Here is a 56,621-nt window from a genome sequence, read left to right as displayed (position 1 = left end):
GGGCTGTTCCGGTTCTTGTGTCTTTGCTCATCTGGTTCAATCTGGCGCTGGTCCTGCAACGTATCCAGATACCGGATCCTTTCTCGGGTGGCCTGCTCGTCGATCTCAACACCAATGACATATTGACGCCATTCGTGGCCGCCCTGATTGCACTGACACTCAATGAGAGTGCCTACATGGCGGAAATCATACGGGCCGGTATCATGGGTGTGGATCCAGGTCAGCTCGAGGCGGCGCGCGCTTTGGGGATGAGCAGCGATCAAACCCTGCGTCGAGTCACGTTGCCACAGGCCACCCGGCTGATCATTCCACCGACCAGCAACGAACTGATCAACATGATCAAGGAAACCTCGCTGGTGTCCGTCATATCGTATATAGAAATCACTGAAGCAGCCAACAGGCTGTCTGCGGCCAACCTGGACATCATTCCAGCCTTGTTCGCTGCTGTGGTCTGGTACCTGATCCTGGTGACGATCGCCACGTTCTTCCAACGCTGGATCGAGGATCGCACGAACAACGCGGGTGGCGGCAGCCAGCAGAAAAAATCGCTGATGCGCGCGCTGCTCGATTCGTACAACTGGTTTTCCGTGGTGAAGCGATAGCATGGGAAAGCACATGAATACCGTTCTCGAAGTGATCGACGTTCACAAGCGATTCGAGCACCCGGTTCTGAGTGGCGTCTCCTTGTCCCTGAGGCAATCCGAGGTCGTGTGCGTCATTGGCCCGTCTGGCGGCGGCAAGAGCACCCTGCTCAAATGCATCAACTGGCTCACGCCGCCTGATTCAGGTGCCATTTTCTTTCAGGGTGAAAGGATAGGGTTCGAGAAGAAGCCCGACCACTGGAAGCAGCTCGGCGAAAGGGCGATTGCCCACCAGCGCAAGCATATGGGAATGGTTTTTCAGCACTTCAATCTGTTTCGAAACCGTACGGCACTCGAGAATGTCATCGAAGGGTTGGTGGTGGTGCACAAGGTGTCCCGGGAAGAAGCGCTGATCAGGGGGCGTGCGCTGCTGAAACGGGTCGGGTTGGAACACCGGGCCAACGCCTATCCGCACGAACTGTCCGGGGGGCAGCAACAACGGGTGGCCATCGCGCGCGCGGTGGCAGCCAACCCCGCCCTGATTCTGTTTGACGAACCGACTTCAGCCCTGGATCCCGAATTGGTCGGGGAAGTGCTGGCTGTCATCAAGGATCTCACGCGGGAAAACAGCGCCATGGTGATCGTGACCCACGAGATCAAGTTTGCCCTGGATGTGTCCGATCGAGTGATTTTCATGGATCAAGGGGTCATCGCCGAGCAGGGCGCTGCGGATCAGGTGATCAATCACCCCAGGGAAGAGCGGACTCGACAATTTCTGAGCGCGATCTGACCATCCATATTGCCAGTGATTTTGCATATGTTTTTGAACAGGACTGCCTGCAGTGGAAAAAATGCCGAATGATCGTATCGATACAGATTACAAACACTTCTGGCAACTCGATCCTGGTGTCAGCCATTTGAACCATGGCGCATATGGCGCCGTACCCACTTGCGTATTTGAGGCCCAAGAGGCGCTCAGGCGCCTGGTCGAGCAGAATCCGCACAAGTGGTTCACCCAGATGCTCGAGCCAGAGATCGTCCGGGCGCGCGGGCGCTTGGCCGAATTCCTGAATGCCAGCCCTGATCGTGTCGCTCTGGTCGACAATGTCAGTGCAGGGGTTTCGGCCGTGTTGGCCAGCCTGGCGCTGAGGCCCGGGTCCAGGATCCTGGTGACCGACCACCTGTATGGCGCCGTACAGTTTGCAGTGCAACGCCTTGCCCGGCGGACTGGGGCCACGATCGATCGCGTGCATATTCCAAGCCACGCGACCGATGCCGACATCGAGGCGCTTCTGGTGGGTTCGGTGGCCGAAAGCACGAGACTAGCCGTCATCGACCATATTTCTGCAAATACCTGCATGCTGTTCCCCATGCAGCGGATCCAGCAGCGGTTTCGCCAGGCCGGCGTGCAGGTCCTCTGGGATGGCGCCCACGCACCGGGCATGATCCCCGTGGACCTCGCCAGCCTGGATCCGGATTTCTGGGTGGGCAATTTTCATAAATGGGCGTTTGCCCCCAGAGGAACTGCCCTGCTGTATGTTCGTGATCCGGCGCATGCAGGCATTCTGCCCAATGTGGTGTCCTGGAATGAGGATGAAGGATTTCCGCGCAGTTTCGATCGGGTGGGCACCAGTGATCTCACCGCCTGGATCGCAGCGGTCGATGCCATCGATTTCATCGATCGCATCGGGGCAAACACCATGCGGGCACGAAACGCTGCATTGGCGCGCGCGGCGCAGCGGGTCGTGGCCGACGCCCTGGGCGTCGATCCGAAACTGTTGTGGGGGTGCGACGATCTGAGTATCCGGGCGGTGCCCCTGCCCCCCGGCTTGATCACCACGCGTGAACAAGCGCTGGCACTGCAGAATACGCTGTCGAACGACCATCACATCGAGACCGCGCTGCGGCTCTGGAATGGGCAGGGCCTGCTGCGGGTCTCCGCACAGCTGTACAACAGCATCGAAGAGTTCGAGGAACTCGGTCGCCGGCTCAAACCCCTGACTTTGGTCTGACTCAGCGGCAGTGTCTGGCCGGGATCGATGAATACTATGCAAACCCTGCAATTGGGCCCATAATGCGCTTCTCACAAGATCCGTAGCCCAGGCGGCAGCCGCCGTTCTTCTGAAGTGCAAGCGTGTTCACTCAAATTGCGGCGTTCGCCATTCTCACCCTGTCTCTCCTGACCCTCAGCCGGTTGATTCTCGCGCTTTGGCTATGGCCGCGCGTACAGGCCGTGGGTGGATGGTCGCATATCTTCCTCTGGGGTTTGCGCATCGACCTGAATCAACTGGCCATGTGGGTGGGCATCCCGTTGCTCCTGGCGCCCTGGCTCGATGATCATCCCATGGCGCTGCTGCTGACCGGCCTGTGGCTGCAAGCGGTTTGGCTGCTGTTCGTGTTCATGGAAGCCGCCACATTGCCCTTCATTCGTGAATACGATACCCGCCCCAACTACATTTTCGTCAATTACCTGCGGTACCCCAAAGAGGTGTTCGGGATGCTGTGGAAAGGCTACAAGGGGCCGCTGGCGGTTGCTGGCTTGATGTTGCTGGTCGCCGCGTGGGTCGGGCATGCGGCGTTCGCCCATGTCCTGCCGTCTGCGCCGCTGGCATGGTATTGGGATGCGCTGCTGACCCTGGCATTTGCCGCAGTCATCTTTCTGTCCATTCGCGGCACGCTGGGTCATCGGCCCATCAACCCGGCCTCGGTAGCCTGGTGTGGTGATGGCCTGCTCAATACCCTGCCGCTGAATTCCCTCTACAGCGTACTGTTTGCGATTTATGCCAAAAAAAATGAGCGTTCGGCGGCGGATGTCTATGGGGACTTGCCGGTCGACGTCATGCTCGCCGAAGTCTGCCGTGCAGCGCACGTCGCCCGCGGGCCCGATGAGCGCCCGACATTGCACGTGCAGCAGGCAACGTGCGCCAGAGAACGTCCGCGCAACATCGTCCTCATTCTTGAAGAAAGCCTGGGGGCCCAATATGTAGGCAACCTGGGGGGCGCCGACTGCACGCCCAATCTGGATCGCCTGTCGCAACTGGGCTGGAATTTCACCCGTGCCTATGCCACAGGGACGCGCTCGGTACGTGGGCTGGAGGCCGTGGTGGCCGGTTTTCCGCCCACGCTGTCCGATGCGGCACCCCGGCTGGGCGGGGCGCAGAGCGGGTTTTTCACACTGGCCCAGCTGTTTCGCCGGCAGGGGTACCGGTCGCGCTTCATCTATGGGGGCGAGGCGCATTTCGACAACATGAAGAATTTTTTCCTGGGCAATGGCTTTGATGAACTCTACGACTTGCCCACATTCTCATCGCCGGCCTTTGTGGGCACCTGGGGGGCCAGTGATGAAGACATGTTCAACCGGCTGCATACCTTGCTCATGCGCCAGGATGAGCAGCCCACCCTGCATCTGGCCTTCACCGTCAGCAACCACTCGCCCTGGGAGTATCCCGCCGGGCGTATCGTGCCACAAGGTGATCCGGCCACTGTGCACAACACGGTGCGCTACGCAGACTGGGCCATCGGCCATTTCTTTGACCAGGCGCAATCAAGCCCCTACTGGGACGACACGGTGTTTCTGGTGGTGGCCGATCACGATTCGCGCGTGTGGGGGCCCACGCATATCCCATTGGCCCATTTTCATATCCCGGCCCTGATCCTGGGAGGCGGTATCATGCCGCGCCGCGATGATCGCATCATCAGCCAGATCGATCTGCCCACCACCCTGTTGTCGCTGGCCGGTTTGGGCGCAGCGCATCCCATGATCGGGCACGACCTGACGCAATCGGGCACGGGCGGTCGCGCCATGATGCAGTACGAAGACCGGTATGGCTATCTGCGCGGCGACGATCTGCTGGTGTTGCAGCCCGGGCGTGCGGCCAGTCAGTTCTGCTATACGGCACCGGATACCTACGTGCCGCAGCACCAGACCGATGCTGCGCTGGCCACCACCGCACTGGCACACGTTTTGTGGCCGAACTGGGCTTACAGGCATCAGGCCCACAGCGTTCCCTGATCATTTTTTTGCCATGGCGGGCAAACCCGTATGTGATCAGCACAATTTGCATGAGTCCACGGGTTGCCCCCTGACTTGTCCACAGTCTCTGGGGATAAGCCGGCATGGTTGCCGCACCATGCGACAGATGCCGTCCCGTCATGTCCCCGGGCTCGTTGCCTTGCCGGACCATAGGGCCTTTACCTGATCAATCGATGGCGCATCGCCTGTTATCATCCGGGCATTGTTCATCACTTGAATCAGAGGTGCAGGATCATGGAAGAACTTCGTACGTTCTGGGCTGGCATGCCTGGTGCAGGCGCGATTCTGGTGCACCTGGCCGTCACTTTGGTCATCCTGGTGGTCGGCTGGCTGGCCTCGAATTGGCTGGGGCGCTGGGCGCGTCTGATGGCCAAGCGGTCATCGTATGTCGATCCGACCATCGTGCCGATTCTGGTTGCGGTGGTCGTCTGGGCAGTGCGTGTGGTGGTGCTGCTGGCCGTGCTGGCGCGCCTGGGGGTCGAGACCACCAGTCTCATCGCGGTATTGGGTGCGTCCGCGCTGGCCATCGGCCTGGCCTTGCAGGGCACGCTCACCAATTTTGCGGCAGGCATCATGCTGCTGATCCTGCGGCCGATCCGCACGGGCGAGTTTGTCTCCATTGCCGGCCATGGCATGGGTACGGTCGATGAAATCAGCATTTTCATGACCCGGCTCGAACAGCTCGATGGCACATTTCTGCTGCTGCCCAATACGCTGGTCTGGGGTACGGCGGCCATCACCAACTACAGCCGCAATCCCACGCGCCGGATCGATCTCACCCTTGGGGTCCGTTACGACGATGACCTCGATCTCGCGCTGGCCACTCTCAAAAAACTGGCCGACGAGCACGAGCACGTTCTCGACGATCCCGCACCGCAGGTCATGGTCGAAAAATATGGCGACAGCGTCATCATGATCAATCTGCGGGCCTGGATGCGGTCGGCCGAATACTGGGATGCCTACTACGACCTCTATCGGCGTGCGCCTGAAGCGCTGCGCGAGGCCGGCATGCGGCCGCCCATCCCGCAACGGCAGGTACTCAGTTGACGGCTCGGGCCCGCCTGCCGTATCTTGCCCGCAGGGGGTGGCTGCAGGCGGGTCTGTGCTCATGATGCGCGCTGGCGGGTGTGCTCCGCAGTGCGGCGCGGCGTGCCTCGCAAAGCGCTGCCCGGCGTCGTCGGGCGCTCAATCCACCATGCGGTTCAGGCGCTCGGCATCCAGCGGATGCTGGCCATTGTCGACCCGCTGACCCAGTTCTTCCAGGGCGTGGCACAGGCGTTCGATGCGTGCATCCTGCCGGGCAGTGTGGTCGATCAATTCGTGCAGCACCCGGACCAGCGGGTCATCATCCGAACGGCCGACACCATACGGTGCAAAATCACTGCCAGCCGTGTCGACGGATGCACTGGCTGGCTGGCCTATGTCAGGTGGCAGGCCATCCGCGAATGGCGCCCCGATGGATTCCTGGGCAGCGGGCACGTCGCGTTGCAACAGTTCTTTCCATGGGCCGGCTTCCCATGGGGCCGGGCGGGCCTTTGAGCCCGCTGCCTCGCAGGGGCCGGGTACCCGGTCGTCCTGTTGTTCTTCACGGCCTTTGGGCAAAATGATGCGTGCCGGGTTGCCCACCGCAGTGGCGCCTGCGGGCACCGGCTTGATGACCACGGCATTCGAACCGACGCGGGCGTGAGCCCCTACGACGAAACCGCCCAGGATCTGCGCACCGGCCCCGACCACCACCCCTTCCTCCAGCGTCGGGTGACGCTTCTCTCCTTTGTAGAGTCTCGTGCCACCCAGGGTAACCCCCTGGTAAATGGTGCAATCGTCGCCCACCTCGGCCGTCTCGCCGATCACGACCCCGAAGCCGTGATCGATGAATACGCGCCGGCCGATGCGCGCACCGGGATGGATTTCGATGCCGGTCAGCAGGCGCCCCAGGTGCGACACGAAGCGGCCCGCCCAGTACCATCCGGCGCGCCACAGCCGATGCGCCAGACGATGGATGAGGATGGCGTGCAGCCCCGGATAGCAGGTGAGGATCTCGAAGCGGCTGCGCGCTGCTGGATCACGTTCGTGGATGCAGGCGATGTCTTCGCGTAGTTGCTGGAACATGAAAAATCGGCGCTCTTCTAGAAGGTATGGGTATCAATGTGTTCTGAACTGCTGCGTATCATGGCCGTGCACAGGCCACGCAGCATGTCGACTTCATCGATGCTGGGCTGCGCCCGTATCCATAGTTGGCGCATGCGTGGCAACAGCTTCTTGGGGTGGGCCGGATCCAGAAAGCCGGTGGCCCGCATGGCGCGTTCGAGGTGCTCGAGCAATGCGTCCACCTGCTGGTTGCTGGCCGGGTCGCTGCCCGGATCATGGCGGCCATGGGTGTCAGGCAGGCGCGCCTGGCCGGACAGTGGCAGCAGTGCATAGCGCAACTCCCAGGCGCACAGTTGCAGGGCCTGGGCCACGTTCAATGAGCTATAGGCCGGATTGGCCGGGATATGGCACGCGTACTGGCACAGGCCCATTTCGTCGTTGGACAGCCCGCTGCGTTCCGTGCCCAGCACCAGCGCCACACAACGGTGCGGTTTGGCCAGTTCGGATGCTGAAAGCCCGGCGGCCTCGCGGATGTCGCAGGCCTGTGGACCCAGGGCTCGCGGCCGCGCGGTCAGGGCAAAAGTGAGTGTGGCGGGCGCCAGTGCCTCGGCCAGTGTCGCATGGATCCGGGCCGTTTCGAGCAGGTCTCCAGCGCCACTGGCCAGTGCGATGGCTTCGGGATGATGGGCGGCTGCAGGGTCGCGCGGGGCGACCAGATGCAGGCTGCCAAAGCCCATGGTCTTCAGGGCACGGGCAGCCGAGCCGATGTTGCCGGGATGGCTGGGTCGCACCATGATGAAGCGCACCCGTGCGAAAACATCCGGAATGGCGGTCGGTGAATCGGAATATTCTTGCAGAGTCATTTAAAATGGCAGATTGTTGTCCGTGATCTTTGGAAAATTCTTTACCCATGCATCCAATGCTCAATACCGCCATCAAGGCGGCGCGCCGTGCCGGCACGATCATCAATCGTGCCAGTCTTGACCTCGAACGCCTGAACATTGCACGCAAGGGCCCCAGGGATTATGTCACCGAAGTCGATCGGGCGGCAGAAGACGCCATCATCGACATTTTACGCACGGCGTATCCGGATCATGGCATCCTGGCCGAAGAATCGGGCCTGCACCCGGCCGAGGGCCCCGTGCCTGAATTCCAGTGGGTCATCGATCCACTCGATGGCACCACCAATTTCATCCATGGTTTCGCGCATTACGCCGTGTCCATCGCCCTGATGCACAATGGCCAACCCATGCACGGCGTCATTTTCGATCCGACCCGCAATGAAATGTTCACCGCCAGTCGGGGCAGCGGGGCCTTCCTGAACGACCGCCGGGTGCGGGTATCGTCGTGCCATCGCTATGGCGATGCGCTGCTGGCCTCGCATGTACCTCGGTCTACGGCCTTGCCGGCTGATTCGCCGTTCTTCAGCCTGCTGGGCGACTGTGCCTCGGCGCGCCGCACCGGCTCGACTGTACTCGATCTGGCCTGGGTGGCGGGTGGGCGGCTCGATGGTTTTTGCGGCTCCGGGCTCAAGCCCTGGGACATGGCCGCAGGCAGCCTGCTGGTACTCGAGGCGGGTGGCCTGATGGGCGACTACGAAGGCGAGCAGGGCTGGATGCAGTCGGGCAATGTGCTGGCAGCCACCCCCAGGATCTTTGCGCGCTTCGTCCACTATCTGCAGGGCTGAGGGTGCCCATGGAATGGTTGCTGGATCCGGCAGCCTGGGTGGGCTTGCTCACCCTCATCGTTCTGGAGATCGTCCTTGGCATAGACAACCTGGTCTTCATCGCCATTCTGGTCGACAAACTGCCCCCCCGGGAACGCGACCACGCCCGAGTCGTGGGGTTGGGCCTGGCCTTGCTCATGCGTCTGGTCCTGCTCACCGTCATGTCCTGGCTGATCCACCTGACGACGCCCTGGCTGACCGTGGGCGGCTTCCAGTTCTCGGGGCGCGACCTGATCCTGATCGTGGGCGGCTTTTTCCTGCTGTTCAAGGGGACTTTCGAACTGCATGATCGCATCGAGGGGCGTACCCTGCATGCCACGGGGTCGCGCCTGCACGCCAGTTTCTGGGTGATCGTCACTCAGATCGTCATTCTCGATGCCGTGTTTTCGGTCGATTCGGTCATTACGGCGGTGGGCATGGTCGACCATCTGCCCATCATGATGGCCGCCGTCATCATTGCCATGGGCGTCATGTTGCTCGCCTCCAAACCGATCACGACCTTCGTCAATGCGCATCAGACGGTTGTCATACTGTGTCTGGGGTTTCTGCTCACCATCGGCTTTTCGCTGATGGCCGAAGGCTTCCAGTTTGCAGTGCCCAAGGGTTATCTGTACGCTGCAATCATTTTTTCGATATTGATCGAAACCCTCAACCAGTGGGCCCGTCGCAACCAGCAGCGAGCCGAGCAGCGCCGCCCGATGCGCGAGCGTACCGCAGAAGCCGTGCTGCTGATGCTGGGGCGCAGGCCGCTGGCCGGGCCCGAGCCCGAAACCGATGTCAACGTGAGCGAACCCGTGGAAGCCTTTGGCGTCGAAGAGCGCAACATGGTCAGCGGGGTGCTTACGCTGAGCGACCGCAACGTGCATTCGGTCATGACCCCGCGTACCGAGGTGTCATGGATCAACCTTGAAACCCCAGCCGATGAGTTGCGTGCGCAACTGATCCGCGAGCCACACAGTTTCTTTCCAGTGTGCCGCGGAACGCTCGATGAGGTGGTCGGAATCGGGCGCGCCAAAGAGCTTCTGCTCGACCTGATCGAACATGGCCAGATCCGCGAGACCCGCCTGCGCGAGCCCATCATCGTGCACGAGACCATCCAGATCCTGCAACTCATGGAGACCCTGAAGCGGGCTCACGGGCTGCTGGTGCTGGTGGCGGATGAATTTGGCTCGATCGTCGGCGTGGTCACGCCCATCGATATCTTCGAGGCGATTGCGGGTGAATTTCCCGACGAGGATGAGGCGCCCGACATCATCGTGCAGGGCGATGGCCGCTGGCGGGTGGATGGGGCCGCGGATCTGCATCATCTCGAGCAGATCCTGCACACCGACGGGCTGGTGGATGATGACGAAGAGTATTCCACCCTGGCCGGCTATCTGCTCGAGCGCTTCGGGCGCCTGCCCGAAGTGGGCGATCATTGCGAACTCACGCAGGACTGGGGCGGTTTCCGTTTCACCGTGGCGGCCATGGAAGGGCGCCGGATTGCTGCCGTGCAGATCGATCGGCTGTAGGGTGCTGCCTGGCTGGCCGAAGCAGGCCGCCAGGCAGGTGCCCGAGCCTGCGTTACGACACGCCCACGTGCAGCAGGGCCTTCAGGGGGCCAGCAGCACGGATGGCCTCGACCTGTTCAGCGTTGCGCGCATACAGGGTGCCGCCAAATGAAAGGGCATTGAGCGAGACCCCCGAAAAATGCTCGCGGCTGCGCAGCACCATCAGCAGCCAGCCGTCGTGGATCAGCAGATTGTGAGGCGCGAGCAGGCCGTGCTCGCCCGTCTCCAGATCCAGGATGTCGCGCGCCTGCTCATAGGCCTGCCGCATGGATTGGGCACTGGCATGCGGATCGACGCCTGCATGCGCCTGCACGGGCAGGAAGACATGGCGTATCGGCAATTGCGGATGGCGCAGCCCGGATGGTCCGCCTTCCGCAGCGGATTCGCGAACTGATGCGTCCAGGTCTCTGTCCCGCCCGGATGGGCCCGACAGGCCGGCCACCAGGGTGCTCAGCGTGGCATTGCCGGGCTCGGCCGGAACCCATTGCACATGCTTGTGGCGCTGGCTGGCGCCCGCCTCGGGGCCGCCGTTGTAGAAGCCCAGGCCCCCCGCCGTCGACAGCACCTGGGCCAGCGCCTGGAAATCCGACAGGTCCAGTGGTGTACGCTGTTCGGCGAAGGTCTTGCGCGCCAGCACCAGATGATGCATGCACACGGGAAATTTATTGAGGATGGCGACGTGCCCGTCGCCTACCGGGCCAACCAGCAGGGCAGGTTCCGGGTTCAGAAAGGGGTTGAAATCGGCATTGCGCGGCCCTCCGGGCAAGGTGACGGGAGCCGTGTCCTTGCGGGCCAGTGCAGCGACCCAGCGCACGATGAACGGCAGCCCGTCTTCTTCGATGACGGTCTGTTCGGCCTGGATGGGCTGCAGCGCGCCCGATTCCAGGGCGGATTGTGTGCGTGCCCGCACGGCCTGCATGAAGGCAGAAGGCATGGTGGGTTTCTCCTTGGGTTGCGTGGCTTCGTGCGCACGCTCTAAAACCCTCTTCGGTGAAGAGGTTTGCTGGCTTGCTGGTTGGCCGGCTCCTAAAATGTACCGCGACACAGAAAGGGGGTCCAGATCGATGACTGATGCAACACTGGTTGAGGGCGCGCGCGCCTTCGTCAAAAAAACAGTCCAGAGTCGGGCACGTGCGATTGACGAGACTGGCGAATTCCCTTCGGGATACTGGGAAGAATTGGCTGGGTGCGGGCTCACGGCCCTGGTGGTTCCAGGCGATCAGGCCGGCCTCGGGGTCGATCGCAGTACCTTTGCCGCCATTATCGAAACCGTGGGAGGCGCCTGCGCATCAACGGCCTGGGCGTTGCTGACGCATTCCACGGCGGCCGCAGGGATTGCAGCGCTGGGTACGGACGCGCAGAAGGCGCAGTATCTGCCAGCCCTCGCCACCGGGCAGGCGAAGGGGGCTTTTGCCGCGACCGAAACCGGTGGCGGCTCCAACCCCGGCAGCATCAGTACCCGTGCGCGTGCGCTCGACGATGGTTTCGTGCTCGATGGCGGAAAGTTCTTCATCAGCCAGGCGGGCGCAGCCGATGTCTATCTGGTGCTGGCACGCACGGCGGATGATCCAGGGCCTCAGGGGCTGAGCTGCTTCATACTGGAAAAATCGGATCGCGGGCTGTCCTTCGGGCGCCGCGAGGACACCATGGGGCTGCGGGGTGTTCAAGTGCGAGAGATGTTCATCGAGGATTGCCATGTGCCCGCTGGGCGTCTGCTTGGTGGTGTCGGGGGCGCCCAGGGTGTGCTGGCCGCTGCAGGCGGGGTCACCCTGGTCGGCTCGGGCGCAGCCGCTCTGGGGGTGGCGCAGGCGGCCTTCGATGCCACACTGCCGCATGTCCGCGAACGGCATGTGCTGGGCAAGCCCCTTGCGGCGCTGCCCGGCGTGCAGACACAGCTTGCGCAGGTTTTTTTGGACCTCGAGGCTGCACGGTCTGCGGTCGCACGCGGCCTGAGCTGGCTGGACGACAGTGCCAAGGGTCCGCCGCTGGTTTTGTGGCTCAGCAAGGTGGCCGCTGTCCGGGCCGCCCAGCGCGTTGCCGATGCCTGCCTCGCAGCCCATGGCGCGATCGGCTATTCCAGGGCGTTGCCGCTCGAGCGCCACGTTCGCGACCTGCGGGCCTTTGGCATCCATTGGGGCAACAACGAAGTGCTGATGGACACGATAGGCAAGATGCTCGTGGCTTGATCCGGCGTGTTGGTGGTCTTCACCACGAGGGGCTGTTCTTCGGCTTGTCGAAGGGGCGCGGGGTGCCGCTGTTGATGTGTGCTGGCACACTGGTGGCGCAGCAACCCGGGGTTTTCAAACTGAAACCTGGTCAGGCCCGGCCGATCACAGAACGCAAAAACGGCCCCTGATTGATCACAAAGGGCCGCGTTTACCGGGTTTGGCGGAGACGGAGGGATTCGAACCCTCGATGCGGGTATAAGCCGCATGCTCCCTTAGCAGGGGAGTACCTTCAACCACTCGGCCACGTCTCCGGCAAGCATGGCATTCTAGCACAGGTTGACTGGGCTGCCACAGGGCTCAGGCAGGCTCGCCGGCGGGCGCTTCGGCATCGAGTTCGAAGGCCTTGTGCAGGGCCCGGACGGCGAGTTCCATGTACTTGTCATTGATCAGCACCGAGGTCTTGATCTCGGAGGTGCTGATCATCTGGATGTTGATGCCTTCCTCGGCCAGGGTACGGAACATCAGGCTGGCCACGCCAACGTGGCTGCGCATGCCGATGCCGACGATGGACACTTTGGCCACCTTGTCATCGGAGACGATTTCCTCGGCGCCGACACTGGGCCCCACCTGATTCTTGAGCAGTTCGAGCGTCCGTGAAAAATCATTGCGGTTCACGGTGAAGGAAAAATCGGTCATGCCCTGCTGCGAAATATTCTGCAGGATCATGTCGACGTCGATATTGGCGGCTGCGACCGGGCCCAGGATGGAATAGGCCACGCCCGGGGTGTCGGGCACGTTGCGCAGGGTGATCTTGGCTTCGTCGCGGCTGAAGGCGATGCCGGAGACAACGGCGTTTTCCATTTTCTGGTCTTCCTCGAAAGTGATGAGCGTGCCTGCGTGCATTTCGGTATCGACCGGCAGCAGAGGGTCGGTCAGTGAAGACAGCACCCGCAGGGGGACCTGATATTTGCCTGCGAATTCCACCGAGCGGATCTGCAGCACCTTGGAGCCCAGCGAGGCGAGTTCGAGCATTTCCTCGAACGAGATCACGTTCATGCGGCGGGCCTCGGGCACCACACGCGGGTCGGTGGTGTAGACCCCGTCCACATCGGTGAAGATCAGGCATTCATCGGCCTGCATGGCGGCCGCGATGGCCACGGCCGAGGTGTCGGAGCCGCCGCGGCCCAGGGTGGTGATGTGGCCGGCCTCGTCCACGCCCTGAAAGCCTGTGACGATGACCACGCGGCCCGCTTCCAGGTCGGCGCGGATGCGAGCGTCGTCGATGGACTGGATACGGGCACGCGTGAACGCGCTGTCGGTGCGCACGGGAACCTGCCAGCCGGTGTAGCTGCGCGCAGCCACCCCCTGGCGCATCAAGGCCATGGCCAGCAGCGCACTGCTGGCCTGCTCGCCGGTTGCCGCGAGCATGTCGAGTTCGCGGGGATCGGGCTGCGGCGAGATTTCTTTGGCCAGGGCCAGCAGCCGGTTGGTTTCGCCGGCCATGGCTGACGGGACCACAACCACCTGATGCCCGGCCGCATGCCACTTGGCAACCCGACGGGCCACATTCTGGATGCGTTCTACGGACCCCATCGAGGTGCCGCCGTATTTCTGGACGATCAACATGGCGTCTGGACTCTGCTCAAAATGCCCGGCCAAAAATGATGGCCGGAAAAACCTGCTATTTTAGCGTGAATCGAAGAGCCTCACGCGGCCGCGCACCACGCGTATGACATGGCCTTCATGGGGCAGCGTGACCTGGCGATCATGCCCCAGGGCGTGCACGGTGCGCAGCTGGTGCAGCCAATCCCGCAAGCGCGCCGCAGTGGGCATGCGCAGGCCCTGTGCGTGCAGCCAGTGGCGCAGTACGGCCACCTGCTGCTCGGCCGAAAGTGCCCGCCAGGCTGCGAGCGAGAAGCCGCCGCCGTCCTCGTCTGGGTCCAGGGTCTGCAGTGCCTGGGCACCCGCCGCCGCCGCCCAGCGCTGCAGCGCCTGCGCCTGCTGGGCGTGGCGCCCGAGGGTAGTGCGCCATGCGGGCCAATGCCGGTCGAGTATGGGGGCGAGTTCGGTACGCAAGGCACCGCGTGCAAGATGCACGGCCTGGTTGCTTGGATCCTGCACGGGATGCCAGCGTGTGGCGGCGGCAAACCGGGGCACGCACGCCAGCACGCGTGTGCGCGGCTGGTTCAGCCATGGACGCAGCCAGTACAGGCCGTGGCGCTGCACTACAGGCGCCATTGCGGCCAGCCCTTCGGGGCCGGCGCCGCGCAGCAGGCGCAGGAGCACGGTCTCGGCCTGATCGTCCTGGTGATGGGCGAGCAGGATGTGGCCGATGCCGGCGCCGGCTGCCAGGTCGCGCAGTGCCGCGTAGCGTGCCGTGCGGGCAGCCGCTTCCAGGCCGCGCCCAGCCACGGTCACAGTCACCTTGCGGCTGTGGCAGCTGATCTGCAGCAGGCCGGCAAGATCGTGGGCATGCTGCAGCCAGGCATCGGCTTCGGCCTGCAGGCCATGGTGGACGTGCAGTGCGTGCAGCATGCAGCCCTGCACCTGCGCAATGTGAGCTGCATGGATGGCCAGCATGGCCGAATCCGGGCCGGCGCTCAGGGCAATGCCGACCGGGGCGCCTTGGGGCAACGGCTCCAGGGCTTGTTCGATGTCGCGCAGCAGAAGGGGGTCGCACGCGGGCAGGATCGCAGGGCTTGTGAAGCGTGCCGGGCCGTCTGGCGCCATGGCTGTCGCACCTGCTGCGGCATCGAGCCCGTGAACGGCTGTTTGGCGGCCTCGGGGCCCGGTGTTCATTTGGCTTCGGTGACCCGGCCAAAGTCGGCCAGCCGCTGGCGCCGCCTTTTGAGCAGCTCGGTGGTTTTCAGGCCCGAGAGCTCGCGCAATGCATCTGCCAGGGCGCGATGCAACTGGCGCGCCATGGTGGCCGGGTCGCGATGGGCGCCGCCCACGGGTTCGTTGATGACGCGATCGATCAGCCCCAGTTCTTTCAGGCGCGGTGCCGTGATTGCCAGCGCCTCGGCTGCCGTGGATGCCTTGTCGGCGCTGCGCCACAGTATGGAGGCGCAGCCCTCTGGCGAAATGACTGAATAGGTCGCGTACTGCAGCATCATCACCGTATCGCCCACCGCAATGGCCAGGGCACCACCGGAGCCCCCTTCGCCGATGATCGTGGCGATGATGGGCACCTTGAGCCCGGCCATGGCAAACAGATTGTGGCCGATGGCTTCGGACTGGCCGCGCTCTTCGGCGCCCACGCCCGGGTAGGCGCCTGGTGTGTCGATGAAGGTGAATACCGGCAGCTGGAATTTTTCGGCCAGTTGCATCAGGCGCAAGGCCTTGCGGTAGCCTTCGGGCAGGGGCATGCCAAAGTTGCGCCGGGCGCGTTCCTTGGTGTCGCGGCCTTTCTGGTGGCCGATCACCATGCAGGCCGTGCCGTTGAAGCGTGCGGGCCCACCCACGATGGACGAATCATCGGCATACATGCGGTCACCGTGCAGTTCGTGAAAATCGGTGAACAGTGCCTCGACGTAGTCGAGCGTATAGGGGCGCTGCGGATGGCGGGCCACGAGTGCCGTCTGCCAGGGGGTGAGCTTGGCGTAGATGCTCTTGGCCAGCGTCTGGCTTTTTTGCTGCAGGCGGCTGACCTCGTCGGAAATGTCGACGGCCGAATCCGCCTGTACGAAGCGCAATTCTTCAATTTTCTGGTCGAGTTCGGCCAAGGGCTGTTCGAATTCCAGGAAGGTGTTTCGCATGGGTTCAGGATATCAGGAGAATGGGGTATTCGGAGAACGTGGGGTAGTCAGGGAACGCCCGGTTATTCGGAGAGCGCTCAGTATTCGACTGCGCCCGCGTCGGCACTGCGCCACAGGTACCAGCTGGCTACTGTGCGCCAGGGAGCCCAGGCCTGGGCCACTTCACGGGCTTCGAAGCGCGATACCGGTTCGCCGCTGAAATAATGGGTGGAAATGGCCTTGAGCAGGGCGGTGTCCTCTACCGCCAGGATATCCGGCCGGCCCATGTGGAAGATGAGGAACAGGTCTGCCGACCGACGACCCACCCCGCGTATCGTGCACAGCTGTTGGACCACGGCGCCATCATCGAGCGCGCGCCACCAGGCGGGATCGAGCCGCGATGCATGTGAAAAGAACTGTGCCGCATCTTGCAGATACTGTGTCTTGCGCCTGGACAGGCCCAGCGCATGCAGTTCATTTTCGGTGCGCTCGAGGATGCAAGTGGGTTGCAGCGTGTTGTTGCACGCTTGCAGCAGGCTGCTCCACAGGCTGCGAGCCAGTGCAAGAGAAGCCTGCTGGCCGATCAGCACGCGCGCCAGGGTGCGAAATGGACAGGCCTGAAGGTGCAGGGTCTCGCCCTCGTACAAGGGGATGAGCTTGCGCAGGATGCGATCCCGCTGCATCAACTGCTCGCAGGCATCCAGCCAGTACGCAGCAGACTGCAAGGAGCGCGAGCTGGTATCCATCATGCCCTCCGCCAGCGGGTGCCTTCAGGGCCGTCGGCGAGCTCGACCCCGCCGGCCTGCAGTTCGGCCCGCAGCGCATCCGCGCGCGCGTAGTCGCGGGCGGCCTTGGCCAGACTGCGTTCGGCCACCAGCGCTTCGATGGCTGCGTTCGACAGGCCGGATGACGCATGGCCATCGGCAAGAAAGCGGCTGGGCGACTGCAGATAGACCTGCGGGTCGGTGTGCAGGAGGCCCAGTGCCTGCCCCAGTGCGCGCAACAGGCCGCTGGCCTGTGCGTCTGTGTCGCGATTGGCGCAGGCGGCGAGATCGAACAGTACGGCGATGGCTTCGGGTGTGTTGAAGTCATCGTCCATCGCCTGATGGAAACGCTGCGCAGCGGGTTCATTCCAGTTGATCTGAACGGCGGCCGGCGGCACATTGCGCAGCGCCTGATAGAGCCGGTCGAGTGCGCGCTGCGCATCGAGCAGGTTGGCCGGTGTGTAGTTCAGCTCGCTGCGATAATGGCTGCGCAGCAGAAAGAAGCGCAGCATTTCGGCTTCGCGGGGGTTTACCGTGTAATCCGCGCGGGTATCTTCGGCATCCAGCGCCAGCGTATCGCGTATGCGCTGAAAATTGCCGAGAGACTTGGACATTTTCTCGGTGTCCACCATCATGGGCCCGCAATGCATCCACGTGCCTGCCAGCGTGCCACCCCAGGCGCCTTCACTCTGGGCGATTTCGTTTTCGTGATGGGGGAACTTGAGATCTGGCCCGCCCCCATGAATATCGAGCGGCATGCCCAGCAGGGCATGGCTCATGGCAGAGCATTCGATGTGCCAGCCCGGGCGGCCCCGGCCGTACGGTGAGTCGAACTGGGCATCGGCGGGCTCATCGGGTTTGGCTGCCTTCCAGAGGGCGAAGTCGAGGGGATCCTGCTTGCCTGCCGAGACGGCGACCCGTTCACCAGCGCGCAGGTCATCCAGCGATTTGCCCGAGAGCTTGCCATAGCCCGGAAATTTGCGTACCGCGAAATTCATGTCGCCCTCGCTTCCGTGGTAGGCCAGGCCCCGTTCTTCGAGACGGGCGATCAGCGCGAGCATGCCCGTGACGTGCTCGGTGGCGCGGGGCTCGGCATCGGGTGCCTGCACGCCCAACGCCCGTTCGTCGGCGTGCATGGCGTCGATGAAGAATGCGGTGAGCTGGCGGATGGGGATGTTGCGCTCGACGGCGCGGCGGATGATCTTGTCATCGATGTCGGTGATGTTGCGCACATACTGTACCTGCCATCCCGAGGCCCGCAGCCAGCGCTGCACGACATCGAAGGCCACCAGCATGCGTGCATGGCCGAGATGGCAGAAGTCATATACCGTCATGCCGCATACGTACATGCGCACCACCCCGGGCTGTGCGGTCTGGAACGGGTTCTTGCGGCGGGTCAGGGTATCGTATATTTGCAGCATGGCAGAGGCGCAGCGGGCATCGACGGCACGGGCCGTGCCCAGCGATGTAAAATGAACTGATTAGTATACCGTCATGCCCTCGGGGTCCAGAACCTTTCTCTTCAGGTGCGTCCTACAGTGATACGTTCCCATATTCTTGCGTTGGTCTGCTGTGCCTGCCTGGCGCCGACTTCGGTGCTGTTCGCCCAGGGTACGGTGGCACCCCCCGATGGTCCGGTGGGGGGGCTCAACTATGATCCGCAGACTGGCGCGTTCACGCCGGTGCAGCCGCCCGACGGCGGCTGGCAGGGTCTGGCGCGCCTGCTCCAGCGTGCGGCGCCAGCCACCGATACGTCGGTACCCCTGTCGGCCGCGCAGTTCTCGGCCCATGTGGCCCGCCTCATCGATCAGGGCCAGGCCGGCGAGGCCCTCGAGCTCATCCAGTTGCGTCGCCAGGGGCTCGACCGGCAACAGGCGATCGGCACCGATGTCCAGTTGCGCTACCAGCAGGGCCGTGCACTGGCGGCGCTTGGGCAGCATCAGCAGGCGCAGGACATCTGGCAGCAAATGACCATCGACTACCCCGAACTGCCCGAACCCTGGAATGCGCTGGCCATCGAGTACGTACGCGAAGGGGCCCTGCTGCGTGCTCGCGAGGCTCTGGACATGGCGTTGGTGTCCGATCCAGACTTCGCGCCGGCGCTCGAGAACCTCGGTCATGTACAGATGCAGCTGGCCCAGGACGCATTTGCCCGGGCGCGCGCCGCAGATGGCCGGGCAGCCCGGCACGCTCCAGGATCCTGACACCCTTCGCCATGATGAAACCCCTTCCTTCACTACGCAATACTTTCATGCGCACCCCGCTGTCGGTGCGTTTCTGCAGCCTCGCCTGCGTCTTCATGCTGGCCGGTGGGCCAGTGGCCGCAGCCGATTCCACTACTTCTACGAAAGATCACCTCATGAGCTCACCCAAGGTCCAGCTGGCCACGAACAAAGGCACTCTTCTCATCGAACTGGATGCCGAAAAGGCACCGGCCACGGTCGAAAACTTTCTCACCTACGTCAAAGAAGGTTTTTACGATGGCACGGTCTTCCATCGAGTCATCGACAATTTCATGATCCAGGGCGGGGGCTTCGAGCCAGGCCTGAAGCAGAAAGAAACCCATGCCGCGATCAAGAACGAGGCCGACAATGGCCTGAAGAACGAACCCTACACCCTGGCCATGGCGCGCACGTCCGACCCGCACTCGGCCACGGCCCAGTTCTTCATCAACGTGGCCAGCAACGACTTCCTCAATTTCTCGGCGCCCACCTCGAACGGCTGGGGGTATGCCGTATTCGGGCGGGTCATCGAGGGCACCGAGGTCGTCGATGACATCAAGAAGGTCAAGACCGGCAACAAGGGCTTTCATCAAGACGTCCCGGTCGATGACGTCATCATAGAAAGCGCCACCCTCATCGACTGATTGAACACGCTCGTTCTGCCGGGCACGATCTGGCTGGCCGCCGACGTCCATCTGGGTGAGCACGGTCCGCAGACTGCCCGCGCGTTCAGCCGGTTTCTCCAGGCTGCCAGCGGGCAGGCCGATGCGCTGATCCTGTGTGGCGACCTTTTCGATGCCTGGATCGGCGACGATGACGCCCTGCGGTACCCGCCGGCCTGGTTGCAGGCGGCCGTGCAGGCCCTGCGCCAGGCCGCTGCGGCCGTGCCGCTCTACCTCATGCACGGGAACCGCGATTTTCTGATGGGGCCTGCGCTGGCCAGCTATCTGGGGGCACATCTGCTGGCGGCGCCACTGCGCCTGCAGACCGATGCAGGCCCGTTGCTGCTGGCTCACGGGGATGAATATTGCGTCGATGATGTCGGCTATCAACGCTTCAGGCGTATTGTGCGCCAGGCCTGGGTTCAGCGCCTGTTCCTGAAACTGCCGCTGGCCTGGCGGCGCGCCGCTGCACGGCAGGCCAGGCAGCGCAGCCAGAGGGCGCAGCGTGCGAAAACCATGCAGATCATGGACGTCAATCCCCGGGCGGTGAGCGCAGCACTGCGCATTGCGGGCTGCACCACGCTGGTGCACGGGCATACGCACCGGCCTGCCGTGCACCGGTTCGAGCTCGACGGCCAGCCCGCGCAGCGGCATGTCCTGCCCGACTGGATGCACGAACCACCCGGTCCGTCGCGCGGCGGCTGGATCACGATCGATGGGGGCGGTCTGACCCTCCATGCCAGCACCGGGCTCGAGGGCGCCTGATCAGGGGGTTGCCGTACCACCGCCGGAGTCTCACCAGGAAAGCGCTCCCGGGAAAGCGTCCCCCTGAAAGCGTTCCCCGGAAAGCACCCGGGGGCTTCGTGTCGGGGCCTGCCAAGCAGCCAAATCAGCGAAATCAGCGAAATCAGCGAAATCAGCCAAATCAGCGAAATCAGCCAAATCAGCCAAAGAACCAATAGCAGACGCCGATGGCCGCCAGCACGCCTGCCAGATCGGCCAGCAATGCGCAGCCCACGGCATGGCGGACCCGCTGGACGCCGACCGCCCCGAAGTACACGGCGAGCACGTAGAACGTGGTCTCCGTGCTGCCCTGGATGGTGGCCGACAGCAGCGCGGGGAAACTGTCAGGCCCGAAGTGCTGCATGGTTTCGATCATCATGGCCCGTGCAGCACTGCCCGAGAAGGGCTTGACCAGGGCGGTGGGCAGGGCATCGACAAAGCGGGTATCGAGCCCGGCCATCTGGGTCAGCCAGCGGATGGCATCGAGCATGCCATCCAGCGCCCCTGAAGCCCGCAATACGCCCACGGCGCACAGCATGGCAACCAGATAGGGGAGCAGGTCCTTGCAGACATCGAAGCCTTCACGGGCACCGGCAATGAAGCTTTCGTAGACCGGGATACGACGCCACAGGCCAGCCAGCAGGAAAACCACCAGCAGCCCGAACAGCACCAGATTGCCCAGCAAGGACGACAGGGCTGCCACGGCGGTGGCGCCAAGGCTCGCCAGCAGCGCCATGAAGCTGCCCAGCACCAATGCCGTACCGCCCAGCCACGCCAGCACCACAGGGTCGATCAGGCGCAGGCGCTGCACCAGGGCAACCGAAATCAGCCCTGCCAGGGTCGAAGCCGATGTCGCCAGCAGGATAGGCAAGAAGACCAGCGTTGGATCGGCCGCCCCCTGTTGCACCCGATACATGAAAATCGTCACCGGCAACAGGGTCAGGGAAGAGGCGTTCAGGACCAGGAACAGGATCTGCGCGTTGGTGGCGCTCTCCGGGTGCGGATTCAGGGTTTGCAGGGCCCGCATGGCGCGCAGGCCGATGGGGGTTGCGGCGTTGTCCAGCCCCAGTGCATTGGCGGCGTAATTCAGGGTGATCAGCCCCAGAGCCGGGTGGCCTGCGGGTACTTCGGGCATCAGGCGCGTGAACAGGGGGCCCAGCAGGCGCGCGAGGATACGGATCAGGCCCGCGTCTTCGGCGATCCGCAAAAAGCCCATCCAGAGTGTGAGCGTGCCGAACAGCAGCAGCATCAGCTGTACCGAGAGTTCGGCCATGCTGAACAGGCTGGCGATCAGGCGCGCGAACACATCGGCATCGCCCAGGGCGAGCCACTGGACGCCGGCGGCAACAGCGGCCACCATGAAAAACCCCAGCCACAATGCGTTCAACATGCACTGCTCTCAGAATGCAAGGAAATGCTCCCTGGGCTCATAGAGGGGATCCGGCCCGGGATGGTGGCGTGTGACCCAGGTGCCGTCATGGTCGAAGAAGACGAACATGAGTGAGTTCCAGACGTGATCCTGCCGGTAGCGATAGCTATATACCAGTTGGCGGTTCGATGGCAGCCCGACCGTATCGACGATGGCGGGCGGACCGAATTCGCAGCGCACCTGTGCCTGGGTCCATTGGCCGTCGTCCAGCTGGCTGAAATGCCGGTCGGTCAGCAGCGGTTCGATGCGCTGTACATTGCCCTGGGCGTCCAGCGTGGCGCCCCAGGCATATTGCCCGAAGGGTTGCTGGGACCAGACTACCCGTGGCTCGCCGCCGCGGCCGGTACACTGCAGGGTGGGCGGGCCGAACCGGGCCACCACCTGGGCCAGGGGGGTGCCGGGCGGGATGTCCGTCAGGTTGGCGCAGGCGGCCAGCGTCAGGGCTGACAACAGCGTGCAGATCATCAGGCACAATCGTTTCATCCCGCTATTAGACACCACAAGTACCGACTGTGGCAGGCGCAGGGCGGCCATCTGGCCGGCAATGATTGGGAGACTGGATCCGTGGCGTTCGATGAGGCTTTGTGGGCTGTATTCCAGGCGTGCCAGCAGGCGGGGGTCAGTTTCATTCTGCACCATGAACAAGGTCGCTGGCACGTCGAGTACCTTTCTACCGACGGATCGGCGCCTTTGTCGGCGCCCGTGTCAAGATCCTTGTCGGGCCTTTTGTCAGGGCCTTCGCGTGCAGCGGGCAAATCGGGGCGGCCCGAGTCGGGCTGGAACTGGACGGCCCGGAACACTGTGGCCGTGGTCGGGCCCGATGGCAGCGGCAAGACGACGCTCATCGATGCCGCGCTGGCTAGTCCGCTGGGACGGCATTACCGGTTCAAGCGCTTCAAGCGCTATTTTCGGCGGGTGTTGTTCCACGTGCGCAAGGGCACCGATCGCAATGATCTCGAAGAGCGCCTGCTCTGGTTGATCCTGCCACTGGCCTGGCTGACGTTTTCGCTGTCCAGGGGGCTGTTCGGGCCTGGTTCTCCCCTGGTTCTGGATCGCTATTTCTACGATTACTTCGCGCATCACCTGCGCGATCCCGCTCGGCCCATGGCACGGGTGGCCGGTTATGGCTTCTGGAGCGCTGTGACGCCGCGCCCCGCGCGGCTGGTCGTGGCGATGTCCCCGGCAGCGGTGGTTCATGCGCGCAAGGCCGAAATGACGGTCGATCACATTCAGGCCCTGTATCGCTTGTATTGTGAGCAGATCGCGCGGGCACGGGTGCCGCGCACGTTGTTCTGTCATACCGGGCTGGATCGGCAGGTGTCCAGTCAGCAGATGGTTGCGTTCCTGAGCTGAATCTGCCGCTGCTGGCAAGACGGGTAATCCATGGTGCGCGCAGTTTTTTTCCTAAAATGGGGGTTTTCCCATTGTTGTGGAGTTGTCATGCAGACTCAACCCGCGCTTGGCTTCGCGCTGGCGCTCACCCTTCTGGGCGGACTTGCGCCGGCGCATGCCGCCGAACCCATACGTATTGCCCACATCACGAGCATGAGCGGTGCCTTCACGGCCTATGGCGAGCAGTTGCAGCGCGGCCTCGAAATGGGCCTGCAGTACGCCACTGGGGGCCGCATGCAGGTGGCGGGCCGGCCCATAGCGCTGACCCTGAAGGATGATCAGATGGATCCGAACCGCGGCCGGGCCCTGGTCGAAGAAGCCTACGCCGAAGACGGGGTCGATCTGGTCGTCGGGCCCATGTCCTCCGGGGTGGCCGTTGCGGTCATGCCGCTGGCCGAAGAATATGGGCGCGTCATCATGCCCGAGGGCGTTGCCGATTCGATTACCGGAAAAGACTGGAACCGTCACGTGGTCCGTGTGGGCCAGAGTTCATCCATCTACGCCACGGCCAATGCCATTGCATCGACAGGGCCGGGCACCTGTGTGGCCACCATAGCCCAGGATTACGTGTTCGGGCGCGACAGCGTGGCTGTCTACAGGCAGGGGGCCCAGGCGCGCGGGGCGCAGGTCGTGCACGAAGAATACCTGCCATTCGACACGACAGACTTCACCGCGGCGGCCCAGCGCCTGTTCGATGCGCTGGGCCAGGCGGGCGAGTGCCCGGGGGGCAAGCTGATTTTCTCGATGTGGGCGGGCTCGAGCAACCCGATCGGGCGCATCAACGATCTGCATCCCGAACGGCTGGGCATTCGTCTGGCGGCGCCCGGCGACATGATGCCCATTCTGACCACGTACGCACCGTTCGATGGCATGGAAGGCGCCACCTATTACTACTACGAGTTGCCCGACAATCCGGTCAACGATGATTTTGTGCGTGATCATCAGCGGCTGTACGGGACGCCGCCGGATTACTTCACTGCGCAGGGATTTTCCCAGGGTATGGCCATCGTTGCGGCCCTCGAGAAGTCCGCCGGCTCGTCAGACGCTGAAGACCTGATTGCCGCGTTCGAAGGCCTGACATTCGATTCACCCAAGGGGCCGCAGACGATACGGCCAGCCGATCACCAGGCGCAGCAGGTCATGTACCATTTCAGGCTGCAGCCGCAGGAGCGTTCCGACTGGTTCGCAGGCCGTACCGTTCAGGCGGGCGTACCGCAATTGCTGGGGGTGATCCCGGTCGAGCAGTTGACGCTGCCGCCACAGAACGGAGATTGATCCGGTGCATCAGCATGTCGGGCGGCGCGCAGCCCTTCCCGCACGGGGCGGGCGGCCTGGCGACAGGGACCTGCTCGCCGTGCATGATCTGGCGGTATCCCTGGGCGAGCAGGTCATCATCGATGGGATCTCGCTCACTTTCGAGCAGGGCAGCCTCACGGCCATCGTGGGCCCGAATGGGGCCGGCAAGACGACTTTTTTCAATCTGCTTTCGGGGCAGTTGCAACCCGATCGCGGGGTGATCCGTCTGGCGGGTGCCGATATCACCCGCATGGGCATGCCGGAGCGTGCTCTGGCGGGCTTCGGACGCGTTTTCCAGATCAACCAGCTGTTTGCGGCGCTGACGGTTCTCGAGAACGTGACATTGGCGCTCACGGTTCGGGAGGGGCGGCTGGCCAGCCCCTGGCAGCGGGCCGACCAGCGTCATGACGTTCTGACGCGCGCCATGGCCTGTCTTGAACAGGTGCAACTGGCCGGGTTGGCGGCCCGGCCGGTACGGACCTTGACGCACGCTGCGCGCCGCAAGCTCGAGATGGCCCTGCTGCTGGCCCAGGATCCTGTCGTGTGTCTGCTCGATGAGCCGACAGCGGGCATGGCCGTGGAAGAAGTGCCGGCGATGCTCGATCTGGTTGCGCAATTGCATCAGAGTGCCGGGCGCGTCATTTTGCTGATCGAGCACAAGATGGACGTGATCCGCTCGCTCGCGCAACGCATCATCGTGTTGCATCAGGGGCGTGTGCTGGCCGATGACACGCCGGCACGCATCATGGCATCGGCAGATGTGCAGGCGGTGTATCTGGGTGAGCCCGGCGCATGAAACGCGGGCTGCGCATACGCTGGCCAGCAGCCCACCACCGGTTGCTGTGCCTGATCCTCCTGGCCGGGCTGCTCCTCATGGGGCTCAAGACCTGGCTGGTCCTGACGCTCAGTGGTCTGGCCATGGGCGCGATGCTGTTTCTGATGGCGTCCGGCATGACGCTGGCCTTCGGTCTGCTGCGGGTTCTCAATCTGGCCCATGGGGCGCTGATTTCCCTGGGCGCCTTTGCCGGTGCCGCCTGGTGGCTCGCGCACGCCCAGGCGCTCCCGCATGAAGCCTGGCGGCAGTGGCTGGCCCTGCTGCCGGCCATGTTGATCGCCATGGCGGTCGCCGGGCTGGTGGGGGCCCTGTTCGAACGTCTGGTGATACGTCCGGTGTATGGCGATTACCTGAAGCAGATGCTGGTTACGGTCGGCGGCGCAATCATTCTGGTGCAGTTGCTGCAGGGCATCTGGGGTGCCAGCCCGATCGCGGTGCCGCGCCCCGAGGTGCTGCGCGGCTCGCTAATAGTGCCGCAAGCCATCCCGTGGCTGGGCGGGCTGGCCCTGGAGAAGTTCCGCGTGCTGAGCGCTGCGTGTGGCCTGGTGATCTACGCGCTGGTGATCCATGGCCTGGAACACTCTGGCCTGGGCATCGTGATCCGGGCGGGGGTCGAAGATCGCGAAATGGTCGAGGCGCTGGGCCTGCGCATGACGCCGGTGTTTCTTGCGGTCTTCGTGCTGGGCGCCATGCTCGCAGGCCTGGGTGGCATGTTCTGGGGCTTCTACCAAGAGATGATCACTGCACACATGGGCGATGAACTGCTCATACTGGTGATCGTGGTGATCATCCTCGGCGGGCTTGGATCCGTGCGTGGCTGCCTCTATGGGGCCTTGATGGTCGGGCTGGTCAACCTCTATGTGGGTTATCTGCTGCCATCTCTGGCCTCCGTGGCTGTCGTGGGGCTCATGTTGGCGGTGCTCATGTGGCGCCCCTGGGGGCTCGTTCCCGTGGCCGAAGCACGGACCGGATGAGGAACATGGGGCAGAATGAGGAACATGGCATGATGGCCACCCTGGTTTCGGGGGATCTGCCCCGCAGTCGCTGGCTTGCGGGTGCATTGCTGCTCTTGCTGGCCTGCCTGGCGGGCGGCCCTTTCCTGTTTGCGGATGTGCGCGTGTTCACCCTGCTGGGCACGATGATGATCTTCATCCTCGTGGCCACGTCCTATGACCTGATGCTGGGTTATGTGCATATGGTCTCGTTTGCCCACATGCTGTTTTTTGCCCTGGGGGCCTATGGGGTGGCGCTGGCCACGCACTATCTGGGCCCCACGCTTGCAGCCGTGGCCGTCGGGCTGGGGCTCGCCCTGCTGTGCAGCCTCTTGCTGGCCCTCGTTCTAGGGGCACTGACCCTGCGCGTACAGGCCATTTTCTTCGCTCTGGCCACGCTGGCCGTTGCCTTTGCCTGCGTGCAACTGGTGCTGCAGGCCTATCCGCTGACAGGTGGGGTTGATGGTCTGCGCGTGCGTCTGCCTGCAGTGCTCGGGCCGGGGCACCGGCTCTTTCAGGACCGTCTGCCTGGGCTGGATCTGCCCCGCCTGCTGCGTGGGTTGTGGCTCGATCCGGCCGCGGCGTGGGAGCAGGCACGTTTCTCGTTGTACTTCACGGGGCGGCATCTGGTGTATTACGCAAGCTTCGTGCTGAGCCTGGCGGGGGTGCTGCTGCTTTTTCGTGTTGTGCGTTCATCGTTCGGCCGCGTGTTGCTGGCCATCCGGGAAAACGAGTTCCGGGCGCGCGCGCTGGGCTACCGGACGGTGGATTATCGCATTGCGGCAGTTGTTCTGGCGGGTCTGCTCACCTGTATTGCAGGCGCTGCATTTGCCTTGTTCAATCGCTATGTCAGCCCGGCCACCACCTTGAGCTTCGATCTGATGGTCTTCATTTTGCTCATCTGCGTGATTGGCGGCATGGGAACCCTCTATGGGGCTGTTCTGGGGGCCGCCGTGTTTCTGCTGGCCCAGGGATATTTGCAGGATGTGCTCACCATCGTCGTCGGGGTGGCGCCCGGGAGCCATCTCTGGGGCGCCCTGTTTGCACCGCAACGCTGGTTGCTGTGGCTTGGGGTACTGTTCGTGCTGTGCGTGTACTGGTTTCCCGACGGGATCGTCGGGCGCCTGCGGGCCGCAGCCCGTCAGGGCACGACTCGTCAAGAAGGGTGACGGCCATAGGGTGGTGGTCGTTCGGATATGGGTCGTGACAACGGTCATCATGGCCCCGGTCGGGCAGGGTCGCTGTGCCGTGGCCATCAGCCGTTGGGCAAGCCCTGCGAGATGCCGTCTGCGGGTTCAGCCGCCCAGCATCAACATGTACGCCGCCGTGCCGGCCACGATGCTCAGCAAGGTATGCTTCAGGCGCCATTGCAACAGCGCCACCATTGCCACGGCGGCCACTTCCGGCCATGGCAGACCGGGGTGGTTGTGTGCCTGGCCGGCAGCCGTGTCGATCAGCAGCAGCACCATGATGGCCATGGGCAGCGAACCCCCCAGCTTGTGGACCAGCGGGTGGTGGCGCAGCCAGTGGCCGGCCATGAAGGGCAGGGCACGCAGCAGCCCGGTGATCAGGGCCATCAGGCCAATCGCGGCCAATAGATAGAGCGGGTCATCCATAGCGGGTCATCGTTGTGTCTTCGGGTTCAGTCGTGCGGGGCCCTGGACCCGATGCCATGGCCTGGCCGCATGGCAACGGCCAGCAGGCTCAGGCCGATGGCAAGCGCCAGTGCCTGCGAGGGCAGAAGGGTTTGCGCAATGGCCCAGGCGACGAGCGCCACCCAGATCGGGAAGGCGTCCTGTCGGGCGCGCCATTGTTCGACTGCCAGAACGGCAAACAGGGCGGCCAGCACGAAATCCAGCCCATTCAATTCCCAGTGGGCCTGGCCGCCCAGCACGGCCCCCAGCGTGGTACCCAGAATCCACCAGCCCTGGTTCAGCACGCTGAGCAGCATTATGCGCTGCCTGCGCTGTTCCGCAGGCAGGGCTGTCAGCACCGAGTAGGTTTCGTCAGTCAGGGAAAAAATCACGTACCAGCGTTGCCAGCGCACTGCAGGCAGGGTGTTCAACAGCGACAGGCCATAGAAGACATGGCGCAGGTTCAGCACCAGCGTGGCCAGCCCGATGGTACTCAGTGGCAGGCCGGCAGCGAGCATGGGCACCATCATGAATTGTGCCGCACCCGCGTAGATCAATGCGCTCGCTGCCACAGCCAGCCAGGCTGGCCCGCCAGCCTGCACGAACAGAAAGCCGCATATGGCGCCCAGCGGGATATAGCCCATGGCCACGGGCGCCGTCAGGCTGGCCAGCGACAGCGTTCGGGATGGTTGCTTCATTGCCATTGGATCCCTGTCTGGCCGTGCGCCTGGAGCCAGTCGTTGGCCTGCCGGAAATGCCCGCAGCCCTGGAAGGGGCGCGGTGGACGTTGCGCCGAGAGGGGGGATGGATGGTTGGCCAGCAGCACGTGGACCGGCCCAACCGGTGGTTGAAGCTCCAGCAGGGCCCGTCGGGCCTGGGCATGGCTGCCCCAGAGCATCAGGACTTTGGGGCGTGGCGTCTGCAGGACGCGCATGATGAGCGCGTCGGTGATGTGCTCCCAGCCCTTGCGGGCGTGCGAAGCGGGTTTTCGGGCTTCGACGGTCAGTGTCGTGTTGAGCAGCAGCACGCCTTGCCGCGCCCAGCGAACCAGACTGTTCCTGGGCTGTGTTGCGGGGGGGCCATATTCCTGGCCCAGTTCCCTGAAAATGTTGCGCAGGCTGGGGGGTGCCGGGCAGAAATTCGGCACTGAAAACGCCAGGCCCTGTGCCTGGTTGGGGCCATGGTAGGGGTCCTGCCCGACGATCACCACCTGCACGTCTTCAGGGGCAGTCTCCAGCAGCGCCCTGAAAGGCCGCAAGGGAAAGATGACGGCACCCTGGTCGAGCCGTTCGCGCAGCATGCCATCGAGCTCGAGCAGCTGCCTGTGCAGATGCGGGGCCTGCAGCACGGCCTGCCAGGCGGGCGGCAGGGCCGCCACCTGATCGAACAGCGAGCCTTGATAGGCGTTCTGGATCGTCTCTGGAGACTGCATGAAGGGCATGGGTGGACGTGTCGGGTTTTCCATTACACTGAACGGTATCACATCGGGAATGCGTCATGAATCTCACGACCCGCGGCTGGCTCAATGGTTTCATCGGGATGGCCATCTTCAGTGGTTCACTGCCTGCCACGCGGGTGGCCGTGCTGGGGCTGGATCCGCTTTTCGTCACCGCAGCGCGCGCTGGCCTGGCCGGTGTGCTGGCCACCTTCATGCTGGTGCTGGCGGCGCGGCGCGATGGCGCGCAGGCCGTCCACGGCCAGGCGGGAGCGGGCGATCGGGCCAGCCCCGTGTCGGTGCGTCGCACGCGCCAGCCCACTGGGTTGGCCACACAGGCGCGCCCCGCACAGGGCGACTGGGTGCGTCTTGTATTGGTGGCACTGGGTGTGGTGCTGGGTTTCCCGCTGTTCACCGCGCTTGCCTTGCAGTCCATCACGTCGGCGCATTCATTGGTATTCATTGGGCTGCTGCCCATGTCGACCGCATTGTTCGCGGCCTGGCTGGCACAGGAAAGACCGTCGCGCAGCTTTTGGACATTTGCCGTGCTGGGGGCGCTTGCGGTGGTCGGCTTCGCATTCAGCCAGGATGGTTCGGGGGTGCTGTGGGCCGATGGCCTGATGGTGCTGGCCATTGTCAGCTGTGGCTATGGTTATGCCGAAGGCGGGCGTCTGGCGCGCCGGCTGGGCGCCTGGCAGGTGATCTGCTGGGTGCTCGTGGTCTCCCTGCCGGTCAGTTTGCCGCTGGCCTTCATCTGGGCGCCGCGCAATCTCGCGGCCGTACCGCCGTCGGCCTGGGCGGGCGGGCTCTACGTTGCCATCTTCAGCATGCTGGTGGGGTTCATCTTCTGGTACAGGGGGCTCGCCCAGGGGGGTATTGCGGCCGTGGGCCAGCTGCAGCTGCTGCAGCCTTTCCTCGGCCTGCTGCTGGCGGCGTGGCTGCTGGGTGAGCCGGTTACCCCGGCCATGCTGTGGGTCACGGCATTCGTAGTGGCCTGTGTGGCCGGTGCCCGCTATACGGCGGCGATGCCGGCACCGTCGCGGGCATCCTGAGCGCATCGCCGGCTTGGCCCAGGGGCACCGCCGGTGGCGGCCGCCGAGCGGCCGTGCCCATACCAAGTGTATCCAGCCTTGGGGCCTGTCCAAAGGGCAGGGTTTACGGTACAGTGCTTCAAACCAGAGACACTGCTGCACATGCAAATCCACCCGAGCCATGACCCCGAGGCCCGTCGTGCCCTCGCCATCAGTCTCATTCTGCTGGTGGCCTTGCTGCTGAGCGCCTCGATCAATCTTTCGAACTGGTTTTCGGGCGTTCTTTCGCTGCCCTGGCACATGACGTTCGAAGTGCTCTCGGTCAGCATCTCGCTCATGATCTATGGCCTGGTGTGCAGCGTGCGCCGCGAGCGGCCGGCGCTCAACCTGATTCTGCTGGCCAGCCTGTTTCTGGGCGTGGGCCTGTTCGACCTGCTGCACATGCTTTCGCTGCAGGGCATGCCCGATTTCGTCACGCCCGGCAATTCGAACAAGGGCATTTACTTCTGGCTGCTGGGGCGCTTCTTTGGCGTGGTGGCGCTGCTGTGCGTGGCCTTCGTGCCCTGGCGCATCACGGGTTCGGCCCGTGTCCTGTTCGGGTGCAGCGCATTGGTGCTGGCGCTGGTCGGCCTGTCGGCCTGGCTGTATTTTCAGGACCCGCAATTGCTGCCGCGCTTTTTCGTGCCCGGCAGGGGGCTCACGCCATTCAAGGTCAGCGCCGAGTATGCGCTCATGGCACTGTACGGTCTGGCTGCGCTGCGGCTGTTCTTTCACCTGCTCCGGCCGCGCGGTTTCAACGCCAGCGGCCTGTTTGCCGCAGCATTCATCATGATGCAGAGTGAATACTTTTTCACGCGCTATACCGATGTTTCGGATGCGTGGATGTTCATCGGGCATGTGTACAAGGTACTGGCCTTCCTGTTCCTGTATTACGCCATTTTCGTCGAAACCGTGCTGCATCCGTATGCCGACCTGCGCCGGTCGCGCAGCGAGATGCTGGCGACGCTGCGTGCCCTGCCCGATTGGGTGCTCGAACTGGATGATACGGGCAATTGCCTGCAGTTCTATCAGCATGAAGGTCAGCCCGGCCTACCGGTGCGGCCTGACGGCACACTGGTGCGCAGCATCAGCGAGCTCTTGTCCAGGGAGGATGGCGAGAGCGTGCGCAGTGCGCTCAAAGAGGCGCAGGCCCACGGGGTGTCGCGCGGCCGGGTCGTCAAGGCGCTGGGGGGTGAACAGGAGCGCAGTTTCGAACTGTCCGTGGCGCCTCGGTCCGATGCGCCATCAGGCGCCCGGCGCTTCATTGTGATCGCGCGCGATGTGACGCGGCGCCTGCGCGATGAAACCGTGCTGGCGACCCTGCGCCGCGGGATCATGCAAAGCCCGTTGCCATTCGTGGTGATCGACATGCATTTCCGGATCCAGCTGTGCAATGCGGCCTACGCAGGTTTCTTTGGCCTGGCACCGCATGCCCTGCTGGGCAAGAACCCGCTGCGCCTGCTTGAATCGCGCACAGCGCCAGAGGTCTGGACGGGGTTGGAATCCGCGATCCGGCAGGGTTTTCATTGGGCCGGTGAGCTGACCTTCCTGTTTCCGGACCATAACGAGCGGATTCTCGATACCAAGGTGTTTCCCATCCGCAATTCAGCCGGTGTGGCCTCGGGCTACATGGCGCATCTCGAAGACGTCACTGAGAAACGCCGTGCTGCCGAACGGATCCGCGAGCTCTCGCTGTACGACCAGCTCACGGGCCTGCCCAATCGGCGCCTCATGCGCGAGCGTTTCCAGGGCTCGGTGCGCAGCCATGCGCATCTGGCCCTGTTCTGGATCGATCTGGATCAATTCAAGGGCGTCAACGATACGCTCGGTCACGAGACCGGCGACCACTTGCTGGTGGCCGTGGCCCGACGGCTGCATGCGGGCTTGCAGGGGCGGGACATGCTGGTGCGCGTATCGGGCGACGATTTTCTCATGCTGCTGCATGGGGTCGGCCAGGAGGAAGCGCTGGCCCGGGCGCAGCTTCTGCAAAAGGCCATGAACCAGCCGATCGAGGTGGTGGGGCAGTCTGTTTCAGTCACCCTGTCGATCGGGATCGCGCTGTGTCCTGAAGATGCCAACGAATTCGACGTGCTTCTGGCACAGGCCGAAGCGGCCGTGAATCGCGTCAAGCAAGAAGGGTACAACCACATTTCATTCTTTAGGGCCGAAATGCAATTGCGCTCCGAACGCCAGCTGGCATTGGGGACTGCCTTGTGCAATGCCATTGCCCGTGGCGAACTCAGCCTCGTATACCAGCCCGTCATCGCGCTGGCCGATGGGCGCGTGGTGGGGGCCGAGGCGCTGCTGCGCTGGGAGTCCGAGTGGGGCAATGTGCCACCCGATGAGTTCATCCCCATCGCCGAGGCCACCGGGCTGATCGTCTCGATTGGCCACTGGGTGCTGCAAACGGCGGTGCGCCAGCTGGCCCGCTGGCATGCTGCCGGGCTGGATGATCTCAGCGTGGCCATCAATTTCTCGGTGGTCCAGTTCCAGCAGGGCGAGTTTCCCCAGTGGGTGCGCGAGATACTCGCCGAGACCGGGGTGCCCCCCGAGTGTGTGGCAATTGAACTGACCGAGGCGGCCGCCATGCGCACGACAGAATTTGTCACCCGCCAGGTGGATGCGCTCTCGGCCCTGGGCGTACAACTGGCCATCGATGATTTTGGTACGGGTTATTCGTCGCTCAGCTACCTGAAACAGCTGCATTTCCATATCCTCAAGGTGGATCGCAGTTTCGTGCAGAACCTCGAGGTCGATGCCGATGACAAGGTGATCGCCGGCACGATCATCCGCATGGCTCAAAGCCTGGGCATGCTGACCATTGCCGAAGGGGTGGGCAATGCCACCCAACTGGCCTTCATGCAGGCGCACGGCTGTGACATGGTCCAGGGGTTTCACTTCAGCCCGCCCCTGAAGCCCGAGGCCTTCGAGCGGTTCGTTCGCCACGGACACATCCCGAAATCACCCGCCTGACATGCGCGGTGCCGTTGCGGGGTCTGTACGATCCCTGGCGTCCATCGGGTTGGGGCCATGATGCCCGGGCCAGGCCGGTGCGGGCTGCCTGCACTTGGCAGCCCGCCCACAGCGTGATGTTCAGTGACGGCGCCAGAGCGTCAGTTGCGACAGCGTGTGCTGAAACTTGCGCCGGGTTTCACGGATCACGAACGGTACATCGAGGGGCTCGCCCACCGGCGTGAAATGGGGGCTCAGGTGGGCGTGCAGGCCATCGAGCGTGGTCCAGCTCTCACCATCTTTCTTGATGCCGCCGATCCAGGCCGAGTGCGGCGTGTGCTCTTCGAGCCAGGTGTAGGGTGAGGCAATGACCAGCAGGCCGCCTGCCACGATGCGTTCATGGATGGTATCCAGGAATCGGGCCGGGTCATACAGCCGGTCGATCAGGTTGGCGGCCAGCACCAGATCGTAGCCGGTGAACTGCGGCTTGAGGTTGCAGGCATCGCCCTGGAAGAATTCGACCCGGGGCAGGGTGTCCCGCAGGTTCAGTTCGGCCAGCGTGCGGGTCTTGTACGAGACCAGGTCACCTTCGTCCGTGAGCGTATAGCGCAGTTGGCCGCTTTGCATCAGTTGCACGCCCTGATTGATGAAGCGCGCCGAGAAGTCGACCCCGGTGACGCGCTCGAATGTGCGCGCGAGCTCGAACGTGGCGCGCCCGGAGGCGCAGCCCAGGTCCAGCGCCAGCCGGCAGGGGTGTTCGCCCATGGCCTGGATCGCCAACTGCGCCAGGGTACGCGGAAAGTTCGGCACGTCGAAGTAGGTATCACCGTAGTGGAACTCGGCGTATTCGGACAGCAGCCGGTCGGTTTCGTAATACGCCGCGGGTGCTTCTGCGGGCGCATGCGAGACTACATAACGCAGACCGGCGTGCTGGAAGAAATGCCTGCGGAAGGCGTAGCGCGATGCGCGCACCGCTTCGTTGCCACAGGATATCCATGAGCCCCCCTTGATCAGGTTGTGCTGGCCATCGAACGTGGGGGTCGTGAAATCATCGTAGATGGGATGGACATCGAAGCCATCGAACGGATAGGTGGGGGTTTCGGTCCATTGCCAGACATTGCCCACCACGTCGAAGAATTCTCCGTGGGCGTATTCATCGACCGGACAGGACGATGCGCCATGATCGAGATGCAGGTTGGCGTCGCAGGGTGATGCGCCCGGGTCGGTGCGACCCGTATGGTCGTACAGCCGATACCATTCGTCTTCGGTGGGCAGGCGGACCGGCTGGCCGGTTTCGGCCGCCTTCCAGTTGCAGAAGGCCTTGGCCTCGAGGTAGTTGACTTCGACGGGCCATGACCACGGCATGGGGACTTCTTCGGTCATCAGGCGCAGGAACCAGCCCTGGGTTTTCTTGACCCAGAAGGTGGGATGTTCGGCCTGGCTGTAGGCCAGCCACTTGCGGCCCTCTTCGGTCCAGTCGCGCTGGTTGCGATAGCCCCCGGCCTCGACGAAGGCCAGGAATTCATGGTTGCTGACCAGATAGCGGCTGGCTTCGAAGGGTTCGACCTGCGCCTCGTGCGCGCCGTATTCGTTGTCCCAGCCGTATTGCGGGCCGTCGAAGGACTTGCCGATCCGTACGACCCCTGCGGGCACAGGCAGCAAGGTGTTCTCGGGGGCTGGCCGGCCGTCATCCGGCCGGGGCGCCCACTCGGCCACCGCACGCACATGACGCAGGGCATGCTGGCGGATCAGCACCGAAGACGTTTCGAGGTGGATGCGCTCGTGCTCGATGCCCATGATGATGGCCCACCAGGGACTCTGCCAGTGGATGGGCGACTGCAGCGGAGCGTGATCGATGAGCCCCAGCACCAGGGCCCGGACCTGGTTGCGGTAGGCGCGCACCCGGGCGGCACCGGGCCAGTCGTAGTGGCTGTCATCCAGGTCGTCCCAGCTCATTTCATCGACCCCCACCGCGAAAATCGATTCCATGTGCTGGTCGATGCGGGTGTCGATCATGCGGGTGAGCATGAGCTTGTTGACGAAAAAGGTCGCGGTATGGCCGAAGTAGAAGATCAGAGGATGGCGCAGGGCGATCGGCTTGGTGACCCATGCCGCATCATCCTCGGCCAGGCAGTCGAAGAGCGATTCGTAGCGATCGAAGGTCTCGATGAAATAGTTGCGCAGGCTTGCGCGCAGCAGACTGGTATCGGGTTCGGCCAGGTTGGGGGTACGGGCAAACAGGGTGGCTGGTGATGCCGCGATCTGGGCTGGATGGGAAAGTGGGGCGTGCTGGGTCATGGCGGTGCCGGGTCGGAAACTGGAATCAATGTGCACGCGCCCATGATCGATGCGTGACATCATAAGCATGGCATGTGCCTGTGAGCATAGGCTAACATGATCCTTTTTCCGATACCGTCAAAATGCTGTCGTGGAAATGGGCAATTCGGGATGTCCCGTACACGAGATCGAAAAATATCGGACAATACACCCTTTGCATGCAAAGGGAAGTCATGTCACGCATTGTGTTGTTCGAGAACATCCACGCCAGCGCCAGGGAAGTCTTCACCGCAGCGGGCTTCGACGACGTGGTCACGCATGCCGGAGCGCTTGTCGGCCCGGCCTTGCTCGATGCCCTGCAGGGGGCCGATGTGGTGGGTATCCGTTCACGCACCCATCTGGATCAGGACGTGCTCTCCAGGCTGCCGCAACTGCGTGCCATCGGCTGCTTCTGCATCGGCACCAACCAGGTTGACCTGGAAACAGCGGCGATGCAGGGGGTGCCTGTCTTCAATGCACCGTTTTCCAATACGCGCTCGGTGGCAGAAATGGTGCTGGGCGAAGCCATCCTGCTGCTGCGGCGCATCCCCGAAAAGAATGCACGCGTGCACGAGGGCTTCTGGGACAAGACGGCCGATGGGGCGTATGAGGCGCGTGGCAAGACCCTGGGCATCGTTGGCTACGGCAATATCGGTACCCAGGTGGGCATTCTTGCCGAAGCGCTCGGGATGCAAGTGCTGTATCACGATATCGATACCAAGCTGCCGCTGGGCAATGCACATGCCACCTCGTCGCTCAAGAAATTCCTCGCCCAGACCGATGTGGTCACCCTGCATGTGCCTGGTGGCAAGGAAACGGCCAATCTCATCGATGCCGATGCGATTGCGGCCATGCGCCCGGGCAGCATACTCATCAATGCGTCGCGCGGTACCGTGGTCGATATCAATGCCCTGCATCGGGCGCTCAAGTCGGGGCATCTGTCGGGCGCAGCCATCGACGTGTTCCCCACCGAGCCCAAGAGCCGTGACGAAGCCCTCGACAGCCCCCTGCGAGGCATGCACAACGTGATTCTCACGCCGCACATCGGCGGCAGCACGCAAGAGTCCCAGGAAAACATCGGCCGTGAAGTGGCCGAAAAGCTCAAGCTGTACCTGAGCAGCGGTACCACCAAGGGCGCCGTCAATTTTCCGGAGATCTCCTACCATGAGCAGGCCGGTACCGCCCGTGTCCTTCATGTACACCAGAACGTGCCGGGCGCCATGGGGGCGCTCAGCAACCTCATGGGCGAATTCGGCCTGAACATCGTCAGCCAGCAGTTGCAGACGCGTGGCAAGATCGGCTATGCCATCACCGATGTCGATGGCGAAGTCACCGATCAGGTGATGGACGGCCTGCGTCATCACCCCATCACCATACGCTGCGACCGGGTCTGAGGCGCCTGCCGGAGATTGGCCCGCGTCGATACAGGCCCGGGGTCCTTCACAGGGTCGCCCCGGAGCAGTGGTGCAACGATGCAGGCCCGTTCTAGGGGATTTCCACGAGGTTTGATCCAGATCATACACCGCACGCACTGTGTGGTTTATCGTGAGGGCTTCAGTTTTCGGAGCCCCCCATGCGCCCCACATCCGACGCTACGCCTCCGGCCCGCCGCGGTCGCCTGCTTACGGTCTGGACACCCGAAGATCAGGCATTCTGGGTTCGGGAAGGCAGTGCAATTGCCAACGTCAATCTCTGGATCTCCGTCCCGGCCCTGTTCCTGGCCTTTGCTGTCTGGCAGATGTGGAGTGTGGTGGCGGTCAATCTGCCCAACCTGGGGTTTCAGTACACCGAAAACGAACTCTTCTGGCTGGCGGCCCTGCCGGCACTTTCGGGGGCCACGCTGCGCATCTTCTATTCGTTCATGGTGCCCATTTTCGGGGGCCGCCGCTGGACTGCCCTGACCACGGCCAGCCTGCTGCTGCCCACCATCGGCGCCGGGCTGGCCGTGCAGAACCCGGAAACCCCGTATTCCACGATGCTCATGCTGGCCCTGCTGTGCGGGTTGGGCGGGGGCAACTTCTCATCGTCCATGTCCAACATCAGCTTTTTCTTTCCCAAGGAACGCAAGGGTTCGGCGCTGGGGCTGAATGCCGGGCTGGGCAATCTGGGCGTGTCCTCGGTACAGTTTCTGGCCCCTCTGGTCATCAGCCTGGGCGTACTGGGCCCGTGGGCAGGCGAGCCCCAGATGGCCCAGCTGTCGGGCGCACACGGTGGCCCGGTCGAAGTCTGGGCGCAGAACGCCGCCTTCATCTGGGTGCCCTTCATCATCATCGTATCCATGCTCGCCTGGGTCGGCATGCATGACATCGCCGATGCCAAGGCGTCGTTCAGGGATCAGGCGGTGATCTTCAAGCGCAAGCACAACTGGATCATGTGCTTCCTGTACCTGGGTACATTCGGCTCGTTCATCGGCTTTTCAGCCGGCTTCCCTCTGCTCATCAAATACCTGTACCCGGCGGTGCGGCCCCTGCAGTACGCCTGGCTGGGACCATTGGTGGGTGCCCTGGCTCGTCCGTTCGGGGGCTGGCTGTCCGATCGCATGGGCGGGGCCCGGGTCACTTTCTGGACATTCTTCTGGATGGTGCTGGGGGTGGTGGTGGTCATGCTGTCGCTGCCGTCGGGGCAATCGGCAGGCAGTTTTGCAGGCTTTCTGCTGGGCTTTCTGTTTCTGTTCTTCCTCACGGGCATTGGCAACGGCTCCACCTTTGCCATGATCCCCACCATTTTCACCACGCTGGCCGAGCGGCGCCACGGCGCTGCGAGCGCCCAGGCTGTCGCCGAGGGTTCCAAGGAATCGGCGGCCGTACTTGGTTTCAGCGGGGCCATGGGCGCCTATGGCGGGTTTTTCATCCCCAAGAGCTTCGGCACTTCATTCGATCTTACCGGGTCACCGCAGGCGGCGCTGTGGTTCTTCATCGTCTTCTATGCGGTGTCACTGGCCGTGACCTGGTGGTACTACTCGCGTCGGCGTGCCGAGGTCCCCTGCTGAAGCAGCGTACCGTGCACGCCTGACCCAATCTTTCCAACGGAGCCTACATCGTGAGCCATTTCATCGATCGCCTCAAATATTTTTCCCGTCAGAAAGAGCCGTTTTCCAATGGCCACGGCAATGTGGTGCATGAAGACCGCACCTGGGAAGATGCCTATCGCAATCGCTGGCAGCACGACAAGATCGTGCGCTCCACGCACGGGGTGAACTGCACGGGTTCGTGCTCCTGGAAAATCTATGTCAAGGGCGGCATCGTCACCTGGGAAACCCAACAGACCGATTACCCGCGCACCCGTCCCGACATGCCCAACCACGAGCCCCGGGGATGTCCGCGCGGGGCCACGTTTTCCTGGTACCTGTACAGCGCCAACCGGGTCAAGTACCCCATGGTGCGCGGGCGGCTGGCGCGCCAGTGGCGTGAGCTGCGCAAGACGCTGACCCCCGTGCAGGCCTGGCAGACCATCGCCACCGACCCCGATCGCGCCGCCCAGTACAAGACGCGCCGGGGCCTGGGGGGCTTCGTGCGCTCCACCTGGGACGAGGTCAATGAAATCATCGCAGCGGCCAATATCCACACCATACGGCGCCATGGGCCGGATCGCATTGCCGGGTTCTCGCCGATACCCGCCATGTCCATGGTGTCGTATGCCTCGGGCAGCCGTTATCTGTCGTTGCTGGGCGGATCCCTGCTCAGCTTCTACGACTGGTACTGTGACCTGCCGCCGTCCAGCCCGCAAACCTGGGGCGAGCAGACCGACGTCAGCGAATCGGCCGACTGGTACAACTCGACCTTCATCATGCTGTGGGGCTCGAACGTGCCTCAAACGCGTACGCCCGATGCGCATTTCATGGTCGAGGCCCGCTACCGTGGCGCCAAGGTGGTGTCCGTGTTCCCCGATTATGCCGAAGGGGCCAAGTTCGGCGACATCTGGCTGCACCCCAAGCAGGGTACAGATGCCGCACTGGCGCTCGCCATGGGCCACGTCGTGCTCAAAGAGTTCCATCTGGCCGGCAAGAGCGCCTATTTCGAGCGCTACTGCCGCCAGTACACCGACATGCCCTTCCTGGTGCGCCTGGTGCGCCAGGGTGACCACTACGTGGCAGATCGCAAGCTGCGGGCCTCCGATCTCGTCGATCAGCTCGGGCAGGCCAACAACCCCGAGTGGAAGACGCTGGTCTACGATCAGAACACGGGCGATCTGGTTGCGCCACAGGGGTCGATCGGCTTTCGCTGGGGCCAGAAAGAGGGCGAAGACGCGGGCAAGTGGAATCTCGATCTGAAAGATGCCGATGGCCGCGAGATCCTGCCGCGCCTGTCCCTGGTCGATGCGCACGATGAGGTCGCACCGGTTGCCTTCCCGTATTTCGGTGGGCAGCAGCACGACTATTTCCAGGGCACCAGCCACGATGAGATTCTGGTGCGCAACCTGCCCGTGAAGCGTTTGAACACCGCCGAGGGCGAGGTCCTGGTGACCACCGTATTCGATCTCTTCGTTGCCAATTACGGTATCGACCGTGGCCTGGGTGGCGACAACGTCGCCGCATCCTACGATGATGACGTGCCCTATACCCCCGCCTGGCAAGAGCGCATCACGGGTGTCGATCGCGAAAAAGTCATCACCGTGGCGCGTCAGTTCGCCGACAACGCCCACAAGACCGAAGGCAAGTCCATGGTGATCCTCGGGGCCGGCCTGAACCACTGGTACCACATGGACATGGCCTATCGCGGCATCATCAACTTGGTCTCCATGTGTGGTTGCGTCGGTCAGTCAGGGGGCGGCTGGTGCCATTACGTGGGGCAGGAAAAGCTGCGTCCGCAAACCGGCTGGACCATGCTGACCTTCGCGCTCGACTGGCTGCGCCCGCCGCGCCACATGAATGGCACCTCGTTTTTCTATGCACATACCAATCAGTGGCGCTACGAGAAACTGCAGGTGCCCGAGCTGCTTTCACCGCTGGCCGACGCCAGCAAGTATCAGGGCAGCCTGATCGACATGAACGTGCGCGCGGAGCGCATGGGCTGGCTGCCCACGGCGCCCCAGTTGCAGACCAACCCGCTCGAAGTGGTGCGCGCGGCCCGCGCGGCCGGGCAGGATCCCAAGGATTACGCCGTACAGGGCCTGCGCGATGGCACCTTGCGGTTTTCCTGTGAAGATCCCGATCATCCCGACAACCATCCGCGCAACCTGTTTGTTTGGCGCTCGAATATTCTGGGCTCTTCAGGCAAGGGTCATGAGTACTTCCTCAAGCACCTTCTGGGCACCCAGCACGGGGTGCAGGGCAAGGACCTGGGCGAATCCGGCGAGGCCAGGCCACTCGAGGTGGCCTGGCACGACGAGGCCCCCCAGGGCAAGCTCGATCTGCTCGTCACCCTCGATTTCCGCATGTCCACCACCTGCCTGTATTCGGACATCGTCCTGCCCACGGCCACGTGGTATGAAAAGAACGATCTGAATACGTCCGACATGCATCCCTTCATTCATCCGCTGTCGGCGGCCGTGGATCCGATCTGGGAATCCCGCAGCGACTGGGAAATCTACAAGGGGCTGGCGCAGAAATTTTCCGAACTGGCCGAGGATGCCGATCTCCCGGATGAGGATCTGGTCCTGCAACCCTTGCAGCATGACTCGCCGGGCGAACTCTCCGATCCGTTCGATGTCCGTGAATGGCGCAAGGGCGAGTGCGATCTGATCCCGGGCAAGACCATGCCCGCCATGATGGTGGTCGACCGTGATTACAAGAACGTCTACAAGCGCTTCACCTCGCTGGGTCCGTTGGCCGAAAAGCTCGGCAACGGGGGCAAGGGCATCGCCTGGGATACAAAAGAAGAAGTCGAGTTCCTCGGTCAGCTGAACCGGCGCGAGCGTGAACCCGGCGTGAGCCAGGGGCAGCCGCGCATCCTGTCCGATATCGATGCCTGCGAGACCATCCTGTCGCTGGCACCCGAGACCAACGGTCATGTGGCCGTCAAGGCCTGGCAGGCCCTGTCGAAGATCACCGGGCGGGATCATGTGCATCTGGCAAAGTCCAGCGAGCATGAAAAGATCCGTTTTCGCGACCTTCAGGCTCAGCCGCGCAAGATCCTGACGTCGCCCACCTGGTCGGGCATCGAGTCCGACAAGGTCAGCTACAGCGCCGGCTACACCAATGTGCACGAACTGATCCCCTGGCGGACCCTCACAGGGCGCCAGGAGCTTTACCAGGATCACCCCTGGATGCGGGATTTCGGCGAAGCGTTGTGCGTCTATCGGCCGCCGGTGGACACCAGGACCATCAAGCCCATGCTCGAGCAGCAGTTCTCCAACGGTGAGCCGCACGTGGTGCTGAACTTCATCACCCCGCACCAGAAATGGGGTATCCACTCGACCTACTCCGACAACCTGATCATGCTCACGCTCTCGCGAGGCGGCCCGATTGTCTGGATATCCGAAGTCGATGCGGCGCGCGCCGGGATCGTGGATAACGACTGGATCGAGGTCTTCAATGTGAATGGCGCCCTGGTGGCGCGGGCCGTGGTCAGCCAGCGGGTGCCCGAGGGCATGACCATGATGTATCACGCCCAGGAAAAGATCGTCAACGTGCCCGGCTCTGAAATCACCGGCAAGCGGGGCGGCATCCACAATTCGGTCACGCGTACGGTGATCAAGCCGACGCACATGATCGGTGGCTATGCCCAATTGTCCTATGGCTTCAATTATTACGGCACGGTCGGGTCCAACCGTGACGAATTCGTGGTGGTACGCAAGATGAAGAAGATAGACTGGCTGGACGAGACCCACGAGATCGCCGCCACTGCCCAGAATACGGACTGAAGGAGCTGTATCCATGAAAATCCGCGCACAGGTGGCCATGGTCCTGAACCTGGACAAATGCATCGGTTGCCATACCTGCTCGATAACCTGCAAAAACGTCTGGACCTCTCGCGAGGGCATGGAATATGCCTGGTTCAACAATGTCGAGACCAAGCCCGGGGTGGGGTATCCCAGAGACTGGGAGAACCAGGACCGCTGGAACGGTGGCTGGCGCCGCAAGGCCAACGGCCGCATCGAGCCGCGCCAGGGTGGCAGGATCAAGCTGCTCTCGCGTATTTTTTCCAACCCCAATCTGCCACAGATCGACGAGTACTACGAACCCTTCACCTACGATTACGACTACCTGCAGAAGGCCCCCGAGCGCAGTACGCCGCCGGTGGCGCGGCCGCGCTCGCTGATCACCGGCCAGCGCATGGAGAAAATCGAATGGGGCCCCAACTGGGAAGAAATCCTGGGTGGCGAGTTTTCCAAGCGTTCGCAGGACTACAACTTCGAGGATGTCCAGAAAGACATCTACGGGCAGTTTGAAAACACCTTCATGATGTACCTGCCGCGCCTGTGCGAGCACTGCCTGAACCCGACCTGCGTGGCCAGCTGCCCGTCGGGCTCGATCTACAAGCGAGCCGAAGACGGCATCGTGCTCATCGACCAGGACAAGTGCCGTGGCTGGCGCATGTGCATCTCGGGCTGTCCCTACAAGAAGATCTACTACAACTGGAAATCCGGCAAGGCCGAAAAATGCATTTTCTGCTATCCGCGCATCGAAGCCGGCATGCCGACGGTCTGTTCCGAGACCTGCGTGGGCCGCATCCGCTATCTGGGGGTGCTGCTGTACGATGCCGACGGCATCGAGGCGGCCGCGAGCGTGCCCAACGAGAAAGACCTCTACCAGGCACAGCTCGACCTCTTCCTCGATCCGCATGATCCCGAGGTGCGTCGCCAGGCCCTGGCCGACGGCATACCCGAGAACTGGCTCGACGCCGCATGCAACTCGCCAGTCTACAAGATGGCGGTCGAGTGGAAGATCGCCTTCCCGTTGCACCCCGAATACCGCACCCTGCCGATGGTCTGGTACGTGCCCCCGCTGTCGCCCATCCAGTCGGCGGCCAACAGTGGCCATATCGGTGCTTTTGGCGAGATTCCCGATGTGCAGTCGCTGCGCATCCCGCTGCGCTATCTGGCGAACCTGCTCACGGCAGGCGACGAGGCCCCGGTGGCCAATGCACTCGAGCGCATGCTGGGCATGCGCGCCTTCATGCGGGCGCGTTCGGTCGATCGCCAGGAGCGGCTGGATATCCTCGAGCAGGTTGGCCTGACCCTGCACCAGGTCGAGGACATGCACCGCTACCTGGCCATTGCCAACTACGAAGACCGCTTCGTGATTCCGACCGCGCATCGTGAGAGCGCCGAAAATGCCTTTGAACTCCGTGGCGGCTGTGGCTTTACGTTCGGCAATGGGTGTTCGGGGGGGGCATCCGAAGGGTCGCTGTTCGGCAAGCCGCGTGGCAAGCGCAAGCCGACGGTGGTGTTTCTGGACCCGGCACGTACGGCCTGAAGGGGTAGCGCATGAGTCAAGATACTGTACTTGCCCGGCAGGCGCCGGTTTTTTCAGTGCTGTCGGCGCTGCTCGGGTATCCCGAGCAGGCGTTCATCGAAGCCCTGCCAGAACTGTCCGAAGCCTTGCCGGCAGAGATTCGCCAGGTTCTGGCACCGGTCTTCGAGCACCTGCAGGGCACCACCGACCTGATCGATCTGCAAGAGCACTACGTTGCGACCTTCGATCGCCGCGCAGCCCATTCGCTGCATCTGTTCGAGCATGTTCATGGGGAATCCCGTGACCGCGGCCAGGCCATGGTCGACCTGCAGCATGAATATCTCAAGCACGGTCTGGCGCCAGACACCACCGAACTGCCCGACTACGTGCCATTGTTCCTGGAGTTTCTGGGGCAGATTCCGCCCGATGCAGCCGATGCCCTGCTGGGGGATGCGATCCACGTGCTCGCCCGCCTGGGTGACAAACTGGCCGAATCACAGAGCCCGTACGCCTGCATTTTCGTGCAATTGCGCAGCATGACCGATGTGCAGCCCGAAGCACTGCCCGAGCCCCCCGAAGGGGCACTCGAAGAAACCATGATCACGTTCGGCGCACAGGCCGAAGGGCTGGAAACCCCGGCGATGCTTCAGCCACAGTACGCTCCCCCGCCCCCGCCCCGCCCGGCCGATGGGCAACGTGTCGTGATCCGTGCCCCGCGCCGGCGTGACGCCAGCGCGGCCGACCCTGTTTGAGGTGACCCCCATGAAAGCCGCTTTTGATCTCTTTTTCTTCGGTGTCTATCCCTATGTGGCACTGACCATCTTCTTCCTGGGCAGCCTGGTGCGCTTCGAGCGCGAGCAGTACACCTGGAAGAGCGATTCCAGCCAGCTTCTGCGTCAGGGTTCGCTGAACTGGGGCAGCAACCTGTTCCATATCGGCATCATTGCGCTCTTCTTCACCCATCTGGTCGGTCTGCTCACGCCACCGGCCATCTATCATGCCCTGGGGGTGTCCACGGCCCTCAAGCAGATGCTGGCCATCGTGGTCGGTGCCATTCTCGGGGTGATCTGCCTGATCGGTCTCGTGCTGCTGATCCACCGGCGCTGGACCGATGCGCGGCTGGCGCACAATTCCAGAGTGGGCGACTGGGTCAGCCTCTTGTGGATTCTGCTGGTGCTGCTGGCCGGCCTGGCTTCGTTGTTCACTTCGGTACACCATACCGACGGCGCCCTCATGGTGCTGCTGGGTGACTGGGCCCAGGCCATCGTCACCTTCAGGCCCGCTGCGGCCGTCGCCGCGATGCAGACGGTCCCGGGCATCTACAGGCTGCACATGGTGCTGGGCATGACCTTGTTCGTCATTTTCCCGTTCACCCGCCTGGTGCATGTGTGGTCGGGGTTTGCGTCCGTGTCCTATCTGACACGTGCCCGGCAACTGGTTCGCCCCCGCTAGGAGACACAGCATGATCACGGTCAATGATGCACGCATCACCGAAGCGCAGATCGTGGCCCAGGCCAGGCTGCATGCCCAGGAGGCCAACCCGCGCCTGGCGGCCGGCCAGGAACTCGTGCTGCGCGAGCTCATCCGTCAGCGCGCGCAGGACCTCGACCTGTTCGCCGACAATGACGAGTCCCTGCTGTCCGCCGTGCTGGCCCACGACGTACAGACGCCGCGTGCAGACGAAGCCAGCTGCCGGCGCTACTTCGACCAGCATCCCGACGAATTTCGCGAGGGCGATGTGGTCGAGGCCTGGCATATTCTGTTTCAGGTGACATCCGGGCTCGATGTGCAGAAGCTGCGTGGGCGGGCGACCAGCATCCTGGCGGATCTGCATCGCCAGGGCCTGGGCGAGTTTTCAGCCTTTGCCCAGCGCTATTCCAATTGCCCCACGGGTACCAGGGGGGGCGGCCTGGGTGAACTGCGCCGTGGCGAAATGGTGCCCGAATTCGAAAAAGCCGTATTTGCCTTGCCCGAATTTTCTCTGGGGGGCGAACTGGTCGAAACCCGTTTCGGGTTTCACATTGTGCGCATCGGGCACCGGATCGAGGGGCGGGCCCTGGCCTTTGATGAAGTGCACGAGAATCTGGCCGGGTGGCTCGAGGAATCCAGCTACCGGCGTGCCGTACACCAGTATCTGCAACAGCTGGTGGGTGGCGCGCGCATCAGCGGCATTCCAATGCAGGGGGCGGATTCGCCATTGGTGCAGTGACCCGGCCGCCGGATGGCGGGATCACATCGGCCAGGCTGTGGGCATCCAGGTGCGCCATGAACGCGTCCAGGGCGCCCGCGACGATGCCCTTCAGGCCGCAGCGGCCATTCAGTGTGCAGCGGTTCGAAGGGCCCATGCATTCGACCAGGGCCCAGTCGTTCTCCATGTCGCGCAGCAGGGCGCCCAGGCGGATATCCCGGGGTTCGTGGGCGAGTTCCATGCCGCCATTCTTGCCTCGTACGGTCCGTATCCAGCCGTGGCGTGCCAGACGCTGCGTGATTTTCATCAGGTGTGGCTCCGACAGGCCGTAGGCGTGGGCAATTTCGGCGATGGTGCAGAGGCGCTCGCGATGCGTGCCGAGGTAGATCAGCAGACGCACCGCATAGTCGCTCATGTGGGTCAGGCGCATGGTGCGGGCAAGCGGCTGGCTACTGCGCCCGGGCTGGCTGGGGCGTGTTCTTGGGCTGCACCACCGGCACCGGCTGCTTGTCCGGCCGCGGGCGGATCAGCATGGGGACGAATCGCCACAGGTACAGGCCCATGCACAGCACCCAGGCTGCGGCCGCCAGATCGAGCAGGGCGCTGGTGGCCGCAGATGGCCACAGCGCTGCCAGACGCAGAACCACGGCCAGGATCATCAGCCAGTAGCTGGCCATCATGCTGCCGTCCAGAGCCAGGGGGCGGCCCAGATGCCCCAGTGCCGTGCGGGTGATCATGCCGATGATGAGAACGCAGAAGCCCGCCATGCCGATCAGGTGTACATGGGTGGCACTGCGGGCCAGCATGCCGCGCAGCAGCGCAGGGTCGAACAGCCCGCTGATCTGGACGGCAGCCGCCAGCAGGCCGAGCGCGATGAACGCGTAACCCAGGTACAGGATCCACAGCATGGGCTTGTGCAGTACGGCGCGCGGCTTCCAGTACCACAATTGCCCCAGGCTGATCACGCCGGCAAGGGCCAGACTTGCGGCCATCAGCCAGGCGAGCGCGCTCTGCAGCGGATGGCTGGCCATGGTGCCCGCCGGTGTCGCAAATACCTGCAGCGCGACCCCCAGGCCAAGCGCCAGCACGCTGAACACCATCTGCACATGGCCCGAGCGGGTCAACATCGGGATCTTCAGGCCGGACACCATGCGCATGGAAAAGAACGGGATCACCCGCCGGGCGATCAGCAGGGCCACGATGGCCATGCCGATCAAGCCCAGATCGAAGCGCTGCATCAGCAGCAGATAGTTGCCTTCACGGGCGGCCAGCAGGTAGAGCAGATCCGCGCTACCCAGCGCGAGGAGCAGCAGCGGCAGGCCATAGTTGCGCCGGCTGTGCCCCTTGAGTACGACGCGTGCCAGGCTGCCGGCGGCAACGATGAAGAACAGCACTTCGGCCGCTGTGGCCAGCCAGAACCCGGCGGATCCCCCCAGCAGGAAGCCTGCCCGTGCGACCACCCATAACAGGCACAGGCCGCCCAGCGCACGGCCATGCAACGGGTTGAAGCCTGTCCAGGTGGCGCTGGCGGTGAGCAGAAAGCCAATTGCAATGGTGATGATGAACCCCCACAGCATTTCGTGCGCATGCCAGTACACCCCCGCAAGCGGGCCGTCCAGATACTGCGGAAAGTAGATCCACATGGCGATCGACACCAGGGCCCAGGCCGCCCCCATGAAATAGAGGGGTCGGAATCCCAGTGCCAGAAAGGCGGCCCAGGAGGGTGAACGAGTGGCCCGGGTGGCCGGTTCCTGAATGACGGTCGAGGGGGGCATGGCGTCGTGGGTTCCGAACGTATGGTGAGGATGGGTTTTGAAAGATGCATATTATAGTTATCTTCAAGGAGTCCGGCAAAAAGGCAAGCTTCCTGCATGTGGCTCAGTTATCATGCCTGCATGCGAGAATTCCCGACCTTGTCCTGCGTTGTACCCGGCCTGAATGAGCAGGCCAATCTGGCCATTTTGCTGCCCGAACTGCTGGCCGTGCTCGCGGCGCAGGGGTGTGCAGCCGAAATCATCGTGGTCGATGATGGCAGCACCGATGGCACGCCTGAACTCATGCGCCATTGGGTCAGCCTGCATCCCGAGATCGTCTATCTGCGGCTGTCGCGCAATTTCGGCAAGGAAGCCGCGCTCACGGCCGGGATCGAAGCCAGCCGGGGGGATGCCGTCATCTGTCTGGATGCCGACATGCAGCATCCGCCGGGCATGATACCGGCCATGCTCGCACGCTGGCGCGCAGGGGTACAGATGGTCTATGCGGTACGCGCCAGCCGGCGCGATGAAACGCGGCTCAAGCGGCTTGGTACCCGCGTGTTCTATGCGCTCATGCGGGGCGCCGGCGGGCTGCGGGTGCCACCCAACGCGGGCGACTTCCGCCTGATGGACCGTGCCGTTGTTGAAGCCCTGAAACAGTTGCCCGAGCGCGACCGCTTCATGAAGGGCCTGTTTGCCTGGGTCGGCTTCGAGTCCGAAGCGATCCCGTATGTGCCGTCCGGGCGGCTGCACGGGGCCAGCCGGTTCCACCCGATCAAGCTGCTGCGGTTTGCCATCGATGGCCTGACGGCATTCACGACATGGCCGCTGCGGCTCATCAGCCTGGTGGGGGCGTGCCTGTCTCTGGTGGCCTTCCTGTATGGCCTGTTCATCATCATCACCCATTTGATGTTTGGCGATCCGGTCCGTGGCTGGGCGACCCTCATCAGTGTGATCCTGTTCTTTTCCGGGGTCAATCTGATGTCGCTCGGGGTGGTGGGCGAATACGTGGCGCGTATTTTTACTGAGGTCAAGGCCCGACCCATTTATCTCGTTCGGGAAACACTTGGGCAAGGCCTGTCCACGAGGGCCGACGCGGATTTTCCGATCAGGCAAGCGGTGCAGGGCGATGCACCGGATTTCAGCAAGGTACAGGGCGACGCATCGGGTGCCAGAAGGGTACAGACCGAAGGCGTGCCGGCGGCCGATGCGCGATCTGGGGAGCTACCGGCCGCCGATGCGCCAAGTGCTGCTGTACCGTCCGGTGAGGTGCAATTGCAGTCTGACGAGGTCCGGGCATGAGATACCGGGTACCTGCCAGCCGCGTGGTCGACGGCGCGCTGCGGGCCTGGCTGTGGATGGGCGCCCGGCGGCACGCGGGCTGGGTGGCACTGCTCACTTTTGCCTGGCTGGCAGCGACCACATGGATGTATCCGCTGCTGTTGCCCGACGAGGGCCGCTACGTGGGGGTGGCCTGGGAAATGCTGCGCACGGGCGACTTCCTGGTCCCGCGCCTGGATGGCTTGCCATTCTTTCACAAGCCGCCCCTGTTCTACTGGCTGACAGCGGCATCGCTGGCCCTCTTCGGCGACCATGCCTGGGCCGGACGGCTGGTATCCGTGCTTGCAGCCACTGTACTGGTGACGGTCTTCTATCTGTTCCTGCGCCGATATGCCCGTGGCCGGGCGGCGGGTCAGACCGCCCTGATCCTGGCGGTGCAACCATTCCTGTTCGGGGCGGCGCACTATGCAAACCTGGACATGCTCGTCGCCGCGTTGATGGGCCTGACCATTCTGGCGGGCGCCGATGCCGTGTTCCGGCACGAGCAGCTGCGCCCGGATACCCTGGCCCGCCTGGCGCTGTACGTGGCCGCCGCGGCCGGCTTCATGGCCAAAGGCCTGATCGGTGTGGTCCTGCCCGGTGGGGTACTGGTCTTCTGGTTGGTGGGGCGGCGCCGCTGGCCGGCCCTGTGGCGGTTGTGCTGGTGGCCAGGGATCCTGGTGTTCCTGGTGCTGGTCCTGCCCTGGATGATCGCCATGCAGCTGCGTTACCCGGGGTTCTTCGACTATTACATCGTGCATCAGCATTTTCAGCGCTTCCTGGAGCCGGGTTTCAACAACCCGCAGCCCTTCTGGTTTTACCTGCCTGTGCTGCTGGTGCTCACATTGCCCTGGTCCATCCAGCTGTGGCGCTGGTTGCGTCTTCAAGGGCCGATCCAGGTCGCTTTCGTACCGCCGGTACGGCGTGTCGAGCAGGTCGACAGGCGTGTGCTGCGCGGTCTGATGCTCTCCTGGCTGCTGGTGGTGGTGTTGTTCTTTTCCATTCCATCCTCCAAGCTGGTCGGTTATGTGATTGCAGCCTTGCCGCCGCTGGCCTGGTTCATCCAGGAAACCTTCGAGCAGCGTGAAGAGTTCACCGACCCTGGGGTCGAGCGCAGTTTCGTGCGCCATGCGCTGATCGCGGCCGGCCTGTGTTTGCTGGCGGTCGTGGCGGTGGTGCTGTTTCCGCCGCGCAGCACGCACGAACTGGCCCGGCTGCTGGCCCGGTCAGCCGGCCCCCAGGACCAGTTGGTGATGCTGGATCAGTACGCCTACGACGTGCCCCTTTATGCGGGTTGGGCGGGCCCGGTGTACGTGGTGACACAGTGGCAGGGGCCCGATGCCCTGCGCAGCGACAACTGGCGTCGCGAACTGGCCGAGGCCGGGGCGTTCGAACCCGACCAGGCCGCACGGCGCCTGTGGTCGCCAGACCATTTTCAGGACGAGTTGTGCAGCCCGGCCCATCCGGCCACCTGGGTGCTGGCATGGCTCGATGAGGCCCATGCCTGGCCCGCATTGGCAGATCGGGCGCCCATGGCGCAAGCGCACCGGATGGGTCTGTGGCTGATTCCGGCGGTCGAAACCGTCAGCGGCTGTGCCGAAACGCCCACCAGCGCCCCAGAATGAACGTCATGCCGGCCACCCCGACCAGGACCATGGCCAGCAGCAGGTCGTAGGGCAGGGACGTGTAGTGCAGGAGCATGGCATAGGCGGCCTCATTGACGCCGAAACCCAGTGCCGAGACCATGAAGAAACGGCGTGCGGCTTGCCACAGGGGAGCATGCTGGGCGCGGAATGTCAGCTGGTAATGCCCGGCAAACGACACCAGAAACGCCACCAGCCAGCCGACCACATTGGCCAGCAATGGCGCCAGACCGCCCAGGGACACGCAGGCGATGGCCACCAGCCAGTGCGTGGCCGCAGCCGCACAGCCTACAATGACGAACCAGCCGATCTGGGTAGCGAGCTTTTTGAACATGGATGCCAAAAGTATCAGGGTGGGGCCTGTCTCCGGGCGCATTGTAATGTGCGCAGATGACTTCGGCATGAACCGGGCCATCAATGCGGGGGTACTGGCACTGGCCCATCAGGGCCGGCTCTCCGGCACCAGTGTGCTGGTCGATGGCCCGGCGCTCGATGATCATGACCTCGACGCGCTGTCGCGCGCGGGGCTGCAGCTTGGCCTGCATCTGAATTTCACCGAGGCGCTGGGTCAGACCGGCGTGTGCATGCCGCTTGGCGCCTTCATCCGCGCGGCCTTGTTGCGCCAGTTGCCCGTGGATCGCCTGCGTGCGGGGGTGCAGGCGCAGTGGCAGCGCTTCGAGGCACTCTTCGGGCGTGCGCCCGACTACATCGATGGCCATCAACACGTGCACCAGTTGCCTGTGGTCCGTGATGTGCTGTTGCAGGGCCTGCCGCGCGGCGTGTCCGGCAGGCCCTGGATTCGCGATACAGGGCGCCCGCGCACGGCCGGGTTGCCCCTGCGCAGCCGCACCAAGGCGTGGGTCATTGCGGTGCTGGGGGCCACCGGTTTGCGTCATCGGGCCCGATCGCTCGGTTATCGCCAGAATCCGGGCTTTCTGGGGGTGTATGATTTCAAGGGCGGCGTATCGGCCTATCAGCGTTGCATGGCAGCGTGGCTGGCCCAGGCCCGGGATGGCGATGTGCTCATGTGCCATCCCGCGCTGGGCGCGCAGCCAGACGACCCTCTGTCCGCCCAGCGCCAGGCCGAATACCAGGTCCTGGCAGGCGTGCACATGCAACATTGGCTCGACACGCACCACTTGATGATCGATCGGGCCGAGTCCCGTATCCCGGAGCACCTACATGAACCCTGAATACCGCCATATCACCCCGCAATTTGCCGTGGCCCCGCAACTGGGCCCCGATGACATGGCCGCCCTGGCCAGCGCGGGTTTCAAGTCAGTGATCATCAATCGCCCGGACGGCGAGGGCGGCAGCACCCAGCCCTGTTCGGACGAGGTCATTGCAGCGGCATTGGCCGCCGGGCTGAAAGTACATTACCAGCCGGTGACAAGCGGCTCCATCACCGCAGAGGATGTCACCGAATTTGCACGGCTGCTGCACGAGTTGCCCATGCCCGTGCTGGCCTACTGCCGTTCCGGGGCGCGCTGTGCGAAGCTGTACGAGCAGGCCGCCAAAGCCAGTTGATCCGGCTGTGGGGTCAGCTTGAACCGCATGAATACAATCCGTTACGAACGCACTTCATGCGGCAGATCAAACCCGGGCCAGATCGGATTGTGCTTTTTCCCGCAGACCGGCTATGCTCGAAGTTCCCATCACGTATTCGGATGAGTCGCACATGTTCAAGAAAATCCTGATTCCCACCGATGGTTCCAAGCTGTCGTCGCAGGCCGCCAACAAGGGCGTATGCTTTGCCCGTTCCATTGGCGCAGAAATCGTGGCCCTGCATGTCACGCAACCCTTCGCCGCTACCGTGGGCTTCGACGGCATGGCGGCCGCCTATGCCATCACCGACGAAGACTACGACCGCACCGCAGCCGAACAGGCCAAGAAATACCTGCAGGCGGTGCTCGACCGCGCCGCTACGGCAGGCGTCAAGGCCACATCCCTGGCGGTATCCAATTTCAACGTGGCCGACGGTATCGTCCAGGCGGCGCAGTCCGAAGGCTGTGACCTGATCTTCATTGGCAGCCACGGGCGCAGCGGCTTGTCGCGGCTGTTGCTGGGCAGCGTGACGGTCAAGGTGCTGGGTCTGGCCAAGGTGGCCACCCTGGTCTACCGGGTCAAGGAAAACGACTGATCCCCATGCCTGGCGTCATTCCGCGCGGGCCAGCCGGTCGGTCTGCGCCAGAAACCACGGCCATCCCTGCGGGTACCGTGCGCGATACCCGCGGCCGTCCGCTGCGCGATTTGCGCATTTCGGTCACGGATCGCTGCAATTTTCGCTGTACGTACTGCATGCCGCGCGAGCTCTTCGGGGCCGATCACGCATTTCTGCCCCAGAGCGCATTGCTCACCTTCGAAGAAATCACCCGGCTGGCCCGCATCGCGGTCGCGCAGGGCGTCCGCAAGATCCGCCTGACCGGGGGTGAGCCCCTGCTGCGCAAGCAGATTGAATCGCTGGTCGGCATGCTGGCGGATTTGCGCCTGCCCGATGGCCAGGCGCCCGAAATCACGCTCACCACCAACGGCACGCTGTTGGCGCGCAAGGCCAGGGCATTGGCGCAGGCGGGCCTCAGCCGTGTCACGGTCAGTCTCGATGCCCTGGACGATGCGCTGTTCGAGCGCATGAGCGACAGCGGTGTGCCGGTGGCCACCATTCTGGCCGGCATCGAGGCCGCCGCCGATGCCGGCCTGGCACCCGTCAAGGTCAACATGGTGGTGCGCCGCGGCATGAATGATGCCCAGATCCTGCCCATGGCGCGGCATTTCCGGCACACTGGCCATATCCTGCGCTTCATAGAATACATGGACGTGGGCAACACCAACGGATGGCGCATGGAAGAAGTCGTCACGGGCGCCGAGATCGTGCGGCGCATCGGCGCAGAATTTCCTCTTGAGTCTGTTCAGGCTCATTACCGGGGCGAAGTCGCTGCACGCTGGGCCTACACCGATGGCGGTGGTGAAATCGGCCTCATCACCAGCGTCTCGCAGCCCTTTTGCGGTGACTGCACCCGCTTGCGCCTGTCCCCCGAAGGCCGTCTGTTCACCTGTCTGTTTGCCGAGCAAGGGCACGACATGCGCGGCCTGCTGCGCATGGGGGCCGACGATCACGCGTTGGCCCAGCGCCTGGCGGGGGTATGGCGGGCCCGTTCAGACCGCTATTCTGAAATTCGTGGCCAGGCCCACCGCGAGCACAAGATCGAGATGAGCTACATCGGGGGTTGAACCTGTGTGCAGGGGCGTATGGGGGGCGTGCGGGTCCGGGGCCCAGGTGCACGGCCTCATTCTCGCAGGCGGCCAGTCCATGCGCATGCGCAGTGCTGCCTGGCCCAATGCCGACAAAGGTCTCATGACCTGGCAGGGCCACCAGCTGGTGGCGCGAGCCAGGCGCTACATGCGTTCGCAAGGGATCCCTGCAATACTCATCAGCGCCAACCGGCATCTGCTCGATTATGCGCGACACGGCCCGGTACTGACCGACCCGTCGGGCCTGCCCAACGGCGGGCCACTGGCGGGTGTTCTGGCCGGCCTGCTGCATGCTGCCGATGGCTGGCTGTTTGTCGCGCCGGTCGATGTGCCTGAATTGCCGGTGGATCTGTGCCAGCGCCTGGCTGCCGAGGCAAGCCCGCAGCATCCGGCGTACGCTCGCACGCCGGCGGGGCCGCACCCTTTGTGCCTTCTGGTGCATGCCAGCCAGATCGGCAGCCTGGAAACCTTCCTGCATGCCGGTCAGCGGCGCGTGCAGGGCTGGCTGGCCAGTGTCCAGGCCCGGGTGGTGGATTTTCAGCCCGCCATCGAGTGGCGCAATCTGAATACGCCGGCTGATTGGGCTTAGGCGCTTCAGGCCAGCCAATCCGAAAACGCGTACCAGTCGACCTCGGCACCGGCGTGCAGCCGTGCACCCGCCGGGATGCGCGCCAGCCCGTGCGCCCAGGCCAGGCTCGCCTGGGCGCCCGAACTTTGCTGTGGATGTGCTGTCAGCTGGGGCGTGCCCGGCCCTTGCTGATGCGCCTGTACCCGCAGGAAATCATCGCGCTCGCCACCTGGCGTACCCGAATGCGCGAGCACGCCGCGGCGTACCGGAGGGTAAACAGTGTGGCGCCCCTGCATGCCTCGGATCAACGGGCTGACCAGCAGCGTAAAGACCACGAAGGCGGAGACCGGGTTGCCGGGCAGCCCCACTACGGGCCGCCCCCGCAGATGGGCCAGCGCGACGGGCTTGCCGGGCTTCATGCGCACGCGCCAGAGCTCGAGTGTGCCGCCCATGGATTCAATGACGGGCTTGACCAGATCTTTTTCACCCACCGAGACGCCGCCTGCGCTGAGCACCAGGTCGCATTCGGCACAGAGTGCGGCCAGCGCGCTGGCGATGGCCCCGGTGTCGTCGGGCGCGTGGCGCAACAATGCGGGTTGCGCCCCCAGACCGCGGCACAGCGCAGCCAGCATGGGCGTGTTTGAATTGTAGATGCCCGCAGCGGGCAAGGCCTGCCCCGGGGCTACGAGTTCGTCTCCTGTGCTGAGTATGCCGACCCGTACCTTCGGTGTCACGCTGGCCTGGGTGAAGCCCTGGGCTGCGAGCATGGCGATGGCACCAGGCCCGATCGAGGTGCCGCGCGTCAGGATCACGTGATCCTTGTGCATGTCTTCACCCTGGCGGCGAATGTGCGTGCCTGCGGACTTGGGGGGGCGCTCGAAGGTGACGCCATGCTCGTCTTCGCGCGTGTCTTCCTGCATGATCACCGTGTCGGCCCCGTCAGGGATCAGGCTGCCGGTGAACAGGCGAATGGCCTGCCCAGGCTGCAGGGGCTCGGGTGTCTGGCCCGCAAAACAACGCTGCTGGACGGGCAGGGTGAGGCCTGCGGACGTGATGTCTGCCCACCGTACTGCATAGCCATCCATGGCGCTGTTGTCGGCGGGAGGCAGGTCGTGGCGGGCTGTGATGTCGTGCGCCAGAACACGCCCATCGAGTTGTTCGAGGGGCAGGGTTTCGTCGGTTTCGGGGCGTACGGCGCTCGCCGCCAGGCGTGCCTGGGCGGCATCAAAGTCAAGCAGGCTCATTGTTTTCTTTGCTGGAAGCATCATGGTGAACGGGCTTCAGGCCCCATTGCGCAGTCTTTTCAGCATCGGACTGGCGCTGGCTGACCCAGAATGTCTGGCCATTTTCGAGGGTTTCGCGCTTCCAGAAGGGCGCCCGGGTCTTGAGGGCGTCGATCAGGAATTCGCACGCCCGAAAAGCCGCATCCCGGTGCCGGCTGGCCACACCGACAAACACGATGGGTTCCCTGAGCGTCAGCTCGCCCACGCGATGCACCACCAGGGTGTCGAGAATGTCCCAGCGCTGGCGGGCCTGTTCGCAGAGTTGCCGGATTTCACGCTCGCACATGCCGGGATAATGCTCCAGATGCAGGCTGCGCGACGCCTGATCGGGGCTGTAGTCGCGCACCATGCCCAGGAAATGCACGATGGCGCCCGCCTGCCCGGCGGTGCGATCCTGCAATTCAAGGGCCAGTTGGGTGGCATCGAATGGTTCTGACTGTATGCGCACAGCCATGCTCAGCCCCCGGTGACCGGATCGAACACCGCGACTTCGTCTCCGGGGCGGATCAGATCGCTGGCCAGTGCGTGCTGCTGGTTGATCGCCAGTTTGAGGTGACTGGCCGGTGCCAGTGAGGGAAACCGATCGACCAGTGACTGCAGCCATTCGCCGGCTGGC

51 protein-coding genes, 1 tRNA gene and 1 pseudogene (2 of these 53 cut by a window edge) are annotated in these 56,621 nt (G+C 63.6%); 32 read left to right on the top strand and 21 right to left on the bottom strand.

The window, feature by feature from the left end; all coding sequences use genetic code 11:
- From WCY17_RS01795 to WCY17_RS01775, 5 genes are all read left to right on the top strand, one after another.
- Nucleotides 1–602, top strand: the 3' portion of a protein-coding gene (locus WCY17_RS01795) for an amino acid ABC transporter permease (protein WP_372700450.1). The gene continues 328 nt to the left of window position 1, outside the view; 602 of the gene's 930 nt are visible here — the last part of the coding sequence; the start codon falls outside the window, past its left edge; its stop codon occupies nucleotides 600–602.
- Between the two features lie 13 nt (nucleotides 603–615).
- On the top strand, nucleotides 616–1,371 hold the full coding sequence (locus WCY17_RS01790) for an amino acid ABC transporter ATP-binding protein (protein ID WP_372700449.1): 756 nt from the start codon (nucleotides 616–618) through the stop codon (nucleotides 1,369–1,371).
- 61 nt (nucleotides 1,372–1,432) lie between these two features.
- Nucleotides 1,433–2,593, top strand: a complete 1,161-nt coding sequence (locus WCY17_RS01785) for an aminotransferase class V-fold PLP-dependent enzyme (RefSeq protein ID WP_372700448.1) — start codon at nucleotides 1,433–1,435, stop codon at nucleotides 2,591–2,593.
- Between the two features lie 122 nt (nucleotides 2,594–2,715).
- Complete coding sequence (locus WCY17_RS01780) at nucleotides 2,716–4,593, top strand: LTA synthase family protein (RefSeq protein WP_372700447.1); 1,878 nt, start codon at nucleotides 2,716–2,718, stop codon at nucleotides 4,591–4,593.
- 252 nt (nucleotides 4,594–4,845) lie between these two features.
- On the top strand, nucleotides 4,846–5,661 hold the full coding sequence (locus WCY17_RS01775; protein WP_372700486.1) for a mechanosensitive ion channel family protein: 816 nt from the start codon (nucleotides 4,846–4,848) through the stop codon (nucleotides 5,659–5,661).
- 138 nt (nucleotides 5,662–5,799) lie between these two features.
- Here WCY17_RS01775 and cysE read toward each other — a convergent pair whose 3' ends face one another.
- Together cysE and WCY17_RS01765 are read right to left on the bottom strand one after the other, a co-directional pair.
- Nucleotides 5,800–6,723, bottom strand: a complete 924-nt coding sequence (gene cysE, locus WCY17_RS01770; protein WP_372700446.1) for a serine O-acetyltransferase — start codon at nucleotides 6,721–6,723, stop codon at nucleotides 5,800–5,802.
- Nucleotides 6,724–6,740: 17 nt separating this feature from the next.
- On the bottom strand, nucleotides 6,741–7,565 hold the full coding sequence (locus tag WCY17_RS01765) for an RNA methyltransferase (protein WP_372700445.1): 825 nt from the start codon (nucleotides 7,563–7,565) through the stop codon (nucleotides 6,741–6,743).
- 47 nt (nucleotides 7,566–7,612) lie between these two features.
- On the opposite strand from WCY17_RS01765, the gene WCY17_RS01760 reads away from it, so the two are divergent.
- Both WCY17_RS01760 and WCY17_RS01755 read left to right on the top strand, forming a co-directional pair.
- Nucleotides 7,613–8,389 (top strand): inositol monophosphatase family protein, encoded by a 777-nt coding sequence (locus WCY17_RS01760; protein WP_372700444.1) that lies wholly within the window; start codon nucleotides 7,613–7,615, stop codon nucleotides 8,387–8,389.
- 8 nt (nucleotides 8,390–8,397) lie between these two features.
- Nucleotides 8,398–9,939 (top strand): TerC family protein, encoded by a 1,542-nt coding sequence (locus tag WCY17_RS01755; RefSeq protein ID WP_372700443.1) that lies wholly within the window; start codon nucleotides 8,398–8,400, stop codon nucleotides 9,937–9,939.
- A 52-nt stretch (nucleotides 9,940–9,991) separates the two neighbouring features.
- Here WCY17_RS01755 and WCY17_RS01750 read toward each other — a convergent pair whose 3' ends face one another.
- On the bottom strand, nucleotides 9,992–10,912 hold the full coding sequence (locus WCY17_RS01750; protein WP_372700442.1) for a phosphorylase: 921 nt from the start codon (nucleotides 10,910–10,912) through the stop codon (nucleotides 9,992–9,994).
- Nucleotides 10,913–11,042: 130 nt separating this feature from the next.
- Here WCY17_RS01750 and WCY17_RS01745 point away from each other — a divergent pair, with 130 nt between their 5' ends.
- Nucleotides 11,043–12,164: an acyl-CoA dehydrogenase family protein gene (locus tag WCY17_RS01745; protein ID WP_372700441.1), complete on the top strand. Its 1,122-nt coding sequence runs from the start codon at nucleotides 11,043–11,045 to the stop codon at nucleotides 12,162–12,164.
- A 200-nt stretch (nucleotides 12,165–12,364) separates the two neighbouring features.
- Here the strand turns inward: WCY17_RS01745 and WCY17_RS01740 are convergent.
- The 6 genes from WCY17_RS01740 to cysS form a co-directional block, all read right to left on the bottom strand.
- Nucleotides 12,365–12,457, bottom strand: a tRNA-Ser gene (locus tag WCY17_RS01740).
- A gap of 46 nt (nucleotides 12,458–12,503) precedes the next feature.
- Entirely contained in the window at nucleotides 12,504–13,772 is a 1,269-nt protein-coding gene (locus WCY17_RS01735) for an aspartate kinase (protein WP_372700440.1), read from the bottom strand.
- A gap of 60 nt (nucleotides 13,773–13,832) precedes the next feature.
- On the bottom strand, nucleotides 13,833–14,876 hold the full coding sequence (tilS, locus tag WCY17_RS01730; protein WP_372700439.1) for a tRNA lysidine(34) synthetase TilS: 1,044 nt from the start codon (nucleotides 14,874–14,876) through the stop codon (nucleotides 13,833–13,835).
- Between the two features lie 65 nt (nucleotides 14,877–14,941).
- Nucleotides 14,942–15,904 carry an acetyl-CoA carboxylase carboxyltransferase subunit alpha gene (locus WCY17_RS01725; protein WP_372700438.1) on the bottom strand — a complete coding sequence of 321 codons (963 nt, stop codon included), beginning with the start codon at nucleotides 15,902–15,904 and terminating at the stop codon, nucleotides 14,942–14,944.
- 77 nt (nucleotides 15,905–15,981) lie between these two features.
- Nucleotides 15,982–16,632 (bottom strand): DNA-3-methyladenine glycosylase, encoded by a 651-nt coding sequence (locus WCY17_RS01720; RefSeq protein WP_372700437.1) that lies wholly within the window; start codon nucleotides 16,630–16,632, stop codon nucleotides 15,982–15,984.
- On the bottom strand, nucleotides 16,629–18,068 hold the full coding sequence (cysS, locus tag WCY17_RS01715) for a cysteine--tRNA ligase (protein WP_372700436.1): 1,440 nt from the start codon (nucleotides 18,066–18,068) through the stop codon (nucleotides 16,629–16,631). The genes WCY17_RS01720 and cysS overlap by 4 nt, the downstream gene beginning before the upstream one ends.
- A gap of 117 nt (nucleotides 18,069–18,185) precedes the next feature.
- Here cysS and WCY17_RS01710 point away from each other — a divergent pair, with 117 nt between their 5' ends.
- The 3 genes from WCY17_RS01710 to WCY17_RS01700 all read left to right on the top strand — a co-directional run bounded on the left by WCY17_RS01710 (nucleotide 18,186) and on the right by WCY17_RS01700 (nucleotide 20,296).
- Nucleotides 18,186–18,851, top strand: a complete 666-nt coding sequence (locus WCY17_RS01710; protein WP_372700435.1) for a hypothetical protein — start codon at nucleotides 18,186–18,188, stop codon at nucleotides 18,849–18,851.
- Nucleotides 18,852–19,006: 155 nt separating this feature from the next.
- Nucleotides 19,007–19,513 carry a peptidylprolyl isomerase gene (locus WCY17_RS01705; protein ID WP_372700485.1) on the top strand — a complete coding sequence of 169 codons (507 nt, stop codon included), beginning with the start codon at nucleotides 19,007–19,009 and terminating at the stop codon, nucleotides 19,511–19,513.
- The gene (locus WCY17_RS01700) at nucleotides 19,514–20,296 is read left to right on the top strand and encodes a UDP-2,3-diacylglucosamine diphosphatase (protein ID WP_372700434.1); all 783 of its coding nucleotides are present in this window, start codon (nucleotides 19,514–19,516) and stop codon (nucleotides 20,294–20,296) included.
- A 178-nt stretch (nucleotides 20,297–20,474) separates the two neighbouring features.
- Here WCY17_RS01700 and WCY17_RS01695 read toward each other — a convergent pair whose 3' ends face one another.
- A complete protein-coding gene (locus WCY17_RS01695; RefSeq protein WP_372700433.1) occupies nucleotides 20,475–21,704 on the bottom strand; it encodes a nucleoside recognition domain-containing protein in 1,230 nt (409 codons plus the stop codon).
- Nucleotides 21,705–21,713: 9 nt separating this feature from the next.
- Nucleotides 21,714–22,382, bottom strand: a complete 669-nt coding sequence (locus WCY17_RS01690) for a hypothetical protein (protein WP_372700432.1) — start codon at nucleotides 22,380–22,382, stop codon at nucleotides 21,714–21,716.
- Nucleotides 22,383–22,445: 63 nt separating this feature from the next.
- Between WCY17_RS01690 and WCY17_RS01685 the strand changes: the two genes are divergently transcribed.
- The 5 genes from WCY17_RS01685 to WCY17_RS01665 all read left to right on the top strand — a co-directional run bounded on the left by WCY17_RS01685 (nucleotide 22,446) and on the right by WCY17_RS01665 (nucleotide 27,427).
- On the top strand, nucleotides 22,446–23,096 hold the full coding sequence (locus WCY17_RS01685) for a hypothetical protein (RefSeq protein ID WP_372700431.1): 651 nt from the start codon (nucleotides 22,446–22,448) through the stop codon (nucleotides 23,094–23,096).
- 87 nt (nucleotides 23,097–23,183) lie between these two features.
- A complete protein-coding gene (locus WCY17_RS01680) occupies nucleotides 23,184–24,410 on the top strand; it encodes a substrate-binding domain-containing protein (protein WP_372700430.1) in 1,227 nt (408 codons plus the stop codon).
- A 4-nt stretch (nucleotides 24,411–24,414) separates the two neighbouring features.
- A complete protein-coding gene (locus WCY17_RS01675) occupies nucleotides 24,415–25,227 on the top strand; it encodes an ABC transporter ATP-binding protein (protein ID WP_372700429.1) in 813 nt (270 codons plus the stop codon).
- Entirely contained in the window at nucleotides 25,224–26,240 is a 1,017-nt protein-coding gene (locus WCY17_RS01670; protein WP_372700428.1) for a branched-chain amino acid ABC transporter permease, read from the top strand. Before WCY17_RS01675 ends, WCY17_RS01670 begins: the two co-directional genes overlap by 4 nt.
- Nucleotides 26,241–26,269: 29 nt before the next feature.
- Nucleotides 26,270–27,427 carry a branched-chain amino acid ABC transporter permease gene (locus WCY17_RS01665; RefSeq protein ID WP_372700427.1) on the top strand — a complete coding sequence of 386 codons (1,158 nt, stop codon included), beginning with the start codon at nucleotides 26,270–26,272 and terminating at the stop codon, nucleotides 27,425–27,427.
- Between the two features lie 126 nt (nucleotides 27,428–27,553).
- Here the strand turns inward: WCY17_RS01665 and WCY17_RS01660 are convergent, their stop codons facing one another.
- The 3 genes from WCY17_RS01660 to WCY17_RS01650 are packed head-to-tail and all read right to left on the bottom strand — an operon-like array spanning nucleotide 27,554 to nucleotide 29,324.
- Nucleotides 27,554–27,874: a branched-chain amino acid transporter permease gene (locus WCY17_RS01660; RefSeq protein ID WP_372700426.1), complete on the bottom strand. Its 321-nt coding sequence runs from the start codon at nucleotides 27,872–27,874 to the stop codon at nucleotides 27,554–27,556.
- 26 nt (nucleotides 27,875–27,900) lie between these two features.
- The gene (locus WCY17_RS01655; protein WP_372700425.1) at nucleotides 27,901–28,590 is read right to left on the bottom strand and encodes an AzlC family ABC transporter permease; all 690 of its coding nucleotides are present in this window, start codon (nucleotides 28,588–28,590) and stop codon (nucleotides 27,901–27,903) included.
- Nucleotides 28,587–29,324 carry a uracil-DNA glycosylase gene (locus WCY17_RS01650; RefSeq protein ID WP_372700424.1) on the bottom strand — a complete coding sequence of 246 codons (738 nt, stop codon included), beginning with the start codon at nucleotides 29,322–29,324 and terminating at the stop codon, nucleotides 28,587–28,589. Before WCY17_RS01650 ends, WCY17_RS01655 begins: the two co-directional genes overlap by 4 nt.
- 65 nt (nucleotides 29,325–29,389) lie before the next feature.
- On the opposite strand from WCY17_RS01650, the gene WCY17_RS01645 reads away from it, so the two are divergent.
- Both WCY17_RS01645 and WCY17_RS01640 read left to right on the top strand, forming a co-directional pair.
- Entirely contained in the window at nucleotides 29,390–30,379 is a 990-nt protein-coding gene (locus tag WCY17_RS01645; protein ID WP_372700423.1) for a DMT family transporter, read from the top strand.
- Between the two features lie 141 nt (nucleotides 30,380–30,520).
- A complete protein-coding gene (locus WCY17_RS01640) occupies nucleotides 30,521–33,370 on the top strand; it encodes an EAL domain-containing protein (RefSeq protein WP_372700422.1) in 2,850 nt (949 codons plus the stop codon).
- A gap of 120 nt (nucleotides 33,371–33,490) precedes the next feature.
- Here WCY17_RS01640 and ovoA read toward each other — a convergent pair whose 3' ends face one another.
- Complete coding sequence (gene ovoA / locus WCY17_RS01635; RefSeq protein ID WP_372700421.1) at nucleotides 33,491–35,647, bottom strand: 5-histidylcysteine sulfoxide synthase; 2,157 nt, start codon at nucleotides 35,645–35,647, stop codon at nucleotides 33,491–33,493.
- A gap of 212 nt (nucleotides 35,648–35,859) precedes the next feature.
- Here ovoA and serA point away from each other — a divergent pair, with 212 nt between their 5' ends.
- The 7 genes from serA (at nucleotide 35,860) to WCY17_RS01600 (ending at nucleotide 46,209) form a co-directional block, all read left to right on the top strand.
- Nucleotides 35,860–37,059, top strand: a complete 1,200-nt coding sequence (gene serA, locus WCY17_RS01630; RefSeq protein WP_372700420.1) for a phosphoglycerate dehydrogenase — start codon at nucleotides 35,860–35,862, stop codon at nucleotides 37,057–37,059.
- A 179-nt stretch (nucleotides 37,060–37,238) separates the two neighbouring features.
- Entirely contained in the window at nucleotides 37,239–38,654 is a 1,416-nt protein-coding gene (locus WCY17_RS01625; protein WP_372700419.1) for a NarK family nitrate/nitrite MFS transporter, read from the top strand.
- Between the two features lie 50 nt (nucleotides 38,655–38,704).
- Nucleotides 38,705–42,466, top strand: a complete 3,762-nt coding sequence (locus tag WCY17_RS01620) for a nitrate reductase subunit alpha (protein WP_372700418.1) — start codon at nucleotides 38,705–38,707, stop codon at nucleotides 42,464–42,466.
- A 13-nt stretch (nucleotides 42,467–42,479) separates the two neighbouring features.
- The gene (gene narH / locus WCY17_RS01615) at nucleotides 42,480–44,021 is read left to right on the top strand and encodes a nitrate reductase subunit beta (RefSeq protein WP_372700417.1); all 1,542 of its coding nucleotides are present in this window, start codon (nucleotides 42,480–42,482) and stop codon (nucleotides 44,019–44,021) included.
- An 11-nt stretch (nucleotides 44,022–44,032) separates the two neighbouring features.
- Nucleotides 44,033–44,752, top strand: a complete 720-nt coding sequence (gene narJ, locus WCY17_RS01610; RefSeq protein ID WP_372700416.1) for a nitrate reductase molybdenum cofactor assembly chaperone — start codon at nucleotides 44,033–44,035, stop codon at nucleotides 44,750–44,752.
- Nucleotides 44,753–44,762: 10 nt separating this feature from the next.
- The gene (narI, locus tag WCY17_RS01605) at nucleotides 44,763–45,452 is read left to right on the top strand and encodes a respiratory nitrate reductase subunit gamma (protein WP_372700415.1); all 690 of its coding nucleotides are present in this window, start codon (nucleotides 44,763–44,765) and stop codon (nucleotides 45,450–45,452) included.
- Between the two features lie 10 nt (nucleotides 45,453–45,462).
- Entirely contained in the window at nucleotides 45,463–46,209 is a 747-nt protein-coding gene (locus WCY17_RS01600; RefSeq protein WP_372700414.1) for a peptidylprolyl isomerase, read from the top strand.
- Here WCY17_RS01600 and WCY17_RS01595 read toward each other — a convergent pair.
- Nucleotides 46,163–46,618, bottom strand: coding sequence for an Rrf2 family transcriptional regulator (locus WCY17_RS01595; RefSeq protein ID WP_372700413.1), 456 nt, complete (start codon nucleotides 46,616–46,618; stop codon nucleotides 46,163–46,165). The two genes, WCY17_RS01600 and WCY17_RS01595, sit on opposite strands and share 47 nt — an antisense overlap.
- A gap of 19 nt (nucleotides 46,619–46,637) precedes the next feature.
- Nucleotides 46,638–47,963 carry an NnrS family protein gene (locus WCY17_RS01590; protein WP_372700412.1) on the bottom strand — a complete coding sequence of 442 codons (1,326 nt, stop codon included), beginning with the start codon at nucleotides 47,961–47,963 and terminating at the stop codon, nucleotides 46,638–46,640.
- Nucleotides 47,964–48,059: 96 nt separating this feature from the next.
- On the opposite strand from WCY17_RS01590, the pseudogene WCY17_RS01585 reads away from it, so the two are divergent.
- Nucleotides 48,060–49,016 (top strand): annotated as a pseudogene (locus WCY17_RS01585) (glycosyltransferase family 2 protein); the annotation flags it as partial.
- A 224-nt stretch (nucleotides 49,017–49,240) separates the two neighbouring features.
- The gene (locus WCY17_RS01580) at nucleotides 49,241–50,887 is read left to right on the top strand and encodes an ArnT family glycosyltransferase (RefSeq protein WP_372700411.1); all 1,647 of its coding nucleotides are present in this window, start codon (nucleotides 49,241–49,243) and stop codon (nucleotides 50,885–50,887) included.
- Here the strand turns inward: WCY17_RS01580 and WCY17_RS01575 are convergent.
- Nucleotides 50,847–51,239, bottom strand: coding sequence for a GtrA family protein (locus WCY17_RS01575; protein WP_372700410.1), 393 nt, complete (start codon nucleotides 51,237–51,239; stop codon nucleotides 50,847–50,849). The two genes, WCY17_RS01580 and WCY17_RS01575, sit on opposite strands and share 41 nt — an antisense overlap.
- Here WCY17_RS01575 and WCY17_RS01570 point away from each other — a divergent pair.
- The 5 genes from WCY17_RS01570 (at nucleotide 51,238) to WCY17_RS01550 (ending at nucleotide 54,743) form a co-directional block, all read left to right on the top strand.
- Nucleotides 51,238–52,098 (top strand): ChbG/HpnK family deacetylase, encoded by an 861-nt coding sequence (locus tag WCY17_RS01570; protein ID WP_372700409.1) that lies wholly within the window; start codon nucleotides 51,238–51,240, stop codon nucleotides 52,096–52,098. The two genes, WCY17_RS01575 and WCY17_RS01570, sit on opposite strands and share 2 nt — an antisense overlap.
- A complete protein-coding gene (locus WCY17_RS01565; RefSeq protein ID WP_372700408.1) occupies nucleotides 52,088–52,432 on the top strand; it encodes a TIGR01244 family sulfur transferase in 345 nt (114 codons plus the stop codon). The genes WCY17_RS01570 and WCY17_RS01565 overlap by 11 nt, the downstream gene beginning before the upstream one ends.
- Before the next feature lie 151 nt (nucleotides 52,433–52,583).
- Nucleotides 52,584–53,045 (top strand): universal stress protein, encoded by a 462-nt coding sequence (locus WCY17_RS01560; protein ID WP_372700407.1) that lies wholly within the window; start codon nucleotides 52,584–52,586, stop codon nucleotides 53,043–53,045.
- Between the two features lie 5 nt (nucleotides 53,046–53,050).
- The gene (moaA, locus tag WCY17_RS01555; protein ID WP_372700406.1) at nucleotides 53,051–54,133 is read left to right on the top strand and encodes a GTP 3',8-cyclase MoaA; all 1,083 of its coding nucleotides are present in this window, start codon (nucleotides 53,051–53,053) and stop codon (nucleotides 54,131–54,133) included.
- Nucleotides 54,134–54,137: 4 nt separating this feature from the next.
- The gene (locus WCY17_RS01550; RefSeq protein WP_372700405.1) at nucleotides 54,138–54,743 is read left to right on the top strand and encodes a molybdenum cofactor guanylyltransferase; all 606 of its coding nucleotides are present in this window, start codon (nucleotides 54,138–54,140) and stop codon (nucleotides 54,741–54,743) included.
- A gap of 5 nt (nucleotides 54,744–54,748) precedes the next feature.
- Here WCY17_RS01550 and glp read toward each other — a convergent pair whose 3' ends face one another.
- The 3 genes in view from glp to WCY17_RS01535 are tightly spaced (each overlapping or abutting the next) and all read right to left on the bottom strand, a layout consistent with a single transcriptional unit that may run on beyond the window.
- Nucleotides 54,749–55,960, bottom strand: a complete 1,212-nt coding sequence (gene glp, locus WCY17_RS01545; protein ID WP_372700484.1) for a gephyrin-like molybdotransferase Glp — start codon at nucleotides 55,958–55,960, stop codon at nucleotides 54,749–54,751.
- Nucleotides 55,953–56,465, bottom strand: a complete 513-nt coding sequence (locus WCY17_RS01540) for a molybdenum cofactor biosynthesis protein MoaE (protein WP_372700483.1) — start codon at nucleotides 56,463–56,465, stop codon at nucleotides 55,953–55,955. The genes glp and WCY17_RS01540 overlap by 8 nt, the downstream gene beginning before the upstream one ends.
- Nucleotides 56,462–56,621, bottom strand: the 3' portion of a protein-coding gene (locus tag WCY17_RS01535) for a MoaD/ThiS family protein (RefSeq protein ID WP_372700404.1). The gene runs 95 nt beyond the window's last position; only the last 160 of its 255 coding nucleotides appear in the window; its start codon lies beyond the right edge, outside the window — the gene reads right to left on this strand; its stop codon occupies nucleotides 56,462–56,464. Before WCY17_RS01535 ends, WCY17_RS01540 begins: the two co-directional genes overlap by 4 nt.

The sequence above is a fragment of the Castellaniella sp. genome (assembly GCF_041677825.1).
Taxonomy (GTDB): Bacteria; Pseudomonadota; Gammaproteobacteria; order Burkholderiales; family Burkholderiaceae_B; genus Castellaniella.
This window is presented reverse-complemented; position numbering and strand designations above follow the sequence as displayed.

What these genes read in the sequence shown, in the direction of transcription:
- WCY17_RS01640 (WP_372700422.1), top strand. Translation starts at nt 30,521, where the DNA reads ATGCAAATCCACCCGAGCCATGACCCCGAGGCCCGTCGTGCCCTCGCC.
- narH (WP_372700417.1), top strand. Translation starts at nt 42,480, where the DNA reads ATGAAAATCCGCGCACAGGTGGCCATGGTCCTGAACCTGGACAAATGC.
- narI (WP_372700415.1), top strand. Translation starts at nt 44,763, where the DNA reads ATGAAAGCCGCTTTTGATCTCTTTTTCTTCGGTGTCTATCCCTATGTG.
- WCY17_RS01735 (WP_372700440.1), bottom strand. Translation starts at nt 13,772, where the DNA reads ATGTTGATCGTCCAGAAATACGGCGGCACCTCGATGGGGTCCGTAGAA.
- tilS (WP_372700439.1), bottom strand. Translation starts at nt 14,876, where the DNA reads ATGGCGCCAGACGGCCCGGCACGCTTCACAAGCCCTGCGATCCTGCCC.
- WCY17_RS01705 (WP_372700485.1), top strand. Translation starts at nt 19,007, where the DNA reads ATGAGCTCACCCAAGGTCCAGCTGGCCACGAACAAAGGCACTCTTCTC.
- WCY17_RS01755 (WP_372700443.1), top strand. Translation starts at nt 8,398, where the DNA reads ATGGAATGGTTGCTGGATCCGGCAGCCTGGGTGGGCTTGCTCACCCTC.
- WCY17_RS01650 (WP_372700424.1), bottom strand. Translation starts at nt 29,324, where the DNA reads ATGCAGTCTCCAGAGACGATCCAGAACGCCTATCAAGGCTCGCTGTTC.
- cysE (WP_372700446.1), bottom strand. Translation starts at nt 6,723, where the DNA reads ATGTTCCAGCAACTACGCGAAGACATCGCCTGCATCCACGAACGTGAT.
- WCY17_RS01590 (WP_372700412.1), bottom strand. Translation starts at nt 47,963, where the DNA reads ATGCCCCCCTCGACCGTCATTCAGGAACCGGCCACCCGGGCCACTCGT.
- WCY17_RS01760 (WP_372700444.1), top strand. Translation starts at nt 7,613, where the DNA reads ATGCATCCAATGCTCAATACCGCCATCAAGGCGGCGCGCCGTGCCGGC.
- cysS (WP_372700436.1), bottom strand. Translation starts at nt 18,068, where the DNA reads ATGCTGCAAATATACGATACCCTGACCCGCCGCAAGAACCCGTTCCAG.
- WCY17_RS01570 (WP_372700409.1), top strand. Translation starts at nt 51,238, where the DNA reads ATGGATGCCAAAAGTATCAGGGTGGGGCCTGTCTCCGGGCGCATTGTA.
- WCY17_RS01595 (WP_372700413.1), bottom strand. Translation starts at nt 46,618, where the DNA reads ATGCGCCTGACCCACATGAGCGACTATGCGGTGCGTCTGCTGATCTAC.
- WCY17_RS01560 (WP_372700407.1), top strand. Translation starts at nt 52,584, where the DNA reads ATGTTCAAGAAAATCCTGATTCCCACCGATGGTTCCAAGCTGTCGTCG.
- WCY17_RS01565 (WP_372700408.1), top strand. Translation starts at nt 52,088, where the DNA reads ATGAACCCTGAATACCGCCATATCACCCCGCAATTTGCCGTGGCCCCG.
- WCY17_RS01720 (WP_372700437.1), bottom strand. Translation starts at nt 16,632, where the DNA reads ATGATGGATACCAGCTCGCGCTCCTTGCAGTCTGCTGCGTACTGGCTG.
- WCY17_RS01690 (WP_372700432.1), bottom strand. Translation starts at nt 22,382, where the DNA reads ATGGTGCAGAATGAAACTGACCCCCGCCTGCTGGCACGCCTGGAATAC.
- WCY17_RS01670 (WP_372700428.1), top strand. Translation starts at nt 25,224, where the DNA reads ATGAAACGCGGGCTGCGCATACGCTGGCCAGCAGCCCACCACCGGTTG.
- WCY17_RS01580 (WP_372700411.1), top strand. Translation starts at nt 49,241, where the DNA reads ATGAGATACCGGGTACCTGCCAGCCGCGTGGTCGACGGCGCGCTGCGG.
- WCY17_RS01765 (WP_372700445.1), bottom strand. Translation starts at nt 7,565, where the DNA reads ATGACTCTGCAAGAATATTCCGATTCACCGACCGCCATTCCGGATGTT.
- WCY17_RS01680 (WP_372700430.1), top strand. Translation starts at nt 23,184, where the DNA reads ATGCAGACTCAACCCGCGCTTGGCTTCGCGCTGGCGCTCACCCTTCTG.
- moaA (WP_372700406.1), top strand. Translation starts at nt 53,051, where the DNA reads ATGCCTGGCGTCATTCCGCGCGGGCCAGCCGGTCGGTCTGCGCCAGAA.
- serA (WP_372700420.1), top strand. Translation starts at nt 35,860, where the DNA reads ATGTCACGCATTGTGTTGTTCGAGAACATCCACGCCAGCGCCAGGGAA.
- WCY17_RS01575 (WP_372700410.1), bottom strand. Translation starts at nt 51,239, where the DNA reads ATGTTCAAAAAGCTCGCTACCCAGATCGGCTGGTTCGTCATTGTAGGC.
- WCY17_RS01790 (WP_372700449.1), top strand. Translation starts at nt 616, where the DNA reads ATGAATACCGTTCTCGAAGTGATCGACGTTCACAAGCGATTCGAGCAC.
- WCY17_RS01750 (WP_372700442.1), bottom strand. Translation starts at nt 10,912, where the DNA reads ATGCCTTCTGCCTTCATGCAGGCCGTGCGGGCACGCACACAATCCGCC.
- WCY17_RS01645 (WP_372700423.1), top strand. Translation starts at nt 29,390, where the DNA reads ATGAATCTCACGACCCGCGGCTGGCTCAATGGTTTCATCGGGATGGCC.
- WCY17_RS01655 (WP_372700425.1), bottom strand. Translation starts at nt 28,590, where the DNA reads ATGAAGCAACCATCCCGAACGCTGTCGCTGGCCAGCCTGACGGCGCCC.
- WCY17_RS01625 (WP_372700419.1), top strand. Translation starts at nt 37,239, where the DNA reads ATGCGCCCCACATCCGACGCTACGCCTCCGGCCCGCCGCGGTCGCCTG.
- WCY17_RS01725 (WP_372700438.1), bottom strand. Translation starts at nt 15,904, where the DNA reads ATGCGAAACACCTTCCTGGAATTCGAACAGCCCTTGGCCGAACTCGAC.
- ovoA (WP_372700421.1), bottom strand. Translation starts at nt 35,647, where the DNA reads ATGACCCAGCACGCCCCACTTTCCCATCCAGCCCAGATCGCGGCATCA.
- WCY17_RS01665 (WP_372700427.1), top strand. Translation starts at nt 26,270, where the DNA reads ATGATGGCCACCCTGGTTTCGGGGGATCTGCCCCGCAGTCGCTGGCTT.
- WCY17_RS01660 (WP_372700426.1), bottom strand. Translation starts at nt 27,874, where the DNA reads ATGGATGACCCGCTCTATCTATTGGCCGCGATTGGCCTGATGGCCCTG.
- WCY17_RS01600 (WP_372700414.1), top strand. Translation starts at nt 45,463, where the DNA reads ATGATCACGGTCAATGATGCACGCATCACCGAAGCGCAGATCGTGGCC.
- WCY17_RS01785 (WP_372700448.1), top strand. Translation starts at nt 1,433, where the DNA reads ATGCCGAATGATCGTATCGATACAGATTACAAACACTTCTGGCAACTC.
- WCY17_RS01695 (WP_372700433.1), bottom strand. Translation starts at nt 21,704, where the DNA reads ATGTTGAACGCATTGTGGCTGGGGTTTTTCATGGTGGCCGCTGTTGCC.
- narJ (WP_372700416.1), top strand. Translation starts at nt 44,033, where the DNA reads ATGAGTCAAGATACTGTACTTGCCCGGCAGGCGCCGGTTTTTTCAGTG.
- WCY17_RS01745 (WP_372700441.1), top strand. Translation starts at nt 11,043, where the DNA reads ATGACTGATGCAACACTGGTTGAGGGCGCGCGCGCCTTCGTCAAAAAA.